This window comes from Aeromonas popoffii (assembly GCF_037818705.1).
GTDB lineage: Bacteria > Pseudomonadota > Gammaproteobacteria > Enterobacterales > Aeromonadaceae > Aeromonas > Aeromonas popoffii.
Genome location: NZ_CP149129.1, coordinates 3,697,501 through 3,752,886 on the forward strand (window position 1 = coordinate 3,697,501; position 55,386 = coordinate 3,752,886).

A 55,386-nucleotide genomic window follows, 5' to 3' on the forward strand; every position below is an offset into this window, starting at 1 on the left:
GCTTCTGTTCTTGCACCTGGGCTTCCTGATCCTTGAGCGTCTGCTGCAGTTGCTCGAACGCGGCTCTCTGGGTGGCCAGCAGTGTCTCCTTGATGCCGAGGTCACTCTTGAGCTGACCAATCGCCTTGCCCTGACGCTCCAGGGTTTCTTGCTGCACCGTCAACAGGCTGCTCTGGGCCAGTTCCTGTCGATTGCCGACGAAATACCCGATCAGCGCGCCCATCAGCAGCACAGCCAACAACTTCAATATCTGGGACATAAGGCCTCTTTTGTTACTGCGCCATACAGCGGCCATGCTCCCTTCACTATACGCAACGCGACCGGATCCGAGCTGACATACAAGGAGTTAACTGGCCATGGCGCCGCTGTCTCCCCGTTTTTGACGCGCGGCGAGCCGTAAAGTTCGCTCCAGGATCTGGGAATAGATGGGTCGGCCACCCAGCCACTGGGCAACCAGGGTCGCCCCAACCGTGGTGATCATCATGGGCAGGATCAGCTGATAGTTGTCGGTCATCTCGGTGACCAGCACGATGCCGGTGATGGGGGCACGCACGGTGGCGGCAAACAGCGCACCCATCCCGGCGATGGCAAAGGCGCCGGGCTCGATACCCAGTTCGGGAAACGCCGCATGAAACAGATGGCCGAACACCACGCCAAACAGGGTGCCCAGCGCCAGGGTCGGCGCAAACACCCCGCCCGGGGCGCCGGAGCAGAAGCAGATGAGGGTCGCGACCAGCCGCACCGAGAAGATGAGGAACAGGGTCGCCATCGCATACTCATCCCCCATCAGATGGGGAATAAGCTCGGTGCCGCCGCCCGTCACCGAGGGGGCAAACAACGACAACACACCAAACGTCCCGGCGACCAGCATACCGATGGCCACGAAACGGTGGCGCTTGTTCTGATGCAGCGCCAGATAGCCATCCTGACAGGCCAGCACCAGCTTGTTGAAGACAAACCCCAGCACCCCGAAGGTAGCCCCCATAAAGAGGAACAGCCAGAGTGCCTTGAGGGCTGGTGCATCGTAGTGGGGCAAGGTGATCACCGCCTCCTGCCCTTTCATGTTCTGCAGCATCAGGGTCGCCATGATGGCGGAGATCCCCACCGCCTTGATGGCCAGAAAGGAGTAGCGAAACTGCGGCCGCATCTCCTCCATCACAAACAGGATGCCCGCCAGCGGCGCATTGAAGGCAGCTGCCAGACCGCCCGCAGCACCGGCCGCCAGCAGGGCGTGGCCATGCTCTTTGGGCAGCCGGAAGATATCCGCCACCATCTTGCCGAGGTTGCCGCCAATCTGCACCGAGGGCCCCTCCCTCCCCAGCACCATGCCGGAGCTCAGGGTGCAGATGCCACCGAAGAACTTGACCGGCAACACCCGCCACCACCGCACCGGGCGCAGATCGTCCATCGCCCCCTCGATTTCGGGAATACCGGAGCCCCCCGCTTCCGGGGCAAAGGTATGAGTAAGGAAGTAGCCGACAAATCCCAACAAGGCGCTGAAGCCAAAGCCGAGCAGGCCGAGTTGCCACCAGGGACGGTCGGCCAGCAAGGCGATGCGTTGCTCTGCCAGCCAATGGACACCCGATTCGAACAGGCCGCACACCAGTCCGGCCAGGGTGCCGACCAGCGCAGCCAGCAGCAGAACCAGCAAGGGCATATTGTCTTGCCGGATAATGCGGGCAAGTGGTCCCCGCGAAGCGGTATCGGGTTCAGAGGAGAGAGCTTGTTGCGCCATCTTGTTACACCAACTTGGAAAAACCACATCGTCAGCTAGCTGAGATCAGGATCACCCGGCGCGTTGCTCGGCTGCCCAGGGCTGGGGCTTTCTGCTATAGTCGGCCCGTTAAATTTTTGTCACGGGAGCAGACCGAGAGTCCGGGTGGCGAGAGCGCAAAGCATACTCCTCATGCCCCGGCCTGCCGAGTCTCAATCGGCTGCAATCCCTTGTGTGACGCCCAAAATCCCATTAAGGATGATCCATGTCAAAATCAGATCAGCTGTTTGAACAGGCCCGCCAGACCATTCCGGGTGGCGTCAACTCACCGGTCCGCGCCTTCAATGGGGTCGGCGGCACGCCCCGCTTCATCGATCATGCCGATGGCGCCTATCTCTATGATGTGGATGGTCAGGCCTACGTGGATTACATCGGCTCCTGGGGCCCCATGTTGCTCGGCCACAACCACCCTGCCATCAAGGCCGCCGTCATCAAGGCCGTTGAGAAGGGGCTGAGCTACGGTGCGCCGACCGAAATCGAAGTGCTGATGGCCGAGAAAGTCCGCCAGATCGTCCCCTCCATGGAGCAGGTGCGGATGGTCAACTCCGGCACCGAAGCGACCATGAGCGCCATCCGTCTGGCCCGTGGCTACACCGGCCGCGACAAGATCGTCAAATTCGAGGGCTGCTACCACGGCCACGCCGACTCCCTGCTGGTCAAGGCCGGTTCCGGCGCCCTGACCCTGGGTCAGCCCAACAGCCCGGGCGTACCGGCCGATTTCGCCAAGCACACCCTGACCTGCGTGTTCAACGATCTGGAGTCGGTGCGCGAAGCCTTCACCCAGTACGGCAACGAGATCGCCTGTATCATCGTCGAGCCGGTCGCTGGCAACATGAACTGCATCCCGCCGGTGCCCGGCTTCCTGGAAGGGCTGCGCGCCATCTGTGACGAGTTCGGCGCCCTGCTGATCCTGGACGAGGTGATGACCGGTTTCCGCGTCTCCCTGCGCGGCGCTCAGGGTCACTACAACATAGACCCGGATCTCACCACCCTTGGCAAGATCATCGGTGCCGGCATGCCGGTAGGTGCCTTTGGCGGCAAGAAGAAGGTGATGCAATACATTGCCCCAACCGGCCCCGTCTATCAGGCAGGCACCCTCTCCGGCAACCCGGTGGCCATGGCGGCCGGTCTGACCATGCTGGATCTGCTGCTGGAGCCGGGTCTCTATGAGCAGCTGAGCGCCAAGACAGCTCGTGTTGCCGAGGGACTGAAAGCGGCCGCAGCCAAACACGGTATCCCGCTCGCCATCAACTATGTGGGCGGCATGTTCGGCTTCTTCTTCACCGACGAGCCCGAAATCACCCGCTACGAGCAGGTCACTCGCTGCGATATGGAACGCTTCAAGCGCTTCTATCATCTCATGCTGGAAGAGGGCGTCTATCTGGCGCCGAGCGCCTACGAGGCAGGCTTCCTGTCGCTGGCTCACGGCGATAAGGAGATTGAGCACACTCTGGCCGCCGCCGAGCGCAGCTTCGCCAAGCTGGCTGGCTAAATCGCCGCTGGTTGTCGCAGAAGGGCCCGTCACGGGCCCTTTTCTCTTGCAGTGCATCCATCACCACACAGGGCGGCACGCCCATTTCTGGTGCATTCCCCCCTCGTCATCCGTCGTTTTGTCATCCTGTGGTGCAACTTGCCCCGCCATCCATGTCATAAAGCAGGCCCACTATTTGCACATCCGCTACAAGAGCCCACGTCACCGAGGTCCATATGGCAGAGATGAGCCCCATCGATGTGCTGCGGCGCTATCAGGAGTATCAGGAGGAGCTGACCCCGCTACTGCAGGGGCTGCTCAGCGCCCCCCTTGCCTCGCTCAAGCGGTATCCCTTTGTTGTCAGCATTGACCGCTATCAGGGGCCGATGTGCATCCAGCCTGCGGTACCGGCGGCCCATAACCGGCTGCACCTCATCGTGCAGGGGCAGGGACGGGAGATCACCGTCTGTCTGAATCAGTTAATTGGCTGGTTGATGGGGGACAGGGAGCGCCGCCGCGCCATGCCCTGGTTCAAGGCGGTCTATGTGGTACTCAGCATGGCGCTGTTTCTCATCGTCGCTACCCTGATCTGGCACGGGCTGGAGCAGCTCTACCAATTGTTGTGCGGCGAGCAGCAGAACCAGCTCGGCGCCTTTAGCGCCATCATCTTCCTGACGCTGGCATTGGCGGTGTTCGATCTGGGCAAGACCATTCTGGAAGAGGAGGTGCTGCTGCATAAGGATATCTTCCGCCACAGCGCCATTCGCCGCACCATCACCCGCTTTATCGCCGCCATTCTGATCGCGGTCTCCATCGAAGGGCTGTTGCTGCTGTTTAAAGGGTCGCTTGGCCAGAGCGAGCTGCTCTGGCCTGCGGTCGGGGTAATGGGGTGTGCGGTGGGTTTGCTGCTGGCGCTCGGCATCTATGTCTTTCTGGGGGCCAAGGCCGAAGCGGCACTGGTACAGGCTAGCCTGCGCTCTCCAACGCCAGTTGCACAGGGGAGCGACGTGCCGCCCGCCAGGAGGCGTACATGGTCCAGGAGGTATAGATGACGATAAAGGCAACCAGCCACTTCAGCATCTCCATATCCATGGACTTGACCAGCATGGCGGCCAGCACCACGCCGATGGGGCCGAAGATGGCCACCGCCAGCACGGCTTTGGCATCGAACGCCCCTTTGCGGATAAAGGTGCCTGCGGAGAAGACACTGAGCACGGCGGTGGAGCCCATCATGATGGGAAACGCCGCCAGCGGATTCATCCCCAGCAGATAGACCAGCGTCATGCAGGGGGCAAACAGGCCGATGCCGACATTCATCAAAACGCCGAAGATGAAATTGCCAAGCAGCGCGATCGCCAGCTTGTAGCCACCGAGCCCCATCGCATCTCCGCCAACGGGGAAAAGACCCAGCAGACCGGCCAAGATCAACCCGGCGACAACCAGCAGGGAGATGGCCATCACCAGCCGGATAGTCTGCCGATCAAACGAGGCCACATGGCGGGCCCCCCAGGCCGCGCCGGCTGCTGCGGCAATCATCATGCTGATAAGAGTGAACGGATCCACCTTGACCACACCGATAAAGATGAGTGACTGGGTCACGGTCGGCAACACACACTGACCATTGAGGGTGCCTGGCAACAGGCGATCATCAATCAGCTTGAACTGTTTGTAACAGGCTGTCTTCACAGCGAAGCTGCCGACTCCCAGGGTATCGAGAAAATTGGCGGCAAACCCGATGGCAGCCACGGGCCAGAACGGGGTGGGCTCCAGCGATCCCTGTCGCCGTTTTTGCCACCAGGCCTGAACCAGCATGAAGATGAAAGACAGGGCGCAGATGATGAATATCAGGCGTAAAAGATTAATTAACATACCGACCTCTCCAGCAACGGGCGGCGATTCTAAGGCAGTCAAAATAAAAAATCTTGGTCGGGATCAACCATTCACCCCCTGCAAACGATTACCTGACGAAACTCCTGACAAGCGAGCCCGAACGACTCTGCTAATACTTATCTATGAGGGCCAACTGGCCTGGGGCCATCGGTGGTAATCATGGTCATTTCGCGACGACCACAGTCCCCGATGGGAAGTAGCCAAAAAGAAGGCCGGCATACACCGACCTTCTTTTTTTATTGCTGACCGATCCGTTGTCCGCACTCTGTCTCGTGCAGCCACGGGGAGCGAGCCAGCGGCTGAGCGCATGCGGCAATCCCGTCAGCAGCAAGAGGGTGGCAGACAGCGCAGGGCGAAGCCTGCGAAGATCATCAGTAACAGGGCGTGGTCGCTAGGAAAGCTGTCACTGGAGGAGTTTCTGGTCGGGATCGCGCTGAGCCGGGAGACTCGCAGCGCTGCTGACGCCGGCAGTGAACAAAGGACACGTCAGACAGGAACGCCGCCTGACTCCATACACCACATTTGACAATAACTCTATTGCAACGTGTTACATTGACGCATATCAATCAGTAGTATATGTTCCCGCATCCAAATGATTATTAAAAAGATTCATGTACTATGGAAGCAGTACTCTCATCAACTAAAAAACAAAAATTTGTTAATTTCGCCGCTGATGTTTTCGCACTAAATACCTTTTGTTATTTCATATCAATACCAATAGAACTCGGTTTTGCACAGATGAGTTTAGAAACTCACCTGCACGCTAGACTAATTGGGCTATTTATAATCACCTCAACAGCAAGACCTTTCGGTATTTGGCGTGATTGGATTTTCAAGAGATGCAGATTGACCGAACAGAACAAAGGCATTTTCCCTTATGTAGTTGACACCTTTGCCTATCTATCCTTTGAAATGCCATTGTACCTAATTAATCTGTCGATAAGTGGCGCTTCTCCTGATCAAATGATCAGAAGTGTTTTTATATTTTTTTTAATTGCTGGCGTTGTCGGTCGACCATACGGAATTTATCGCGCTTTCCTCAGAGCAAAAATATTTAAAATAAACAACACCTGTAATAAAGGTGATTAAATATTGTGGGGAAAACTGTATAAGAAGCACCAATAAGGTGACGATCTTGGCGACAGGCAAGATTGGAGCGCGACCAGACGGTAAGGCTTCTAACGCATCTACACCTTTTTCTCGATACCACTGAAACCAGCGGCCGATGGCCGAGCGAGCCGCGCCAGTAAGATGATAAACATTGGTGATCAAGCGGCCGTAATGTAACAGCAAGATGGCCATCAGCCGACGAGCATGCCCTTTATCAAGAGTGGCGTGGATGATTTTGTGAATGCGGCGCCGCTGTGGCCGTGACAGGGGTAATAAGAGTGGTATCAACTCACTCCTTTGGGTGCGACTTGTTTTGTTTGGCGACTAATGAGATCACACAAACTGGACTGAGTTCCCTGCCTCCATTGATCTAAGATTCGGAACAGCTATTGAGATGAAGTAAAATCGTTCTGCTCACACATGATTGAGTACCATGTAGCGACAAAAAATATTTCAGCGACGACTTAACTTCAGGACACCTTGATAAAATATGGCCAGCTCCCAAGGTCAATGAGCAAGCAAAGCACTCCAGCTGGTGGCGATCAGCCCCCTCACTACATAACACGGCACCAACTTGCTCATGCAGACGCTCCCCCCCCCAACCAGCGCAGTATTTTAGAACAGAACAATAGTGACATGAATCACATAAATATAAGCAGGGGTAACAAGACAAGCCGTAGCGATGGGCCTAACGCAACTCAGTTAAGAGAATTTGAGTCCCAACCCGCGAGATATAAGGACTAAAGAGTGAGGGAGGCATGATGCCTCCCTCGTTTTATTGGATGCTAATCATGGCAAGGGTATGATCCCAATGTCACCTTTAACCATGGCACCGTTCTTAATATTCAAAACGGCGAATATTAAATCAAAAAATGCTTCACTGACTGACCTTCGCCTGATGGCCCCTTTTTTACTTTCAGATTAACGTGCTCATACCTCGTAAGGCAGCCGAGACTGTGCCACCAGCCGATTGAGCGCCTGCACCACTTGGGGATCGAACTGGCTGCCAGTGCGGGACTGTATGTATTCCATGGTTTGTGCCAGCGTCCAGGGCTCTTTGTAAGGGCGCCTGCTGAGCAGTGCATCGAACACATCGACCACCGCCACTATGCGAGCCGACAGCGGTATCGCCTCCCCCGCCAGCTGCTCCGGGTAACCCTTGCCATCAAAATGCTCGTGATGTGCACGGGCGATCTCGGCCCCTAGCGACAGATAGCTGGTGCTGGGGGCGTTTACCCTGCTGTCAAAGGTTATGAGCGGTGGCCAAATCGATCTGGCCGTTGCCTATGCCACCTGGGGAGCCATCGGTATTCTGGGTACTGCACTGGGTGGTCTGCTGCTCTTTGGTGAGCGACTCAAGCCCATCGGATGGGCCGGGATGATGGTGATGGCGCTAGCGGTAGCCATGCTGACCACCGCCTGATAGCGAGCCATCAATGACATGACCAAGCCGCCTGCTTCTGCGGGCGGCTTTTTTGTTGGGTCGACGCAGGGTCAGCACGACGCTTCATAGAGCTCCAGCGGCAGGCCGTCGGGGTCGGCAAAGAAGGTAAAGCGCTTGCCGGTCAGTTCATCCACCCGCACCGGCTCCACCTCAATCTGATGGATCTGCAGATGCCGGATGACGCGGTCAAGCTCGCTGACCCGGAAGGCCAGGTGGCGCAGACCGCAGGCCTCCGGCCTTGAGGGCCGCGCGGGAGGTGTCGAAAAGCTGAACAGCTCCAGCTGGACACCATCAGGCAGGCCCAGATCCAGCTTCCAGGATTGACGTGCCTCGCGCAGGGTCTCGGCCAGGATGGGCAGCCCCAGCACCTGATGATAGAAGTGGCGCGAGCGATCATAGTCGCTGGCAATGATGGCCACATGATGGATGGCCTCAAACAACGGGAAAGTCATATGCACTCCAGTCAAACGGGCAGCCAGGGCTGCCCGTTTCGTCTATCAGTTGAAGAAACCACCGAACCAGTCATCCAGTGCGCTGCGCGGTGCGGGGCTGCCACAGCTCATGGGCTCAGCCAGCCCGGCCAGTTTGGCCGGCACCTGCAGGCTACCCGGACAGTCGCTAACCACACGGGCGCCGCTGGCGCGGGAGAAGTTGGCCCAACTCACCCCTTGCGGCATCTTCAGCGTCAGGCTGTTGACGCCACGCTGGCTCATGTAGCCGCTAAACAGCTGTAGGGCACCGCTGGCCCCTGTCAGCCCGGCGGACGTGTTGTCGTCACGGCCCACCCAGATGCTGACCAGCTCGTTGTTGTCCAATCCCGCAAACCAGGAGTCGCGCAGCTCGTTGGTGGTGCCTGTCTTGGCGGCCATGGTGGCGCCGGGGAACTTGGCATTCAGCGCGCGGGCTGTGCCCTGGCTCACCGTCTTGGTCATGGCAAACAGGGTCAGCCAGCTGGCCTGTTCGTCCGTGACCCGCTTGGCGGTCTGATCATGCTGATAGAGAGTGCTGCCATCGCTGTTGACCACGGCGCGGATCGCCGACAGCGGCTGGGTCAGCCCCTGGTTGGCGATGGGCAGGTACATCTGGTTCACCTCCATGGGTGACAGGGCCACGGCCCCCAGCACCAGCGACGGATAGGGCTGGATCTCCTGCTCGACCCCCAGCTTGTGCAGGGTATCCACCACCTTCTCCAACCCTACCTGCAGACCCAGATTGACGGTCGGCACGTTGAGGGAGCTGGCCAGTGCATCCATCAGGGGTACGCTCTGGCGGAACTTGCGATCGTAGTTTTGCGGTGTCCAGACCTGACCATCCTGACCGCGAAGGCGGATCGGCTGATCCTTGAGCGGGCTCGCCAGGGTCAGGCCGTTAGAGAGGCCGGTCAGGTAGACGGCCGGCTTGACCAGGGAACCGATCTGGCGACGGGCATCCAGCGCCCGGTTGAAGCCGGCGTAGCGGGGATCCCGCCCCCCCACCAGCGCAACCACTTCGCCCTTATGCCAGTCGGAGACCACCATGGCCGCCTCCAGCTTCTTCTTGCCACGCTGCTTCTCGATGAGCGTCAGACCCGATGCCACCGCCTGCTCGGCGGCGTGCTGGGCGATGGGATCCAGGCTGGTGAAGATCTTGAGGCCGGACTGCTTGAGCAGATCGGCGCCGAAACGGCTCTGGATCTCGCGTTTGAGCAGCCCCATGAAGGCCGGAGTGCGGCCATAGCTCATCTGGCCACGGGTGATGATGCCAAGCGGCTGCTTGCTGGCGAGTTCGTACTCGGCCGGCTGCAAGCTGCCGTGATCCATCAGCAGCTTGAGCACCAGATCACGCCGGGCCTTGGCCCGCTCCGGGAAACGCCAGGGATCGTAATAGGAAGGCCCCTTCACCAGCCCCACCAACAGCGCCACCTGATCGATATCCAGCTCGTTGACCGGAATACCGAAGTAGAAATAGGAAGCGAGCCCGAAGCCGTAGACCCCTTGCGAGAAGTTCTGCCCCAGATAGACCTCGTTGAGGTAGGCCTCCAGGATCTCGTCCTTGCTGTAGCGATAGTCGATCAGCACCGCCATGTAGGCTTCCTGCAGTTTGCGCCACAGGCTGCGCTCGCGGGTCAGGAAGAAGTTCTTGGCCAACTGCTGAGTAAGCGTACTGCCCCCCTGCACGGTGCGACCGGCCAGCACGTTAGCCGCCATGGCGCGCAGTATGGCCACCGGCGAGACGCCGCCGTGCTGGTAGAAGTCGCGATCTTCAGTGGTAAGCAGGGTCACCAGCAGGCTGTCGGGCACCTCGGCGATGCGCACCAGCAGGCGATCCTCCCGATCCTCGGTGTTGAGGCGATCAAGCAGCACTGGGTCCATCTGGGCGTAGCCGAGCTGGCGCTGATTCTCCAGCGACTGGATCCCCTCCAGCCGCGCGCCGTTGAAGGTGAGACGCAGGCCACGCGCACCGTCGGCGCCATCATGGAAAGCGAACGGGCGGCGAATAAGCTCGATACGGTTGCCGTTGATCGCATACTCGCCTGGCGTGTGAGGCTGGCGCACCTGCTTGTAGCTCAGCATGTTGAGCTCACGCAGCATCTGGGTCTGGGAGAGGCGCTGGCTGGGGTAGAGCTCCAACGGACGGCTGTAGACCATCACCGGCAGTTGCCACTTCTCGCCATCGAAGCGCTCACGCACCTTGGTATCGAGGTAGATGCCAAACACCACCATGAAAGCGGCCACCACCAGGGAGAGCTTGAAGCCGAGCCAGAACAGCGTGCGCCAGATGGTGCGTTTGGGCGCCACCTTCTTGGGTGCGCGCTTGCGTCGTTGCGTTGCCATAAATCCTCTTTGCTTTCCTTTCTACTTGTTATGTCGCGTTCGCGAACGTCCGAGCGGGATTAACCAATCAAATCTGAATCTCGGGTTTCATTTCGCCAGACAAATGGATGCCAACCCCTCATCCTCAACCCGTCTCCCACAAGGGGAGAAGGGGGCAAACACCAACCTCGATCGGTTCCCTCTCCCTCAGGGAGAGGGCTAGGGTGAGGGTAATCTGCTGGAGTTGGGCTTCGCGCGGCTCAGCACCAACCTACATCCCCATCTTCTTCTTGGTGACGCTGGTCGGCATCGCTTCCAGCGGATTGTCCGGCCAATAGTGGCGTGGATAACGCCCCTTCATCTCTTTTTTTACCAGCTCGTAGGAACCGGCCCAGAAGGCGGCAAGATCGGCCGTGATCTGTAGCGGCCGCCGGGCAGGCGAAAGCAGCTCCACCACCAGCGCCACCCGGCCATCGGCCACGCACGGGGTCGTACCTTGACCGAACATCTCCTGAATGCGCACCGGGATCACCGGCGCCTGACCCGGCTGATAACGAATACGCACCCGGCTGCCGGTGGGCGCCGTGAAGTGGCTCGGCAGCGCGTCGTCCAGCCGTTTGGGCAGTGGCCAGGGCAGGGATTGACGCAGGATGTCGTTGAGGTTGAGCCGCTTCAGCTGCTCCAGCCGGGTCATGCCACTCAGGGCTGGCAATAACCACTCCTCCAGCCGGGCCAGCAGGCTTTCGTCGTCCATGGCGGGCCAGCCGTCATCCGGTATCCAGTCGCGGGCGCAGCGCAAACGGGCCAGCAGCCCTTCGCTGCTCTCGTCCCAGGGCAGCACATGCAGCCCCTTGCGGCGAATGCCTTGCAGCAGGCAGCGTCCTTTCTGCTCGTCAGAGAGTTCGGTCAACGGTCGCTGGCTCAGCACCAGTTCCCCGATCACCAGCTGGCGTTCAGCCCGCACCCGCTCTTCCCGTTCGTCCCAGTCGAACCACTGGCGCTCGCTCACCAGCTCCGGCAGCTGGCGCGCCAGCTCGTCCAGCTCGACCGGTTCGGCGATAAAGATGCGACTGCCGCGATCGTTTTGCCCCATCTCGATGGCGATGAGGGCCGCTTGTCCCTGGCATGGGTGACCTTCTACCAGATCGCAGCTCACCCCACCACTGAGTTGATAGCGGCTGCCACTGCGCAACTTGCCGATCCGATCCGGCCAGGCGAGGGCGCACAGCAGTCCCAGCCACTGCCCTTGAGCCTGACGTTGTGACGCGCCAGACCTGACACCGAGGCGCTCGAACCAGCGGGCCGCCCCCTGCCGCAGAGCACCAAGACGGCGGTGAAACAGCACAGAGAGGCGTTCAGATCCTCGCAGATCTTCTTCCAGCAGCGCCACCAGGAAAGCGGCATCGGCGACAATCCCTGTCAGACCCTCGGCCTCAAGCGCCCGGGCCCGCAGCAGCATGCGCGCCAGCCGAGGGTGCGTGCCGAAGGCTGCCATGGCACGGCCAGCAGGAGTAAGTTGTTGCTCACCCTCGGGCGTCATGGCACCCAGGCTGACCAGCAGCCGCTGGGCGCTGGCTACGGCAGCGGCGGGGGGCATGTCCAGCAGTGGCAGGCTCTCCACTTTAGCGCCCCACTGGGCGGCGTCCAGCAGCAGGCCGGTGAGCTCCTGCGTCAGTATGTCCGGCGGGCTCTGCTCGGCGAGACGCTCCTGCACTTCACCGCTCCAGAGCCGATAGCAGACGCCAGGACTGAGACGACCAGCGCGGCCCGCCCGCTGGGTGGCGGACGCCCTAGCGATCTGGCGGGTCTCCAGCCGGGTGACGCCACTTTTCAGATCGAAGGAGGCGCGCCGCTCCAGCCCGCTGTCGATGACCATATGGATGCCCTCTATGGTGAGGGAGGTCTCCGCCACATTGGTGGTGAGCACCAGCTTACGGCGACCAACCTGTGCCGGTTCGATGGCGGCCTGTTGCGCCGCCATGTCAAGGCGCCCGTAGAGCGGTGCGAGGCGCACGTCATCCGGCAGCCGTCCCTCCAGCCACTGGGCGAGCCGCTCTATCTCCCCCTGCCCCGGCAGGAACACCAGGGCACTGCCGGCATGGCTGGCGAGCGCTTCCAGCACGACGGCGCCGACTTGCGGCTCCAGCCACTGCTGGCGATTGAGGGGGCGATAGTGATAGTCGATGGGAAAACCGCGCCCCTCGGAACGAATGACGGGGGCGTCAGGCAACAGGCTCTCGAGCGCCATGCCATCCAGGGTGGCGGACATGATGAGCAATTTGAGATCATCCCGCAGCCCCTGTTGGCTCTCGATGGCAAAGGCCAGGGCGGTATCGGCGTGCAGGCTGCGCTCGTGAAACTCATCGAAGATGACGAGCGACACGCCCGCAAGCTCGGGATCCTGCTGCAGCATCCGGGTCAGCACCCCCTCGGTGACGATCTCGAGTCGGGTCCTGGCACTGGTGCGACTCTCGCCCCTGACTCGCAGGCCGATGCGCTCTCCCACCGGCTCCCCCAGCTGACGGGCCAGAAAGCTGGCGATGTTGCGCGCCGCCAAACGACGAGGCTCCAGCATGAGGATGCGACCGGGCAGCCGGTTTTGGCGCACCAGCTCCAGCGGCAGCAGGGTCGACTTGCCCGCGCCCGGGGGCGCCTGCAGGATCACGCTGGCATGGCTGTCGATGGCGGCAAACAGCGCTGGCAACACGGACACTATGGGGAGTTGGGACAAAGCGGCGAGCACCTTCTGTGATGACCTTAAAACGGCGCCCATTCTGCCATAGCATCCGCCACCACCGTGAGCAGATGTCACCAGCAAGACATGACCACCACGGTTACCCTGGCATTCATGGCCAGCTCGCCAGGATACGCTGCGGCGAGACATGACCACAGTGGCTGCCATAGAATGGGGGCATGTTATGAGCGTGAACAGGCATACTCCCCAGAATGGCCAAACTCTTCTTTGCCCTGCCCCTGCACCGGCTTGCCCCCGAACTGGTCGACTGGCGTGACCAACGGCCCTGGCCGGGCCAGCCGGTCCCCAAAGCGAATCTCCACCTGACGCTGGCCTTTCTCGGTGAAGCAGATCAGGTCACCACGGCCCGCCTGATGGCCGCCGCTGAGCGGCAGCACTGTCCGCCGCTGACCATCAAGCTGGATGAGACCGGCTGGTTCAGCCGTGCCAAGGCGGCCTGGGTGGGACCAGGTGACTGGCCTAACGAGCTGAACGTGCTGGCCAGGGCGCTGCGTCGTCACGGCGAGAAGCTGGGGCTTGGTAACGGTGAGCAGGGCTATCGTCCCCACGTCACCCTGTCGCGCAAGGCGAGCGAGGCGCCCGACACCTTGCCGGCACCGGATTTTTTGCTGCACGCGGATCACTTCTGCCTCTATCAATCCATTGCCACCCCGGACGGGATGCGCTATGAACCGCTCGCCTGCTGGCCCCTGCGCGCCAGAGAGAAGATGGCGTCGTGACAGCCGCGCGCCCTCACTTCCTGCCTATAAAAGAGAGAACCGCACCATGATCTTCGATCCCCCCCTGCAGTCCGGGCAGCTCATCTCCCGCTACAAGCGCTTTCTGACCGATATCCGGCAGGACAACGGCGAGGTGATCACCATCCACTGCGCCAATACCGGTGCCATGACCGGCTGCGCCGAGCCGGGCACCCGGGTCTGGTACTCCACCTCCGACAACCCCAAGCGCAAGCTGCCCCACAGCTGGGAAATCGCCGAGAGCCCGGCGGGTCACTTCATCTGCGTCAACACGGCGCGGGCCAACCAGATCGCCCGCGAGCTGATCGAACAGGGGGCGATGGCCCCGCTCGCTGGCTACGCCAGGCTGCGCACAGAAGTGAAATATGGCGAAGAGAACAGTCGCATCGACCTGCTGCTGGAAGATGATCACAGGCCCTCATGCTACATAGAGGTGAAATCCGTGACCCTGCTCGATGAGCGGGAGCAAGCCGGCATGGGCTACTTTCCCGATGCGGTCACCAGTCGTGGCGCCAAGCATTTGCGTGAATTGATGGCCATGAAGGCGGCAGGGCACAGAGCCGTGTTGCTATTTATGGTTTTGCACTCCGGAATAGTGAGAATGCGCCCTGCAGCACACATAGATCCGCTCTATAGTCAGCTAATTGAGCAGTCAATGGCGGCAGGGGTTGAAATTTTATGCTATCGACCCCATCTTGGGGTGCAGAGCATGGTGGCCCAAGATTTTATCCCGTTTGAATCTTGTCACCTGCTACCCGAGGGCAGCGAATAAAAGTTGGGATGGGTAACATAATTGGTACGGCTTGTTTGCCTACGCATTACCCTTCTGATATAGATGTCGCCCTCATTTTATGGATGGCACGGGTAGCGTGCTGAATTAGGAGACAGGGCATGCCAACAGGCGAAAACAGGAAATCTCTGGGCCCCCTGGCCATTGCGGGTGTAGCGCCTTACCAGGAAAAACCGGGTGAGGAGTACATGAATGACCAACAAAAGGCACATTTTCGCAAGATCCTGGGAGCTTGGCGCAACCAACTGATGCAGGAAGTTGACCGCACCGTTGACCATATGAAGGATGAGGCTGCCAACTTTCCGGATCCCGTGGATCGCGCCGCGCAAGAAGAAGAGTTCGCTCTTGAATTGCGTACCCGCGACCGTGAACGCAAGCTGATCAAGAAGATCGAGAAGACATTGGTACTGCTTGAAGACGATGACTTCGGTTACTGCGAGCATTGCGGTATCGAGATTGGTATCCGTCGTCTGGAAGCCCGTCCGACAGCCGACCTCTGTGTCGACTGCAAAACACTTGCCGAAATCAAGGAAAAACAGATGGCCGGTTGATACCGACCACTGGCATAACTGAAAAAAGGGGGCTTGCTAGCTCCCTTTTTTATTGAGCTTTTGGTCGGGGCGTCCCAGAATGCAGCTTCAATGAATCGCTTGCCCTAATTGCCATGCCCGTGAATACACTCCCGTCGCCCCAGACTCGCCCCTATACAGGTCGCTTTGCCCCCTCCCCGTCAGGCCCGCTCCATTTTGGCTCCCTGATTGCGGCGCTCGGCAGTTTCTTGCAGGCCAGGGCGCAACAGGGGCGCTGGCTGGTGCGGATCGAAGACATAGATCCGCCACGGGAGATGGCCGGTGCCGCGTCGCTCATACTGCAGACCTTGGCGGCCCACGGCTTGGAGTGGGATGGGGAAGTGATGTACCAGAGCCAGCGTCATGGCCGTTATGACGAGATCATCAGGCAGCTCTATCAGGCTGGCGATCTCTACTGGTGCCGCTGTACCCGGCGCGAGATCATGGCGGGCGGCGGCTTGTACCGCGGCCACTGTCGCGATCTTGGTCTCGGGGCCGAGGGATGCGCCGCTCGGCTGCGCCAGCACCATCCGGTCTACCATTTCGAGGATGGGTTGCAGGGCCGCATTGCGGTTCCTGCGGCGCTGGCCGAAGAGGACTTCATCATACGCCGTCGGGATGGCCTCTACGCCTATAACCTGGCGGTGGTGGTGGACGACATGGACAGCGGCATCACAGAGATAGTACGTGGTGCCGATCTGCTGGAGCCCACGGTGCGCCAGGTTGCCCTCTACCAGACGCTGGGGGCTAGCGTCCCCGCCTGGGTGCACCTGCCACTGGCGGTGCTGGCAGATGGCCACAAGTTGTCGAAGCAGAACCATGCGCCGGCACTGGCGCTGGACGAGGTCAGGCCGGCCCTGTGGCAGGCGCTGCACTTTCTCGGTCAATGCCCGCCCCCCGAACTGATGGCGAGCCGCATTGACGAGATCATCGGCTGGGGCATTAACCACTGGCGGCTCGACCGGGTTCCAGCCAGAGAGAAGATCAGCCTGGCACAGGGAGCACCAGGCTTTGCATTGGGTCAGACCTAAGCGTGCTGACATGGACAACACAATTTTTTGTTTAGCCAAGCCTGAACTTTTTGAATGAACCACATCGTTTTTCATTTAGTCAGGCCTGAGCTATGATAGGCCGCTATTTTTTGGCCTCCCGTCAATTTGAAGTCATGAAGAGGTGTACCATTTTTTCCCAGATCGCAAACTTTTGCCGCAAGGTGCTCGGCAAGGAAGACGGCGAGCAGTCGGTGGAGTCTCCCATCCCAGCCCACGTAACCGGGCAACGCCGTACCTTAAGCCGTGACCAGCACCCCATCTCGCGCAAAGAGATCAGCGAGAATGCGCTCAAGGTGCTCTATCGCCTGAACAAGGGTGGCTATGATGCCTACCTGGTCGGCGGGGGCGTCCGGGATCTGCTGCTCGGGAGGACGCCAAAGGATTTCGACATCGCGACCAACGCGACGCCGGAGCAGATCAAGGCGCTGTTCAGCAACTGCCGCCTGATTGGCCGCCGCTTCCGCCTGGCCCACATCGTCTTTGGTCGTGACGTGATCGAAGTGGCCACCTTCCGGGGTCACCACCATCAGGTCAATACCAGCAAGCATGTGTCGGCCCAGTCTGATGAAGGCATGCTGCTGCGCGACAACGTCTACGGCACCATTGAAGAGGATGCAGAGCGTCGCGATTTCACCGTCAACGCCCTCTACTACAGCGCCAGAGATTTCACCCTGCACGATTTCGAGGGCGGCATAGAGGATCTCGCCCAGCGCAAGCTGGAGCTGATCGGCGATCCCGAGACCCGCTATCGTGAGGATCCGGTGCGCATGCTGCGCGCCGTGCGTTTCGCCGCCAAGCTGGACATGACCATCAGCCCACGCAGTGCCACCCCCATCAAGGAGCTGGCATCACTGCTGCAGGATATCCCCGCCGCCCGCCTGTTTGAGGAGACCCTCAAGCTGTTCCTGGCTGGCGATGGCCTGGCGACCTACAAGCTGATGCGCGAATACGGGTTGTTCCAGCCGCTGTTCCCGCAGGTAGCCGCCCTGTTCACTCCCCACGGCACCTCGCCGTTCGAGCAGTTCATCGAACTGGCGCTGCTCGATACCGACACCCGGGTGCGCGCAGACAAGCGGGTCACCCCGGCCTTCCTCTACGCCACCCTGCTGTGGGGCTGTGTCGAAGCCCGCGCCCGCGTGCTGGAAAATGAGAGCGGTCTGCCCTGGCACGACGCCTTCATGCTGGCCATCAACGAGGTGCTGGACAACCAGGTGCGGATCATCGCCGTACCGCGCCGTTTCACCACCGATGTCCGCGACATCTGGGCCCTGCAACAGCGACTGACCCGCCGTCAGGGTCGTCACCCCGAGCGGGCCATGGAACACCCGAAATTCCGCGCAGCCTACGACTTCCTCTTGCTGCGTAACCGGGTCGAACGCGGCCTCGGCGAACTCGCCAGCTGGTGGGAACTCTATGTGGAGTCCAATCCGGATGTACGCCCGCAACTGCAACGGGAAGCGACCCGCCGCCCTGCGAGCGGCGAGCATGCCCAAGCCGGTGAACCCCGTAGCGGTGACGGCGAGAAACGTGATAGCAACAGCCGCAGTCGTCGTCGCCCGCGCCGTCGCAAACCGAAAGCGGCGCAGTGACCACCAGCGTCATGACGGAGGTCTTCGTTGCGATCGGCTCCAATCTGGCTGACCCCTTGGGTCAGGCTCGCCGCGCCGTCGACGCACTGGCGGCGCTGCCGGAGTCCCGGTTGCAGCAGGCCTCCTCGTTTTACAGCAGCCGCCCCATGGGCCCTGCGGATCAGCCGGACTACGTCAATGCCGTGGTGCGGCTGAATACCCGGCTCGGCCCTCTGGCCTTGCTGGATCAACTGCAAAAAATCGAGCTGGAACAGGGACGTGTGCGCAAGGATGAGCGTTGGGGGCCCAGAACCCTGGATCTCGATCTGCTGCTCTATGGCGATCGGATCATCAGGCATGAGCGCCTCGTCGTTCCCCATTACGGCATGAAGGAGCGGGCGTTCGTACTGCTACCCCTTGCCGAGATTGCGCCCGCTCTGGTGCTGCCCTGCGGCACCCCGCTCGCACAACTGGTTGCCCGCTGCCCGCACAATGATCTTGCCATCATTGCCCCCGGTGCAGACATAGGGGAACCCTGATGAGCAGAGCCATCGACGCCCTTGTGATCCTCACAGACACACGCGGCGAGTAGGAGCAACGTTATGAGCAAGATCACCACCACCAGCCTGCTGAAGATGAAGCAGGAAGGGCAACGCATCACCGCCATCACCGCCTATGATGCCACCTTTGCCAAGCTGTTCGACGACGAAGGGGCCCACGTGCTGCTCATCGGCGATTCGCTGGGCATGGTGCTGCAAGGGGGTCAGGACACCCTGGCGGTCAACATGGATGAGATGGTCTATCACACCCGCTGTGTGGCGCGTGGTGCCAGCAAGGCGCTGGTCGTCGCCGACATGCCGTTCATGAGCTATGCCACTTCGGATCAGACTTACCAGAACGCCGCCCGCCTGATGGCCGCCGGAGCCCGCATGGTGAAGGTGGAAGGGGGCGACTGGCTGTGTGACAGCATTCGCCACCTGACTCGCAATGGCGTGCCTGTCTGTGGCCACCTCGGCCTCACCCCCCAATCCGTCCATGTGTTTGGCGGCTTCAAGGTGCAAGGTCGCGACGAGTTCCAGGCCCAGGAGATCTACCGTCAGGCCCTCGAACTGCAAGCAGCCGGCATCCAGATGCTGGTGCTCGAGTGCGTACCGGTCGCCCTTACCGAACGCCTCACCAAGGCGCTGCGCATCCCGGTGATCGGCATCGGTGCCGGTCCCGCCACCGATGGCCAGATCCTGGTAATGCACGATGCCTTAGGCATCACCTCAGGTTACGTGCCCAAGTTCACCAAGAACTTCCTGGCCGAGACCGGTGACATACGTGCCGCCATCCGACTCTATGTGCAGCAAGTGAGCGAGGGGACCTTCCCCGGCCCCGAACACTGTTTCAACTGATCCGGCGCGATGGATGAGAGCGGGGGCACAAGCCCCCGTTTCGCTGTCCCTTGCCCGCTGATGCAACCCGTTTTCTCTGTTTGATATTTCCGAAGGTGAACTGCCGATGTTGGTCGTTAACAATCCTGCCGCTCTGCGTGAACAGATCGGCCAATGGCGCCGTGAAGGGCGTGCCATCGCATTCGTCCCCACCATGGGCAACCTCCATCAGGGGCACCTGACGCTGGTGAAAGAGGCGCACCGCCATGCCGGTAAGGTGGTGGTCAGCATCTTTGTCAACCCCATGCAGTTCGACAAGGCAGAGGATCTCGTCAACTATCCGCGCACCCTGGAGCAGGATTGCGCTGCACTGGAAGCCGCTGGCGTCGACATGGTGTTCACCCCGACGCCGGAGATCATGTATCCGCAGGGGCTGGCGAGCCAAACCTTCGTCGAGGTGCCGGGTCTATCCGGCCTGCTGGAAGGAGCGCTGCGTCCGGGGCATTTTCGTGGCGTCAGCACAGTGGTGACCAAGCTGTTCAATCTGGTACAGCCGGATGTGGCCTGTTTCGGCCAGAAGGATTACCAGCAGCTGGCGCTCATTCGCAAGATGGTGGCCGACATGGCCATGCCCATCGAGATCGTCGGCGTGCCCACGGTGCGGGCCGAAGACGGGCTGGCTCTGTCGTCACGCAACGGCTACCTGACCGCCGCCGAGCGGGCGCTGGCCCCCGAGCTGGCACGCACCATGAACTGGATTGCCGAGCAGATCGCAGGGGCCGATCACCACCTGCCCTCTCTGGTGGCGCAGGCCAGCCAGCGCCTCGATAACGCAGGTTTCCGTACCGACGCCATCGACATCGTCGATGCCGTGACCCTGGAATCCGCCACCGACCAGAGCCAGCAACTGGTGATCCTGATGGCGGCCTATCTCGGCAAGGCCCGCCTCATCGACAACCGCGTGGTCACGCTTCAGCACGCCTGAGTCAGTCACAACCTGGAGAGTTTCATCTCCAAGAGGTTTATTGCCTCTTCCTGTTCCTGCCCAAGTCTGGCCAGGAGCAGGCCCGGTTTCAGGTGCTGCCATATCCTGCATGAAGATGGCGGCCAGCAATACATAGTCACCCGCCACATCGCCACTCCGTTTGCCGAAGGGGCGTTTCCCCATCGTCTTTAAAGAGACCTGGCGTAACGGCCTGGCCGATGATGGTCTGACTGCCAAGTAGAACGTCTGCGTCTACCGTGATGAGCCGGCGCAGAACGAGGTCCCCAGCGCTGACCTGCACTGGAACCATACGAGCAGACGCCCTCATAGGGCATGGTGCCCCCCCGGCAACCACCGGGATCCGCGAACGCAAAAAGAAACAGGGCGCCCGAATGGACGCCCCGTTTTGAGTACAACTCAGTGCCGCAGCCCGGTACCGCGGGAGATGAGCCACCAGGCCAGTCCGTAGAGCGCGGCGATGAAGCCGATGATGATGAGGTAGGCGGTGCCGAGCGGCACGTCAGAGATACCGAGGAAACCGTAGCGGAACGCGTTCACCATGTAGATGATGGGGTTCACCTGGGAGACCCCATGCCAGAAGGGCGGCAGCAGGCTGATGGAGTAAAACACCCCGCCCAGATAAGTGAGCGGCGTCAGCACGAAGGTGGGGATGATGCTGATGTCGTCGAAGGTCTTGGCAAACACGGCGTTGATCAGCCCCCCCAGCGAGAAGAGGATGGCGGTCAGCAGCACGGTAAAGCAGACACTGAACAGATGGTGGATCTGCAGCGGCACGAAGAACAGCGACACCAGGGTGACGATGAGGCCGACACAGAGGCCACGCGCCACGCCTCCCCCCACGTAACCGGCGATGATGACGTAGTTGGGCACGGGCGCCACCAGCAGCTCCTCCACATTGCGCTGGAACTTGGCGCTGAAGAAGGAGGAAGCGACGTTGGAGTAGGAGTTGGTGATCACCGACATCATGATGAGTCCAGGCACGATGAACTCCATGTAGCTGACCCCCCCCATGTCACCGATGCGCGAGCCGATGAGGTTGCCGAAGATGACAAAATAGAGGCTCATGGTGATGGCGGGGGGCACCAGGGTCTGGATCCAGATCCGGGTGAAGCGGCTCACCTCCTTGGCCAGAATGCTCTTGAAGGCGATGTAATACGTGGTCAGATTCATGCTTTTCTCCCCTCCTCGACCAGACTGACGAACAGCTCTTCCAGTCGATTGGCCTTGTTGCGCATGCTCAACACCTGCACCTGCTGGCCCGACAGCTGCTCGAACAGGCTATTGAGAGACTGACTCTTGTCCAGATCCACTTCCAGAGTGCGCTCATCCAGCATGCGGCCGTTGAACTCGGGCACATTCGGCACGGCGGAGCCCGGTGCCAGATCCAACATGAAGGTCTCGCGGCCCAGCTTGCCGAGCAGCTTCTTCATGCTGGTATTTTCAATCAGCCGCCCCTTGTCGATGATGCCAATGTTGCGGCACAGCATCTCGGCCTCTTCCAGATAGTGAGTGGTGAGTATGATGGTGACCCCCTGCTCGTTGAGCTCTTTGAGGAAGGTCCACATGGAGCGGCGGATCTCGATATCCACCCCGGCGGTCGGTTCGTCCAGGATCAGCAATCTGGGCTCGTGCATCAGGGCGCGGGCTATCATCAGCCGACGCTTCATGCCACCGGAGAGAGTGCGGGCCGGCATGTCACGCTTGTCCCACAGATCGAGCTGACGCAGGTATTTCTCGGCGCGGATCTTGGCTTCGGCCTTGGGCACGCCGTAGAAACCGGCCTGATGGGTGACAATCTGGATCACCTTCTCAAACTGACTGAAGTTGAACTCCTGTGGCACCAGGCCGAGCTGGGCCTTGGCCTGCTCGAGATCGCTGTCGATGTCGTAGCCAAACACCTTCACCTTGCCGGCGCTCTTGTTCACCAGCGAGCTGATGATGCCGATGGTGGTGGACTTGCCTGCCCCGTTGGGGCCGAGCAGGGCGAAGAAATCCCCCTGCTTGACGGTCAGATCTATGCCTTTAAGGGCTTCCACGCCCCCCTGATAGGTCTTTTTCAGGCCGCTTATTTCCAGTGCGTTCATTGCAACCCCTGTGATGGCGGATCCCATCTCGATACAGAAAAGGCGGCCGGGGCCGCCTTGCAGACAAAAATGGCGCTCGGCCACCTAGCCCGTGATATTCCTGGACCTTGCTTACTCTTGCGGTACTACCTTGCCGATGAACGGCAGATTACGGTACTTCTGGGCGTAGTCGATACCACAACCCACCACGAATTCGTCCGGAATGGAGAAACCGATCCAGTCCACCGGCACCTGCACCTCGCGACGGGACGGCTTGTCCAGCAGGGTGCAGATGGCGAGGGATTTCGGCTCGCGCAGTGACAGGATTTCACGCACCTTGTTGAGGGTGTAGCCGGTGTCGATGATGTCCTCGACGATCAACACGTCCTTGCCTTTGATGTCGTCATCCAGATCTTTGAGGATGCGAACGTCACGGGTACTGCGCAGGCCGGAGCCATAGCTGGAGGCGGTCATAAAATCCAGGGTGACGGGCAGCGGGGTCTGGCGGCACAAGTCGGCCAGGAAGACGCAGGAGCCACGCAGCAGGCCAATCATGACCACTTCGTCAGAACCCTGATAACGGGCGGTGATCTCTTCACCCAATTTGGCGATCCGGGCGGCCACATCGGCCTCGGAGATCATCACCTCGACGGTGTGTTTCATCACTTACTCCCTCATGGCCAAAGGGATTTGGCCGTTCATTAACGTCAAAACCGAGGATTCTACCATCCAAGCCGAGAGGCGTCAGGCATACGTGATGCTTTTATCGGCTTATTTTAATTGATAGAGTTAGCAGGCTCTCGGGCATTATCGGTGACAATACTATAAACACCATAATCAATAACTATTAGATGAAAAAACTATGGAACCACGCGCAGAAATAAGACGTCGAACCCGGCTTTCTCCGGAAGCTCGTCGCACTCAATTGATGGAATGTGCCATCGAGGTGTTCTCCCGTCGCGGCATAGGCCGTGCGGGTCACGCCGAGATAGCAGAACAGGCCAAAGTCTCGGTAGCTACCGTGTTCAACTATTTCAACACTCGCGAAGAGCTGGTGGATGAAGTGTTGGCCGAGATCGAACGCTTCGTTCACCAGATGCTGGAACAGGCCTATACCGGCCAGGGTCCAATCAACGACAGTATTCGTCGTCATGTGAAGCTGTTTGTCGATGCAGCCTACGATCAACCCGACCATGCCAGCATCTGGCTGGAGTGGAGTTCATCGGTGCGGGAAGAAGTCTGGCCCCGTTATGCCAAGCTGCTGGACAAGGCATTGGAGCGCATCGCGCCCCATTTGCAACGAGCCATGGATGCCGGTGAGATCCAGAGTGTGCTGTCCGCCCAGGACCTGGCTCGCTCCCTGACCGGTTTTGGTTACGTCATGATGCAGATGATCAACCAGCCACAACGCCCGTCACGGGAAGATGTGACCGATTTTCTGTTCAAGTACGTGACAGCCCCCATCCAGGCCGCCTAACCCGCCTCGTGAATGACAAACGGCGCCAGACTGTTCATGTCGGCGCCGCTTTTATTTGTCCCTTTGCTACCGGTTCAGCCGCTGTCGCCAGAGATCGCCAGCAAGGTGATGAATCACGGGTCAAGCGTTGGCATAGCCCCAGCGGCTGGTCAGCGCGTGCTCGACTCCGAGGTGATCCAGGATCCGCGCCACCATGAAGTCCACCAGATCCTCGATACTTTTCGGCTCATGATAGAAACCGGGTGCGGCCGGCATGATGGTCACCCCGAGTCGCGCCAGTTTGAGCATGTTCTCCAGATGGATGGCGGAGAAAGGGCTCTCGCGGGGCACCAGAATCAGCTGGCCGCGCTCTTTGATCACCACATCCGCCGCCCGCTCCAGCAAGTTGTCGGAAGCGCCGTTGGCGATGGCTGAGACGGTGCCCATGGAGCAGGGGCAGACCACCATCTGCTTGGGAGCCGCCGAGCCAGAGGCCACCGGCGAGAACCACTCCTCCTTGCCGCAGGCAATTATCTGACCCTCTTTAGCGCCATACTGGCGACAGAGATGGGCAGAGAGCGCTTTCGGTGAGCCCGGCCAATCTTGCTGCTGCTCGGTCTTGAGCACTACTCTCGCCGCCGATGAGGCGAGCAGATAGACCCGATAGTCCGCCTGCACCAGACACTGGAGCAGGCGCAGGGCGTAGGGGGCGCCGGAGGCGCCGGTCAGTGCCAGAGTGATCGCTTTGTTCATAGTTCGCCGTGGTAATCCTTGAGGCGGGCGATCAGCTTGTCATGAATACCGCCAAAGCCGCCGTTGCTCATGATCAGAATATGATCGCCATCGCGGCTCTCGGCCACCAGCCGGTTGATCAGGGTCTCCAGATCGTTAAACACCTTGGCCGGTCGGCTCATGTGAGCTGTCACCTCGCCGAGATCCCAACCGATGTTGGGTGGCTGGAAGAAGAACACCTCGTCGGCGCCAGTGAAGCAGCCGGCCAGCTCCTCCTTGTGCACCCCCAACTTCATGGTGTTGGAGCGCGGCTCCAGCACCGCCAGAATGCGTGACGCACCCACCTTGGCACGCAGGCCGCCGAGGGTGGTCTCGATGGCAGTCGGGTGGTGGGCAAAGTCGTCATAGACGCTGATGCCTGCCACCTCGCCCTTGAGCTCCATCCGCCGCTTGGGGGACTTGAACTGGCAGAGGGCCGCGATGCCATGCTCCACCATGACACCGGCATGGCGGGCGGCGGCGATGGCCATCAGGCCGTTGTTGACGTTGTGCTCGCCGATGCACTCCCAGTGCACCTCGCCCTGCTTCTGCCCATCCAGCCACACCTCGAAGGCGGAGCCGTCCTCGGCCAGCTTGATCGCTTTCCACTTGGCATCGTCCTGACCTACCAGCTCCACCTCGCTCCAGCAGCCCATCTTGCGCACGGCGGTGAGGTTATCATCTGCTTTCGGGAACAACACCCGGCCATTGCTCGGCACGGTACGCATCAGGTGGTGGAACTGGCGCTGGATGGCGGCGAGATCCGGGAATATGTCCGCGTGGTCGAATTCCAGGTTGTTCATCACCAGGGTACGCGGGTGGTAATGGACGAACTTGGAGCGCTTGTCGAAGAAGGCGCAGTCATACTCGTCCGCTTCGATGACGAAGAAGGGGGCAGAACCGAGACGGGCGGAAACCGGGAAGTTGCCCGGTACCCCGCCGATGAGAAAACCCGGTTCCAGCTTGGCGTATTCGAGCACCCAGGCCAGCATGCTGGCGGTGGTGGTCTTGCCATGGGTGCCCGCCACGGCCAGTACCCAGCGATCCTGCAGCACGTGTTCCAGCAGCCACTGGGGGCCGGAGATATAGGGCAAATTGCGGTCCAGTACATATTCAACACAGGGGTTGCCACGGCTCATGGCGTTGCCGATCACCACCAGATCCGGCGCGGGATCAAGCTGGGACGGGTCATATCCCTCGGTCAGTTCGATGCCCTGTTGCTCGAGCTGGGTACTCATGGGGGGATAGACGTTGGCATCCGAGCCGGTGACTCGATAACCAAGCTGTTTTGCCAACACCGCCAGACCACCCATGAAGGTGCCGCAGATCCCGAGGATGTGAATGTGCATACCGCTGCCTTTTCCAGTAAAGGGAGTGCGCATTCTAGGGTCTGTTGACGTTTGGTCGCAAGCCGCGGGCGTGACGAGACGTCAATAGACCCAGGCAAGCGGGCCACCATTTGGCAGACCCGGGCTGCACGGCATCAGCCAAGGCTGTCACAGTGCCCTTGAAATATGGTCATTTGACGCGACATCGCTATAATATCGGCCTGCAAACTTGACTCCAACATTGAAGGAAACGTCATGAGCCTGAACCTGGTACCGGCTGGCAAGAGCCTGCCCGACGACATCTACGTCATCATCGAAATCCCGCAGAATGCCGACCCGATCAAATACGAAGTCGACAAGGACAGCGGTGCCATCTTCGTTGATCGCTTCATGTCGACCCCTATGTTCTACCCGTGCAACTACGGTTACGTGAACGCCACCCTGTCTCTGGATGGTGATCCGGTTGACGTTCTGGTTCCGACCCCCTACCCGTTGCTGGCCGGCTCCGTCATTCGCTGCCGCCCGGTTGGCGTGCTGAAGATGACCGACGAATCTGGCGAAGATGCCAAGATCGTGGCCGTGCCGCACTCCAAGCTGACCAAGCAGTACGACCACATCAAGGATGTGAACGATCTGCCCGAGCTGCTGAAAGCCCAGATCCAGCACTTCTTCGAGCGCTACAAAGAGCTGGAAGCGGGCAAGTGGGTCAAGGTGGAAGGTTGGGGCGACAAGGCTGCGGCCGAAGCCGAGATCGTCACCTCTGCCGAGCGTTACGCTGCCAAGTAAGCGTACCCTCGCAACAAGGCGCCTCAGGGCGCCTTTTTTATGGGCTGTTGCGGGCGCAGACTCCGCGTCTCGCCAGCAGGATCGCCCTTGATGTAGATGTCACGGCCATTCTGCCGATAGGGGCGATAAAAGTCGCCACCACAGCGATAACCCCCGCCCTGCACACTCATCAGCTCGCAGTTGACCGGCAATACCTCCAGCCACTTGATGGCCTGCTGAAAACGCAGCCATTCCTGCCATTCATGCTCCCGTGCCAGCTTGTCCCGCAGGGCAAAGGTATCCGCACTGGACATCCCCTTGTTGACGAACACCTGGCCCGCTGCCGCAGGCAAGGCGGCCGACAGCAACAACAGCAGTAGAATTCGCTTCATAACGGTTTCCTGTATGACTTATTTCCAGAATTAAATTTAAAGCCTTATCAGGCTGTTACCCAGATCATCAAAACTAAGCTAATCCAAATCCGGCCAGCTCACCTAGTTGTTTAGTATCACCTCGAGCAGGATGCACATCATGAAACTGGCACACGGTCTGTTATTAAGTCTAGTGTTCGCATCCGCAGTCGGCGCCAACGAAGTCAATCTGAGCTGGCAGTGGCAGTCTGCCGACGGCCAGCAGAAGCACCTGCGACTGAATGCAGACGAACGCATCATGTCCGCCAGCCGCCACGAGATGACCCAGCTCAATGCCTCCCTCAACTATCCGCTGGAGACACTCTACGCCTACATCAGCCCGCGCCTTTACAACAGCATCAACCTGATCAACCAGACCAGTCCAGAGACCGCCACCAAGTTTCGCAATCTGGAGCAGGCCTTCACCCTGCACGACGACAGCATGGAGTCGACCCTGTTCTGGCAGGCCTACCAGCAATATCAGGACGATGCCTTCTACCAGATGCGGGTGGTGCCCTGTGTGCACCCGGCCAATAGCAAGCTGCCCTGCGTACGCCCCAACTACTCCCAACTGTTCTACCAGTTCAAAGGAGACCTGAGGCCCCTAGCGAAGCAGTTTTCCGCCAAGGATCTGGCCACCAGCGTCGGCCTGCTGCAGGAGTGGCTCAGCGCCATCCCCACCCCCCCCGAGCAGATGGATCACTTCGCCCCCCCCCTGCAGGCCTTGAAGGACAACAAGGCCGACAGTGATGAGAAGGCGCTGCTGATGGCAAGCCTCCTGGCCGAGCTGGCGCCGCAATACATGCTCAGCATCATATACCCCAACATCAGCATCGGCAGCGTCTCGCCAGCCTGGCTGGCCATCACGGCCGACAGCGGCCTGAAAGGCGATACCCTGGTGATCGGCAATCAGCGCCACGTTCTGCTGACCGGCTCACCCCTGCTGGCCCAGCAGATGACCATGGCCAAGATCCCGCTGATCAGTGAACCCTTGTACTGAGCCACGCCCGCCATGCCGGTTGCACCACAACCGGTTCAACTGAAGCGCACTCCTCAAACCAGTTGATAACGAATTGATTTTTATCGACTGCATGCCATCCTAGCCGCCTTTGCCAGCCGCTTTCTGCACTGGCGGGCAGCCCGCGCGGCTCACTCGCGAGCTTATTTAACACTTTTTAAACAGATCCGATCAGTTTAGGATGAGTTCTGCCCCATTCCCTCAAGTGAAAAATCGTTATAACATAACAAAAGGAGTGTCATCAGGATGAAACATCTCGTACTTACTCTGGCGCTGCTGCCAACACTGGTCATGGCTCACAATATCAAGGAGTCTGCCCAGGTACCGCTGGTCAACATCAGCGACAAGGGTGAGCTGGTACTGCAAGAAAAAGAGGTCAGCTACCAACCCTGGCAAAGCAAGGTACTGACTGGCAAAGTCTTTCTGATCCAGCACATCGCGGGTCGCTCCAGTGCCAAAGAGCTTAACGCCCCCATGATCGAGGCGATCAAGGCGGCCAAGTTGCCCCACGACAAGTACCAGACAGTCACCATCATCAACAGCAATGACGCCATCTGGGGCACTTCCGGCTTTGTGAAGAGCAGTGCCGAAGACAGCAAGAAAGAGTTCCCTTGGTCCGCCATGGTGCTGGATGCCAAAGGCATGGCCCGCAACGCCTGGGATCTCGCGCCGGAAAGCTCGGCCATCATACTGCTGGATAAAGAGGGCAAGGTGCTGTTTGCCAAAGATGGCCAGCTCGATGCCAACAACATTGCTACCGTGATGGGGCTCATCCAGTCCCATCTCTGAATCAGAGAGAAGGGGCCCTGATGGCGCCCCTTTCATAAGGGTCTATGGGTCGTTTCAAGCTGAAAATCTGGTTGTTGCTGCTGGGCTGGTTGTGGTTGCAACCGGCGCTGGCACAACACCCGCTGGAAGCAGACCAGCCCGGTCATAGCCACACTTGCGTCCTTTGCGCCCTCCATCTCGATGGCAAGCTGGCACTGACGCCCAACTTGCCCACCCCAGTCCTGCATGTTGTCATCGGCAAGCACCTCGATACCGCCTTGCCCACAATCGATTCCACCCCTACAGGCCACTGCCGCATTCGTGCTCCGCCGCACTTTCATTGCTTCTCCCACTGAACATTTCTCTTATCAATGGTTTCAAAAGGATTAACGATGAAAGCAGTCACACTGTTACTGGCCGCAGCCGCCTTTGGCGTACAAGCAAATCACGACGAGCATGAGAGTCATGGGCACGGTGCCCACGAGCACGGCCACGGTCATCTCAACCTGGTGCTCGATGGCAACCAGCTGATGCTCGAGCTGCAGGCGCCCGCCGCCGATCTGGTGGGCTTCGAGCACGCGGCCAAGAGCGACGAGGAGAAGGCCCAATACGCCAAGGCCATGGCTCAGCTCAAGCAACCCGATGCCCTGTTTCGCTTCGACCCGTCCGCTGGCTGCAAACTGACCCAGCAGGAGCTCAATGCCGCCAAGGAAGAGCATGATCACGACCATGACCATGACCATGACCATAAAAAGGCTGGCAGCAATCATGATGACCACCACCATGATGATGCGGGTCACGCCGATGTGGGTGCCATGTACACCTATACCTGTGAGGCCCCGGCCAAACTGACCGGACTGGAAGCGACTCTGTTCAGCGTCTATCCGAGCCTGGAGAAGCTGAGCGTGCAGGGCATACTGCCCACCGGCCAGACTGCTGCCGAACTGACCCCGTCCGCCAACAAGCTGAGCTGGTAACACCATGAAAAAAGCCGTGGTTGAGATCCGCGATCTGGCCTTCGCCTGGCCGGATCACGAGCCTGTACTCGATCTGCCCGCCCTCACCATCAACGAGGGGGAACGGGTGTTTATCAAGGGGCCATCGGGCTCCGGCAAGTCGACCCTGCTTGGCTTGCTTGCCGGGATCCAGACCGCCAACCACGGCACCCTGGCAGTGCTGGGCCAGCCATTGGCCCAGCTATCCGGCCGTGCCCGTGACCACTTCCGGGCGGCCAATCTGGGTTATATCTTCCAGCAGTTCAATCTGCTGCCATTTTTATCGGTGCTGGACAACGTCACCGCCGCCCTCACCTTCTCGCCCGAGAAGCGGGCTCGCCTGCAGGGGAGCCCCGAACAGGAGGCGCGCCGCCTGCTGGCGGAGCTGCAACTGCCGGCCGAGGCGCTGCACAGACCCGTCCATGCCCTGAGCATAGGCCAGCAACAGCGGGTGGCCGCCGCACGGGCGCTGATAGGCTCGCCACCGCTGGTGATTGCCGATGAACCCACCTCGGCTCTCGATACCGACAACCGGTCCGCCTTCATCAAACTGCTGTTCGAGGAGTGTGATAAACAGGGGTCGACCCTTATCTTCGTCAGTCACGATCCCTACCTCGAGCCGCTCTTCCCGCGAGTGGAAAATCTGCAACTGCTCAACCGGAGGGCCATATGCTGAATCACAATAGCAGCGCTATCTACCGGGCCAGGCCCGCACCAATGGCTGCATCACAGCCACAAAACCGGAGGCCAGTATGCTAAAGCTCGCCCTGCAAAGTCTCTGGGCCCGCCGCCTCACCGCCGGGCTCACCCTGCTCGCCGTGGCCATCAGCGTCACCCTGCTGCTCGGGGTAGAGCGGGTGCGTACCCAGGCCCGCGAGAGTTTCTCCAATACCGTCTCGGGGACCGACCTTATCGTCGGTGCCCGCTCCGGCCAGGTGAACCTGCTGCTCTACTCGGTATTTCGCATCGGCAATCCCACCAACAACGTGGGGTGGGAGGCCTATCAGGCCATCAAGACAAAACCCGGCGTCGCCTGGACCATCCCCCTCTCCCTCGGTGATTCTCACAGGGGCTTTCGGGTGCTCGGCACCACTGGCGACTACTTCACCCACCTGAAGTACGGTCAGCAGCAATCGCTACAACTGCGGGAGGGGCGGCCGTTCGACACGCCATTCGAGGCGGTGCTCGGTGCCCAGGTGGCCGAGAAGCTCGGCTACCGGCTGGATCAGTCCATCGTCATCGCCCACGGCGCAGGCAGCACCTCGTTCAGCCAGCACGACAATCTGCCGTTCAGGGTGGTAGGGATCCTGGCACCGACCGGCACCCCCATAGACAGAACCATCCACGTGCCACTGGCCGGTATCGAGGCGATCCATCTGGGCTGGGACACGGGCCGGCACAGCAAGAACGTGACCGCAGAACAGGCGCTGGCGCAGGATCTGACACCCAAAACCATCACCGCCTTCATGGTGGGGCTGAGCAACCGCATCCTGGCATTCCAGCTGCAGCGCAGCGTCAACACCTACCGGGGTGAGCCGCTGATGGCGATCCTGCCGGGGGCAGCCCTGCAGGAGCTGTGGAGCCTGATGAGCGTGGCGGAAACGGCGCTGTCGGTGATCGCCGGCTTCGTGGTGGTGGCTGGCCTCATCGGCATGCTGACCACCCTGCTGGCGGGGCTCAACGAGCGGCGGCGCGAGCTGGCCATCTTGAGATCCCTGGGCGCTGGCCCCTCCCACCTGTTCCTGCTGCTGGCGCTGGAGGCGATGGCCCTCACCACGGTCGGCATCGCCCTCGGGGTGGCGGCACTCTATCTGGGACAGGGGCTTGCCACCCCCTGGCTACTCAGCCACTATGGCCTGCAATTAAGCGTGGGGCTGCCCAGCGCCTACGAGTGGCAGTTGCTGGGCATGGTGTGGCTGGCGGGCATGGTGATAGGCCTGCTCCCTGCCGCCCGCGCCTACCGCTACAGCCTGAGCGATGGCATGAGCATTCGCGTCTAGCGAGACGCCCAAAATAGGAACAGAAAGACAGATGATGAAGTGGAAAATAGTAGCGCTGCTGGCCAGCCTGCTGGTGCTGCCCGCCACGGCCGCCGATTACAAAACCATCGACTGGGATGTTCTGATCCCGGAAGGGGAAAGACTGCTGCCACCGCCCCAGGTCAATCACGAAGATCCCATGTCGGTACCGCAGCCGGTGGGCGGCGTGAACAAGAAGCTGGATCAGCAGAATGTGCGGATCCCGGGCTTCGTGGTACCGCTGGAGGGGGATGCCAAAAAGATCACCGCCTTCCTGCTGGTGCCCTACTTTGGCGCCTGCATCCATGTGCCGCCCCCGCCAACCAATCAGGTGATCTATGTGAGCTACCCCAAGGGTGCGCCGGTGGATGATCTGTGGGACGCCATCTGGGTAAAAGGCAAGATGCGCACTATCAGCTCCAGCCACGAAATGGCCACCGCTTCCTACTCCATGGAAGCGGTCGAAGTCAGCGTCTACGAAGAAGAGTAAGTCAGACCAGACACCATGATGCGCGCCAGCCCCGCCCCCCCCGGTGAGCGAACTGCGCATCCAGCAACAGTGGCCTTCGACCGGAGGCCATTTTTAATTCCCTTACCCGTCGAAACCGTGACCTGCCCCTGCTTGAGGGATTGCCCGCCATCCCGGTTGGAGTAACATTCAAGACTAGACCTTGCGATCACGGAGCCAGCATGGCTGACCTGCCCCCGCCCAAGAAAGAGAGTTCCATCCTGAGCAGCCAGGAGCAGACCCTGCGTCTGGCCCGCAGCCGTGGCATAGACGGCATGCTCACTCGCAACAGCGACAGCACCTTCGAACAGCGCGCCACCTTTCGCCATCTGGCGGATCAGGCCGCTCGCCAGCGCAATCTGGAAGCCATCATGGTGATGGCCTCCCGCCACTGCGAAGAGACGGCTGCCGGCGGCGAGATGGACAGCGACTGGCTGACCCGCTTCCTGCAACTGGCGGAAGACATCAGCATGGTGCCCATGCAGCAGCTGTGGGGGCGCATCTTCGCTATCGAGATCGCCACCCCTGGCCGTTTCTCCATTCGTGCCCTCACCACCCTCAAAGAGATGACCCAGCGCGAGGCCCTGCTATTCCAGCGGATCTGCGCCCTCGCCTGCCACTATGCGGGCAGCGATGAGCAGCGCCTGCTGCTGGGGCTGCACAAGGGGGCCAGCCTGCTCAGCCGCGCCAAGGTGACCCGCCTTGGCCTTGGCAAATACCGGCTGCCCTACAATGCCCTGTTGCAGCTGTTCGAGCTCGGCCTGCTGCACAAGGGAGAGCTCGAATCCGGCCCGCTGCCCGCCGATGGCGTCGAGCTGGAGTTCGGCAACCAGCGCTGGCGGCTGCAGCGCAAGCAGACCAACATCACCCTGCTCTACTACCGGCTGACCCCGGTGGGCAACGAGCTCGCCCAGCTGTTGCAGGAACCACCACTGGAGGAGTACCTGCAAGATCTGAAAACCGTGCTGATGCAGGGGCTGCAGATCGACGTGCAGCTGAGCGCCGCCGAACCAGCCACGACGGCGGGAGAACAGACCCCCTGACACCCCGGCAAGATGGGCCCGCCGGCCCATCTTCGCAACTCACCCCCTTGGCGCCCCCAAAGTTCCCTCCCCTCCCTTTCGCGATCGTCCGAATACGCTGCGCTATTCGAACCGACGACATTGTTGATTAATTTGTTGATCTTGCTCAGAAAACGGCCCGCTTGCGCTTTTAATAAAAGCTCCGTTCGGTAACATAGCCGCTTGGCAACCGTCTCATCAGAGTCAGCCATGAGCCAGCCCAAAGCATCATCGCAGGTAACAAGCAGCAGACTGGAGGCTGGAATTCAGGGGCGGTAGCCTGGTTTTTGTAGATTGGCGCAGAGCCTAGCGAAACCCAACAAGCGAGCATAATTACGCCAACCTGAGCGGGATATACATGGATGGGGCCGATCGGTAAAACAAATTTGCCGATACGTTTCGCGGTAAACGTTGGGCTTCACTTCGTGTAGGTTGGCGCAGAGCGCAGCGAAGCCCAACAGACGAGCATTCTCACCTCAACCAGAGCGGGATAAACATGGACTGGGCCGATCGGTAAAACAAATTTTCCGATACGTTTCGCAGTAAACGTTGGGCTTCACTGCGTTCAGCACCAACCTACGATTTTTAGCCAAACATACGAGATGATACGGACGTAGGAATAGTTATGGAACAAGACAATTTAGTTGAGCAGGTAGTTGAGTATTTCGAGAAAGTAGATATGGGTGATCCTAGTTATCTTGATCTATTCTCAGAGAATGTTGATTTTTTCTTTCCTAAATTTGGGCAGGCGAAAGGAAAGGATGCATTAGTTGAGTTTGGTAATAGAATTGGTAGCTCGCTCACAAGTATCTGGCACGACATAGACGGTTTTAAGATAACAACTGCTGGTAACATGGTAGTCGTTGAGGGGCAAGAGGGAGGTGTGATGAGCGATGGCACCTCTTGGCCGGACAATAATATATCTACTGGTCGTTTTTGTAGTGTATTTGAGTTTACTGGAAAACTAATAAGTCGTATGTATGTGTATGTAGACCCCGACTTTCCGAGTAGAGATTTGGAAAGGGTTACTGTGTTGTCAGGAAAAAGTAACGCATAACAAACTGTTCAAGTGTGATTCGCAACGCGTAGTGTTTTTATTGTGCGTTGCATTTTTTGTTTAAGCTGGTTTGCGGCGGTATCGATATTTCATTGCTCCCCCTTAACAGGGGGTTAGTTTTATCGGGCATGCGATAATCAAATTGGTGACTGTCCCGATTTTATTGGCGGTATTTTTTCACTGCGAAAAGGGTAGCGCAGCAAGAGGACATTTAGTGAGTATCTTCAGATACCATAAAATATGGTTCTTTGGGTTGTGCAAATAAGGATAATGCAAAACCCAGCGAAAGACTCAATGATCGGGTTAGTACAAACCTCCGTCTAGTCACTGTTAGGGAAAAAAATGAAAATTCGAGCCACATATTTAACTTTATTTTTTTTAATATTTTCTGTGAGCGCTAAAGATGTCATTACTCATACCGCTAGCAGGGCTGATGGCTCTCTCATATCATATTACTTGCTCCAGAATACTCATGACTCAGATACATTATTACTGATTCTTCATGGTTCGGATTGCAACAGTGTTTTAAAAATAGATTCGATATTTACCGCCTATAAAAATGTTTGGCCAGAAGCCGACATTTTATTAATTGAAAAATACGGCATTAACAAAGACCTCAAATACGACATAGCAACTGATCGAAAGGACTGCCCTGCTTATTACCTTAAAAAGGATAGCCCTGAGCAGCGAGTAGCTGACATTAAGGTTGTTCTTGACATAGTACGAAAAGATAGCAAATACAATAAGTTTATAGTATTGGGAGGCAGTGAGGGGGCAGTCATTGCTCACTTGGTTGCAGCAAACGTTGACGATATAGATGCAACGATTTCCTTTAATGGTGGTGGTCGCTGGTTCATTGATGACGTGTTAGACAATATCGCTTAAAAGTATGAAAACCTCGAAGAGGCAAAAGAAAACATCAATAATTTTAAAGGGTTTGCCGAACATGTACTTAACAGCAAACCATTGGATATTCAAGCAAGCGGACATGGCTATCATTGGTGGTATCAGGTGCTCTCCATCGATCAGCTTGATACCCTGCAAAACGTAAAATCCCCTTTGTTGATCGTTCAGGGAGGGAGAGATACCTCTGTATCACCTCAAAAAACAGATGAAATGATAAAACATCTTAAAGACCTCGGGAAAGAAAATATTGAGTATCAACGTTACGACGAACTTGATCACGGACTGAACAATATTAGCGGAGAAAGCAAACGTAAAGAGGTCATCAGTAATATGAACCTGTGGCTAAGGTCGAAACTTGGTAACCCCAACAGATAAACGTAGCGTCAGCTGATTGAGATGTATCTGCTCGGGTTGGCAAGTCCCCCTGAGCAGTTTATCCACCCACTGCGCAGATGCGCCGTGGGCATTGGTACGCCCCATTAACGGTCAATGTTCACTCAATTTATTGATCTGGTACGAGAAATGACCAATTCCCTCTTCCCTGTAAGGCTCCGTTCAGTAACATCTTGGTTCGGTAACCATCCTATAGGAGTCAGCCATGAGCCAGGCCAGAGCAATATCACAGGTAACAAGCGGTAGGCTGGAGGCTGAAATTCAGGGGCGGTAGCGTGGTTTTGTAGGTTGGCGCAGAGCGTAGCGAAGCCCAACAGATGAGCATGATCACCTCAACCAGAGCGGAATAAACATGGGTTGGGTCGATCGGTAAAACAAATTTGCAGATACGTTTCGCGGTAAACGTTGGGTTTCACTTCGTGTAGGTTGGCGCAGAGCGTAGCGAAGCCCAACAGATGAGCATTATCACCTCAACCAGAGCGGAATAAACATGGATTGGGTCGATCGGTAAAAAAAATTTGCAGATACGTTTCGCGGTAAACGTTGGGCTTCACTTCGTTCAGCACCACCCTACGATTTTTAGCCCAACATACGAGATGCCACGACGGCGGGAGAACAGACCCTCTGATGCCCCGGCAAGATGGGCCCGCCGGCCCATCTTCGCAACTCACCCCCTTGGCACCCCCAAAGTTCCCTCCCCTCCCTTTCGCGATCGTCCGAATACGCTGCGCTATTCGAACCTACGACATTGTTGATTAATTTGTTGATCTTGCTCAGAAAACGGCCTGCTTGCGCTTTTAATTAAAGCTCCGTTTGGTAACACACCCGATTGACAACCGTCTCGTCGGAGTCAGCCATGAGCCAGACCAGAGCAACACCACAGGTAACAAGCAGCAGACTGGAGGCTGAAATTCAGGGGCGGTAGCGTGGTTTTTGTAGGTTGGCGCAGAGCGTAGCGAAGCCCAACAGATGAGCATGATCACCTCAACCAGAGCGGAATAAACATGGGTTGGGTCGATCGGTAAAACAAATTTGCAGATACGTTTCGCGGTAAACGTTGGGCTTCACTTCGTTCAGCACCAACCTACGATTTTTAGCCCAACATACGAGATGCAGATCGACGTGCAGCTGAGCGCCGCCGAACCGGCCACGACGGCGGGAGAACAGACCCTCTGATGCCCCGGCAAGATGGGCCCGCCGGCCCATCTTCGCAACTCACCCCCTTGGCACCCCCAAAGTTCCCTCCCCTCCCTTTCGCGATCGTCCGAATACGCTGCGCTATTCGAACCTACGACATTGTTGATTAATTTGTTGATCTTGCTCAGAAAACGGCCTGCTTGCGCTTTTAATTAAAGCTCCGCTTGGTAACATACCCGATTGACAACCATCTCGTCGGAGTCAGCCATGAGCCAGACCAGAGCAACACCACAGGTAACAAGCAGCAGACTGGAAGCTGGAATTCAGGGGCGGTAGCGTGGTTTTTGTAGGTTGGCGCAAAGCGTAGCGAAGCCCAACAGACGAGCATGATCACATCAACCAGAGTGGGATAAACATGGATTGGGCCGATCGGTAAAACAAATTTGCAGATACGTTTCGCGGTAAACGTTGGGCTTCACTGCGTTCAGCACCAACCTACGATTTTTAGCCCAACATACGAGATATTTAATTGCCATTGTCAATTTTGGGCGATATGACCTCGCCCTGTTGAGCTCTGCCATCCAACAATGGCGGGGAAGTGCGGATGTGAACGCCTCACTCCATAAACCATAAGTCTTTACCAAAAGAAGAAGAGAATAACGATGATGAAAAAAACAGTTCTGGCAGTGGTTACTGTCGCTATATTCGGTCTGTCTGGATGCTCCGCAGTGCATACAGCAGTCACCAAACGTAACCTCGATGTCCAGACCAAGATGTCCGAGACCATCTTCCTTGAACCGACCGCTGAGCGGACCGTCTACCTGCAACTGCGCAACACCAGCACTGAACAGAGCGTGGCCGTTGAACCAAAATTGCGCCAAGCACTACAAAACAAAGGGATGGTCATTTCCAGCAACCCAGATACCGCCCAATACTGGATCCAGGCAAATGTCCTTTCCGTGGGGAAAATGGACCTGCGTGATTCCCAAAACGCCCTGCTTTCCGGTTATGGGGCAGGTGCGGTCGGGGCTGCTGCCGCTGCTGGCGCAGTCGCCTATAACAGCTCCTCCAACGGTGCAGCCCTCGGCGCAGGACTGGTCGGCGCATTGGCGGGGGTTGCCGCCGATGCCATGATTGAAGACACCAACTACACCATGATTACGGACTTGCAGATCGCAGAAAAAGCTCTCACAGGGGTTACCGTGACCACCGACAATGTCGCCATGCTCAAGCAAGGGTCATCTGGTGGCAAGGTCCAGACAAGCACTGAGCAAGGTTCCCGTCACAAATATCAAACCCGTATTGTGAGCAATGCTAACCAAGTTAACCTTGATTTCAAAGATGCAAGGCCAGTCCTTGAAGATCAGTTGGCAAACTCCCTGGCTGGTCTCTTTTAAAGGGAATTAAACATTAAACAATGAAAAAAGAATGGGGGAGAGTATTATCTCCCTCTTTTTTGAGGTAACAAACAGTGAGTTTAAATACCCGTAATGTCACCCAAGGGGGGACAAGTTTAATTCATGCGCCTTCGCATGCTTTTGCAAATACACAACATGATTTCCTATTGGCTCATTCTTTTTTTTGTGCTCTTACCACCTCCATAATTTTACTAAGAATGAGCACTCACAATATTATCAATGGCATTATTTACTAGTATACGGCAGCTATTTAAACTTTGCATGACCTTATGGTAAGCAAGCCATCTTGCACCATCAATTACTCTGGCAGGAAACTCACTCACACATCAAGTCAGAGCATTATCACATCAACCAGAGCGGGATAAATATGGATTGGGTCGATCGGTAAAACAAATTTTAAGATACGTTTCGCGGTAAACGTTGGGCTTCACTTCGTTCAGCACCAACCTACGATTTTTAGCCCAACATACGAGATCACTTTACCACAAATTAGCTCCACTACGTTTTTCCCCTGAGCGCGGCGTTAGGTATCAAATGGAAACTTCACTACTACACAAGGCACTTGAGTACAAATGCTGGGCCGATAGAAGAACGTTGGATGTGGTGGGAACCATTGATCCAGTCCAAGGCGCGGCATCACTTGCGTTTGCTCGTCAGCAGCTCAATCACATGGTCAGGGTCGAGGAGAATTTCAGGGCTAGACTCCAATCGACACCTGAGCCGCACCCCTCGACAAATACAGACCTAGTACCTTCGCTCCAAGAACTCGACCAACGACTGACGGTGTCAAATGAGTGGTTGGCAGCCTATGCCTCGCACCTGCGAACCGATCAGGCTCACCAGACACTGAGCTTTACCTTTGTCGATGGCTTTCGGGGATCTATGACACCAACCGAGATTCTGTTTCATATCGTCAATCATGGAACATACCACCGTGGGGCTATCGGCCATGCACTCGATCTGGCGGCCGCGATGAGACCCGCCGATACCTACACAGTGTTTATTCACCAACTCGAGCCGCACCGTCGTGATGCCTAACCCTGAGCTCAACTGGAATGCCGCCTTCGGGCCTCATTTCATTCTGGCTCTGCGGCGTCCGGCCGTGGCGGTTCGGTTAGCTCAAACCTTAGGTTTATGAGGACAATATCAAGATGAACATGATTTCCTATTGGAAAGACTATAAAGAAATACATGTTGATGATGGCTTAAAGCTAATCATTGGCTGGTATGATCACAAGAACCAATATAATGGTGGCGAAAAATCACTTGGTGTTCACTGGGGGGATTACCCTCAATCTAGGGGCATATTAAGCCCATGTGTGATACCTGAAGCAACACGTAGCGCTATTCTATCTGGTTTACTACATCAGGCAGTAACGAATGGAGCAAGAGAGCAAATAGCCTCTATTACTGAATCTATCGAGTTCTTTAACTGAGGAGCATCATTGGAAAGAAATAAATAAGGGGGCAAACGCCCCCTTGTTTATCAATATTCTGTTCGCACAATAAACCTCAGTCGATCAACCCACGCAGCCTTAACGCAGTCAGCAGCTCATCCACCAACGCTGCCACTGGCTTGCCAGCATTCAGCAGATGGATTTCCGGCTGCTCCGGCGCCTCATAGGCGGAGTCGATACCGGTAAAGTTGCGGATCTCCCCTGCCCGCGCCTTTTTGTAGAGCCCCTTGGGGTCGCGCTCTTCACAGATGGCGAGCGGCGCATCGACAAAGACTTCGACAAACTCGTCAGGCCCCAAGAGGTTGCGCACCAGCTCCCGCTCGGCGCGAAATGGCGAGATAAAGGCGGTGAGCACAATCAAGCCCGCATCCACCATCAGTTTTGCCACCTCGCCGACCCGGCGGATATTCTCCTGACGGGCGGCATCGTCGAAACCGAGATCGCCGCACAGGCCGTGGCGCACATTGTCCCCATCCAGCAGATAGGTGTGTTTGCCCTCGGCCGCCAGCGCCTGTTCCAGCGCCCCCGCCAGGGTCGATTTACCCGCCCCCGACAACCCGGTAAACCAGATCACCAGCGGCTTCTGCCCTTTGAGCCCGGCCCGGCTTGCCTTGTTCACCGCATGCTGGTGCCACACAACGTTATTCATCCAGACTCCTTCTCTACCGCTCAATCCCTCACCCTGGCCCTCCCCCCACAGGAGAGGGCCTATCAAGCCCCGCCTCCCTCTCTTTTATTTGGCGGGAGCAGGGCTGGGGATAAGGGGAATTCCTCCGCGCTCGCGGGGGAAGGGAATGACGACCTACGCCTTGTCGCTGCCGATAGCCAGCGCCTGCCAGTGGGGGAAGTGCTTGCGTACCAAGGCGTTTAACTCGATCTCGAACTCGCTGTATTGCCCTTTTGCCACTTTCGCGGCCAAGCCTTCCACTATCATGCCCGCCCCGACGGTGACGTTGCTCAGCCGGTCGATCAGGATAAAGCTGCCGGTGTCGCGGATATCCGTATACGGGTCAAACGCCACCGGATCGGTCAGGCTCACTTCGCACAGGCCAATCTCGTTGAGCTTGAGCTCGCTTGCGGGCAGCTCGTCCAACTTGTTGATCTCGATGCGATGGCGGATGGCCTCCACCTGACCGCGGGTCTTTTTGGTGGCCAGCTTGATGTCATAGACCCGGCCCGATTGCAGGGACTCCTCCCCCATCCAGACGATGTGGGCCAGCACGTTCTGGGTCACCAGCGGTTTTCTGGCGGCATCCACCAGCAGATCGCCGCGACTGATGTCGATCTCGTCGGCAAAGGTGACAGTGATGGCCTGACCCGGCAGGGCGTATTCCAGATCCCCGTCGAAGGTAACGATACGGGTCACGGTGCTCTCTTTGCCGGAGGGCAACACCACCAGCTTGTCGCCGACCCGCAAAATACCGGCCGCGAGCGTGCCCGCGAAGCCGCGAAAATCGAGGTTGGGGCGGTTCACATACTGCACCGGCAGGCGCACCGGATGGCGCTCCAGCTCCCGTTCCACTTCCGCAGATTCCAGCAGTGCAAGCAGGGTTTCGCCCTGATACCAGGCCAGCTTGTCGCTCGGGTTGACCACGTTGTCACCGTCCAGCGCCGAGACCGGTACTATATGGATGGTGTCGACGCTGAGCTTCTTGGCAAACTCGCGATAATCGGCACTGATGCGATCGAACACCTCCTGGCTGAACTCCACCAGATCCATCTTGTTGACCGCCACCACGAACTGCTTGATGCCCAAGAGGCTCGCAATAAAGCTGTGGCGACGGGTCTGATCCAGCACCCCTTTGCGGGCATCAATCAGGATGATGGCGAGATCGCAAGTGGAGGCGCCGGTCGCCATGTTGCGGGTGTACTGCTCGTGGCCCGGGGTATCCGAGATGATAAATTTGCGCTTGGCGGTAGAAAAATAGCGGTAGGCCACGTCTATGGTGATGCCCTGCTCGCGCTCGGCTTGCAGGCCATCCACCAGCAGCGCCAGATCCAGCTTCTCGCCGGTGGTGCCAAGTTTCTGGCTGTCGGACTCCAGCGCTTTGAGCTGATCTTCATAGATCTGCTGGGAGTCGTGCAACAACCGGCCTATGAGGGTGCTCTTGCCGTCATCCACGCTGCCGCAGGTGAGAAAACGCAGCAGACTCTTGTGTTGCTGGGCGTGCAGGTAGGCTTCAATGCCCTGTTCGCTGATGGCGGTCTGAATATGGTTGTTCATGTTGCGATTCCTTAGAAATATCCCTGACGCTTCTTCTGCTCCATGGAGCCTGCCTGATCGTGGTCAATCAGCCGCCCTTGCCGCTCGCTCGAGGTGGTGAGCAGCATCTCTTCGATGATCTCCGGCAGCGTGGTGGCATCGGATTCGATGGCCCCGGTCAGCGGGTAGCAGCCGAGGGTACGGAAGCGCACCAGCTCCTGCTTCACGTCATCTTCAGGGCCGATGGGCATGCGCTCGTCATCCACCATGATCTTGATGCCGTTGCGCTCAACAACCGGACGGTGAGCGGCGAAGTAGAGCGGCACTATGTCGATGTTTTCCAGATAGATGTATTGCCAGATGTCGAGCTCGGTCCAGTTGGAGAGCGGGAACACCCGGATGCTCTCCCCCTTGTTGACCTGGCTGTTGTAGACGCGCCACAGCTCGGGCCGCTGGTTTTTTGGATCCCAGCGGTGAGACTTGTCACGGAAGGAGTAGACCCGCTCCTTGGCGCGGGACTTCTCCTCGTCGCGACGGGCACCGCCAAAGGCGGCATCGAAGCCGTGCTGGTTGAGCGCCTGCTTGAGCCCTTCGGTCTTCATAATGTCGGTGTGCTTGCCGCTGCCGTGCACGAAGGGGTTGATGCCCATGGCGAGGCCATCCGGGTTCTTGTGGACGATGAGATCCAGCCCGTACTTTTTGGCTGTCTCATCGCGAAACCTGATCATCTCCTTGAACTTCCAGTCGGTGTCGACGTGCAGCAAGGGGAAGGGGATCTTGCCCGGATAGAAGGCCTTGCGGGCCAAATGCAGCATGACGGAGGAGTCCTTGCCGATGGAGTACATCATCACCGGGTTTTCAAATTCGGCAGCCACCTCGCGGATGATATGGATGCTCTCGGCTTCCAGCTGCTGAAGGTGAGTCAATCGTTCACGGGAGATACCTGCTGGGGTCTTCTCCACATCAGGTTGCTGCAAGTGAGTCACTCTTTCACGGTCCATGTTGGTCCTCGGGTCATTGCTAACGCGCATGGTCAGGGCGCTGGGTGGTTCAGTGCGCGGCCGCGCTGGCAGCCGCATCAAATAGGTCTTTGCTCTCAGGCCAGCTGCACCAGCTTGAGGTCGCAGCCATCGAGATCCGGGTTATCACGCTGCTGCTCGCCACTCTTTTCCCCGCTTTTTTCTCCAAACCAGGCGAGCCGCTCGCGCAGTGCCACTACCTCGCCGATGACGATGAGCGACGGGCTCACGGCCTGCTGGGCCAGCACAGCCAACTCAGCCAGGGTGCCGGTCAGCACACGCTGACGGGCCGTGGTGCCCCGCTCTATGATGGCGATGGGGGTCGTGCTGCGGCGGCCGTGGCTCACCAGCTGCTGCTGAATGTGCTCGGATCGCATCAGCCCCATGTAGACGACCAGGGTCTGGTTGGTGGTGGCGAGCTGCTGCCAGTCGGGCTCCTTGCCATCGCTCTGGCAATGGCCCGTGATGAAGACGGCGCTCTGGGCGTGGTCGCGGTGGGTCAGCGGGATACCGGCATAGGCGGTGGCGCCAGCGGCGGCCGTGATGCCGGGCACCACAGAGAAGGGGATCCCCTCTGCCGCCAGCACTTCCAGCTCCTCGCCGCCCCGGCCAAACATAAAGGGATCGCCCCCCTTGAGCCGCACCACCCGATTACCCGCGCGGGCATGCTCCACCAGCAGGCGATTGGTCTCCTCCTGCGGCACGCTGTGGGCACCGGCCTTCTTGCCGACCGAGACCAGGGTGGCATCGCGGCGCACCAGATCCAGGATCTCGGCGGAGACCAGCTGGTCATACAGCACCACTTCCGCCTGCTGAATTTGTTGCAGCGCCTTGAGGGTCAGCAAGCCAGGATCGCCGGGCCCCGCACCGACCAGCACCACCTCACCCACCTCGCTCTTGGCCTGATCCAGACCGTCGTTCAGCCAGCGCTCGGCACTCTGCCAATCCTGCTTTTCGATGAGGCCAGCCAGGGTATTGGAGGCAAACGCCCGCTCCCAGAAACGGCGACGATCGGAAATGGATGAGAGCACCCGCTTGGCCTTGTCGCGCACCCGGCCGGAGAGTTCGGTGAGCCCCCCCAGATGGCGGGGCAGCAGGCTCTCCAGCCGCTCGCGCAGCAGGCGTACCAGCACCGGTGCCTTGCCACCGCTGGAGATGGCGACCATCAGGGGAGATCGGTCGATGATGGAGGGAAAGATGAAGCTGGAACGCTTGGGATCATCCACCACATTGACGAACAGACCGCGCTGATTGGCGCTCTGATAAACGAGGGCGTTGACCTCGAGATCGTCGGTGGCGGCCACCACCAGGATCTGACCGGTCAGATGGGCCGGCGTAAAACGCTCGACCAGATGAGTGAAGCGACCGGTAAAAGCGGTGAATTCGGGGTCAATCTCGGGGGAGACCAGGGTCAGCCTTGCGCCTGCGGCCAGCAGCAGACGTGCTTTGCGCAGGGCGACCTCGCCCCCGCCTACCAGCAACACGGGGCGGCCTTCCAACCTGGCAAACATAGGTAAATAATCCATTTCGGCCCATCCCTTGGAACACGACTAATATAGGGCGACTATAGGCAGGGCTGCTTATCCCTCAAAATAATAAAAAATGCTTTTTAATGCGTTTTAGTAATTAGCAAAGCAGTATGATGACGAAGGCGAACGAACATCCTTGTGGTGCTCGACGCTAGGCCATAGGCTAGTGAATGTGTTTCATAAGGAGCTTAATAATGAACGAGTCATTGATTGTGACGGGGATCTTCGTGTTCCTGGTGATCATCACCCTGAGTGCCGGGATCAAGATAATACCGCAGGGCTACAACTGGACAGTGGAGCGCTTCGGTCGCTACACCCGTACCCTTTCCCCCGGTCTCAACCTGCTGATCCCCTATGTGGACAGGATCGGCCACAGAATCATTATGATGGAACAGGTGCTGGACATACCGGCGCAGGAGGTAATCTCCCGCGACAACGCCAACGTCACCATAGACGCCATCAGCTTCATACAGGTGGTGGATGCCCGCAAAGCGGCCTATGAGGTCAACGATCTCACCAGCGCCATCCGCAATCTCTCCATGACCAACATGCGGACCGTGCTCGGCGCCATGGAGCTGGACGAAATGCTCTCCCAGCGTGACACCATCAACGAGAAACTGCTGCGCACCATGGATGCGGCCACCGCCCCCTGGGGCATCAAGGTGACCCGGATCGAGATCAGGGATGTGCGTCCGCCGGTGTCACTGGTAGAAGCCATGAACGCCCAGATGAAGGCCGAGCGCCAGAAACGGGCCGAGGTACTGGAAGCCGAAGGGGTGCGCCAGTCCAAGATCCTCAAGGCCGAAGGCGAGAAACAGTCCCAGATCCTCAAGGCTGAGGGTGAGCGTCAGGCCGCCTTCCTCGCCGCCGAAGCGCGGGAGCGGGCCGCCGAGGCGGAAGCCAAGGCAACTCACATGGTTTCCCAGGCCATCGCCGAGGGGGATATGCAGGCCATCAACTACTTCGTTGCCCAGAAATACACGGAAGCGCTGGCCCGCATCGGTGAAGGCCCCAACAGCAAGATCATCATGATGCCGCTCGAAGCAGGCAGCCTGATTGGCTCGGTAGCTGGCATGGCCGAGCTGTTCAGGGACGGCAAGAGTAGCAAGTCATGACAGCCCTGCTCGCGGAGCTGACCCACTGGCACTGGCTGGGACTCGGTTTCGTGCTGCTGGCCATCGAAGTGCTGAGCTCGGTGGGTTTCCTGCTCTGGACCGGCATAGCCGCGGTGGAAGTCGGCTTGATCCTGCTGCTTTGGCCCTTCGGCTGGCAAGCGCAGCTGATGCTGTTTGCGGTGCAATCCCTGCTCACCACCTGGGTCTGGTGGCGCTGGCAGCATCGGCTGGACAGCTCGGGTCAGGATGCCGCCAGCCCTATCAATGAGCGGATGCAGAGCTATCTGGGCCGTGAGTTGACCCTGCTGGATGATGTGGTGCAGGGAACAAGCCGGGTGCGTCTGGATGACACCGTCTGGACGGTGCGCAGCGAGGTTCCGCTCACCGCGGGCAGTCGGGTCAAGGTGGTGGGGGCGGATTCCCACATTCTATTGGTGGAACAATTGCCCTGACTCGGGCCAACCATCACCACTTGATGACACAACAAAGGGCTCCGCGGAGCCCTTTTTCATGGGGTGGCACAGGCCAAAGACTAGAAAGCGTCAGCGTCGAGGGCGGTGCGCAGCAGATCCTTCCAGCTGATGATGCCGACCAGGGCGCCATTTTCCAGCACTGGCAGGCAGGATACATTCTTCTCCAGCATGATTTTCACACCGTCGCGCACCGGCAGATGGGGGGCTATGGTGACGGGATGGCGGCTCATGATCTGATGGGCCCGCTTGGTGAGGGTTTCAGTGTCACGGCTCATCTCGGCTTCGGAGTCGAGATAGGGGCTGATGGCACGGAACAGATCCCGGTCCGAGATGACCCCCACCAGCTCCTCCTCTTCCAGCACCAGCAGGTGGCGGAAGTGGGCCTGCTCGAAGATATCCTTGATGACAGTGAGTCTGTCATCCATGGAAACGGTAGCGACCCGGGTCGTCATTATGTCTCTGATAAGCATGCTAACCTCCCCAACCCTGACTGATTTCTCTGTTATGGCATGTTTTTGCCCCCCCAGCCAGTGGGAGCCCCCCACCTCAAGTGCAAATCTGCGCCATTTCACGTAAGATCCGCGCCAGTTTTTCTCCTCCATTTGAGCAAGCAGACCCCATCCATGATAGTTGCCAGTCAAATCGAACTGATCCGCGGCGGCCGCAAGCTGCTGGACAACGCCTCCGCCACCATTCACCCGGGCCACAAGGTGGGCCTGGTGGGTAAAAATGGCTGTGGCAAGTCCACCTTTTTTGCACTGGTACGGGGCGAGCTGGCCATCGACAGCGGCAGCTTCAGCCTGCCTGCCGGCTGGCAGATCGCTGGCGTCGCCCAGGAGACGCCGGCCCTTGACTGCTCGGCGCTCGAGTACGTGATCGACGGCGACAAGGAGTTCCGCTCGCTGGAGGCCCAGCTGGCCCAGGCCGAGTTGGATGACAACGGCCTGCTGGTGGCCGAGCTGCACGGCAAACTCGACACCATAGGCGCCTACAGCATTCGGGCCCGCGCCGCCGAGCTGCTGCACGGTCTGGGTTTCAGCGACGAGCAACTGGGCTCGCCGGTGCGCAGCTTCTCCGGTGGCTGGCGCATGCGCCTGAACCTCGCCCAGGCGCTACTCTGCCGCTCCGATCTGCTGCTGCTCGATGAACCGACCAACCACCTGGATCTCGATGCAGTGATCTGGCTGGAGAAGTGGCTCAAGGGCTATCAGGGCACGCTCGTCCTTATCTCTCACGACCGCGACTTCCTCGATTCGGTCATCAGCCGCATCATCCACATCGAGAACGGCAAGCTCAACGAATACACCGGCGGCTACTCCGACTTCGAACTGCAGCGCTCCGAACAGCTGGCCCAGCAGCAGTCCATGTACGAGAAGCAGCAGCGGGAGGTATCCCACATGCAGGCCTATGTGGACCGCTTCCGCTACAAGGCCTCCAAGGCCCGTCAGGCACAGAGTCGCCTGAAAGCAATGGAGCGGATGGAGAAGCTGCTGCCTGCCCACGCCGACTCCGAGTTCAGCTTCGAGTTTCGCGAGCCGTCAGCCCTGCCGACCCCGCTCATCGCCATGGAAAATCTGTGCGCCGGTTACGGCGACAAGGTGATCCTGGAGAAGATCAAACTCAACCTGGTACCGGGTTCACGCATCGGCCTGCTCGGTCGCAACGGCGCCGGCAAGTCCACCTTCATCAAGATGCTGTCGGGCACCAATCCGCCCCTGTCAGGCAAGCTGGAGGTGAGCGCCGGGGTCAGCATAGGCTACTTCGCCCAGCATCAGCTGGAGACCCTGCGCCTCGACGACACGCCCCTCGATCACCTGGCCCGCCTCGCGCCGGACAAATCCGAGCAGGAGCTGCGCAACTACCTGGGCAGCTTCGGCTTCCACGGTGACAAGGCCCTCGACAAGGTGGCCCCCTTCTCCGGCGGCGAGAAGGCGCGGCTGGTGCTGGCCCTCGTCACCTGGCAAAAGCCCAACCTCTTGCTGCTGGATGAACCGACCAACCACCTGGATCTGGAGATGCGCCACGCCCTGACCATGGCACTGCAAGGCTTCGAAGGGGCCATGGTGGTGGTGTCGCACGACCGTCACCTGCTGCGTACCACCACCGATGATTTCTATCTGGTGCACGGCGGCCGGGTCGAAGCCTTCGATGGCGATCTGGATGACTACCACAAGTGGCTCGGCGAGCAGGAAAAAGAGGCCAACGCCAAGCCAAGCGATGGCGTCATCTCCGCCAACTCGGCGCTGGCGCGCAAGGATCAGAAGCGGCGCGAGGCTGAGTTCCGGCAAGCGACCCGCCCCCTGCGCCAGAAGCTGGAGAAGCTCGAAGCCAGCATGGAAAAACTGCAGACCCGGCTGGCCGCGGTGGAAGAGCAACTGGCCGATCCCGCCATCTACGAAGAGAGCGCCAAGAACAAGCTCTCCGAACTGCTCAAGTCCCAGGGCCCCATCAAGGAGGAGCTGGAAGGGGTGGAGCTGGAGTGGATGAGCCTCTCAGAGGAGCTGGAAACCATGGAGCAGGCCTTCTTTGCGTGACGAACAGCTGATGACGACCGAGCAGGTCGCCGTGCACGAACTGCCGACGCCGCTGGGCTTCTGGCACTGGAGCGGCAAGGTCTATGGCGAGCGCAACCAGGACTGGCTAACCGTGCAGGCGCAGGGCGGCAACGTCAATCTGGCGCTGTTGTTGCACCGGCTCGATCAACTCGGCATCGTGGTCGATCTCACCGATCTGCAACCTGCGCTGGTGCAGACTGAAGCGGTCCTGACCCCCTGGCGTACCCTGCGCCAGAGCGCCAAGTCGCGGCTGGATGAGGAAGAGTATCAGGCCATGCTGGCCCACGAGCTGGAGCTGGAACGGCTGCAGCAGGGGGTCCTGCTGCAGACCTTGCGCAGCCTCACCCTGTTGCGGGGCAAGAGCCACAATTTGTTGAACTATCTATCGTTACTGGGTGCCCAGCAGGGCCCCCTTAGAGATCTAATATGCTGAGTTATCGCCACGCCTTTCACGCCGGCAACCACGCCGACGTCCTGAAACACACCGTTCAGGCCCTGATCATCGAGTCCCTCAAGAAGAAGGAGAAGCCCTTCATCGTGCTGGACACCCATGCCGGTGGCGGTCTCTACGACCTGCGCGGCGACTGGTCCCAGAAGAAGGCAGAATATGCAGACGGCATCGGCCGGCTGTGGGATGAGCGGGCCCAGTGGTCTGCCATGGCCCCCTATCTGGGCGTCATCGAGGAGATGAACCCCGCTCAAGAAGGAAACAGCGGCGCGCTGCACTACTACCCGGGCTCGCCGGAGCTGTCACGCCGCCTCGCCCGCGAGCAAGACAAGCTGGCGCTGATGGAGCTGCACAACAACGAGGTGGAAGACCTGCGCGCCAACATGGGTTACGACCCCCGCGTCGCCGTTCACCATCGCGATGGCTTCGAAGGGCTGGTGGCCCTGTTGCCACCGACTCCACGCCGCGGGCTGGTGCTGATCGACCCGCCCTACGAGCTGAAGGAAGACTACTTCGCCGTGGTCGATACCCTGAAAAAGGCACAGAAACGCTGGGCCACCGGCATCTATGCGCTCTGGTATCCCATCCTGGGTCAAGAGGCGGACAAATCCCGCGACATGCTCAAGGCGATCAAACGAGAGAACTTCGGTAACGTGCTGGTGGCCGAGCTGGAAGTGGCAGGCCAGACTGCCGACTGGGGCATGAACGGCTCCGGCATGCTGATCATCAGCCCCCCCTGGATGCTGGCCGAGCAGATCGAAGCCTTCCTCAAACCGCTGTGTGCCAAGCTGGCACAGGGTGCAGGCGCCCAGTACAAGGTGGAATGGCTCAACAAGGCCGAGGGTTAATCCCGTGCCCGCGCGGCGACCACCGAGTTGAAACGCAAAAGCCCCATCACGGGGCTTTTTCTATTGGGGTGCCTGTTTGTGCGGCGGCCTGAACCTGTGCGCCAACCGCTGCGCCCCCTATAAGCGGGCGGGCAGATCCTGTTTCAGCGCAACCAGCAACAGGGCCAGCAGGCCAAAGGGCGGGAACAGACAGAGCAGTGAGCAGATAAGGGTGACCAGCGCCGGATGCTCGCTCTTGCGGCGCGCCAGTCGCCAGGCGATGAGGCCGACGATGACCATCAGCAACGCAATAAACTGGCCAAGCAGGGTGGCATTGATATTCATGAAAGATCCTTTTTCATGGGCAAGCGTGAAGAACCTGTACTTTATCGACTTGGCTGCGATTGGCAACCGCTGAACCGCACCGGCCACTCGCCCGTTGATAGGTTCTCTCTATTTCGGCAATAGATGAGAATAGTTTTCATTTAATCTCATTTCGGCGGATACTCTCATCATCACCAGAGGGAGCCGCCATCATGAAAAAGACCATCAGCTTTGCCGCCCTGCACTTCATCGTGGCCTTTACCCTGGCTTACCTGCTGACCGGTGAGCTGCTTACCGCCAGCCTGATCGCGCTGATCGAGCCCGCCGTCAACACAGTCGCCTTCTACTTTCACGACCTCGGCTGGCACAAGTTCAAACCCGAGCACAGCCTGCAGGCCAAGACCAGCAGCTTCGCACTGGTCCACTTCAGTGTCGCCTTCGGGGTTGCCTTCCTGCTGAGCGGCGAGCTGCTCACCGGCGGCGTGATGGCGACGATCGAGCCTGCCATCAACACAGTCATCTTCTTCTTTCACGAGCGGCTGTGGCGTAGCCGCCAGCCACTGGCGCTGGCCTGATCCTCTTGCTGCCGCCAGCCTTACAACCGGGCTGGCGACACGCGCCCACTGAGCAAAAAACAGCCCCCGCTTCACATCCCGCACACTGGCGGCGAAACTGCAACGCTTATCAAGAAAACCCATAGCCCATTAGCACAAGTGGTTACTTTTTCCGCCAACGGGTGTGGCAGACTAGCCTGCCGTCACCGTCAGCAGGAGCAAACATGAAAGGTGAAACCGATCTTGCCACCTTGTTAAAAGGAGCCAGTCCCGTTCTCAATCCTGGAGAATATGTCTTCTGTACCCTTGCCACGCCAAGCCAGACCTTGCTGGCCAGTGCTGTCGCCACGATCAAGGAGCAGGAGGGACATACTCTGGTATTACCCAAAGCATTGGCGGAGCAACAGGGTCTTGAATTTGCCTATGTGGCCGCCTGGATTACTCTCACGGTTCACTCCGATTTAGCCGCTGTGGGGTTGACGGCAGCCTTTGCCAGCGCCCTGGCACGACATCAAATCAGCTGCAACGTGATGGCCGGTTATTATCATGACCATATTTTCGTGGCGCATCAGCACGGAGCCAAGGCGGTTGCCGTATTAAACAGACTCGCCACCTAATAGATCATCCCCCCCTGCCTGGCAGCCCTGACAATATGGGCTTGGGGCTGACGTAGCACCTATGGCACTCTGGTGACTTTCAAACACCATTGGGCGGTGGTCTCCTATCGCTTACCTTCTCGACTGAACAACATGGAGTATGTTCTCATGCCTTTATTCACCAAAACCCTGACAACTGTCGCGCTGCTAGGCGCCATGGCGGGGGCACACGCCCAGCCTCTTCCCGCGACCAACCACGACGCCCCGACAGGCAATGGCACCAACAATCTATTGATCGCGGCAGTGGCCTGGAAACAAACGGCAGCCGAATATCAAGCCCTCTACCATCAGGGGTATAATCTGGCCCGGATGCAGCTGGAAAAAGCCCTCGAGGAACACAAACCGGGTGACAAGCCCCTTGCGGTGATCACTGATCTGGATGACACCATTTTTCTGCCGCTGCCTTATTGGGGCTACCTGATCAACAACAATAAAGACTTCTTTGATGATCCGGTTTGGGATGCCTGGCTCCCCAAAAACCAGATGGTAGTGGCACCCGGCGCATTGGCGTTTTTTAAATTCGCAGCGAGCAAAGGGGTGGAAGTGTTTTATGTCAGCTCTCGGGATCAAGGAGATAAAACGCAAGAAATAGGGGTCAACCAGGTGCGACTAGCCGGCCTGCCCTTTGCGGATGACCAGCATGTCACCCTGCTGCGCGACTCATCCAATAAAGAGACTCGCCAGGATGAAATCGCGCAAGCCTTCAACGTTGTGCTCTACCTGGGCGATAACCTCAATGACTTTCGCCGCAAATACTACAGCCAGGATGTGGAAGAGCGCTTGACGCAGATGGAAGCAGACAAGGCGTTGTACGGCACTCGCTACATACTGTTTCCCAATCCGACAGACGGCCACTGGCTGCGCGCCATCTTCGGCGATAGCGAACCTCAGCCCAACGATAGCAACCGCGCGCGCTTCAAAGAGGCCGCAACCCGCAACGCCTGGGATGGTCGCTAATCCTGCGTCACCTCACTTTGCACCATCCGCCCCTGAATCACTGATGGGTGCCAACAAGATGGGGTCGCTGCGCAGATAACCCCGTCTCTCGCACCAAGAGAGCAGGCTCTGCCAATCGGGGCCGCCCGGCGCAAATCGCGCTCGGCGGCCCTGCTGCATTGTGCTGTAGAGTGTGCTCTAGTAACGGGGTATCCAACCCTGTTTGCTGGAGTCTTCCCGATGAACAAGCTGCTGCTTGGCCCCCTGCTGTTTGCCCCTCTGCTGGCCTGCGCTGCCACCCCCTCCTTTGATTGCGCCAAGGCAGCCGGCGCGGCCGAAACCCTGATCTGCAAGGATGCCGGACTGGCGGCCCTTGATAACGAACTGGCGGCCCTCTACCCCAAGGCAATTGCCAACCTCTCCCCCGAACAGCTCAAAACGGAGAAGGCCATGCAGCGCGGCTGGATCAAGGGGCGCAACGACTGCTGGAAAGCCAAGGATCTGCGCCAGTGTGTGGAAGATAGCTACCAACTGCGGATCACCGAGCTGCAGATCAGCGGCGGCCAACTGATGGTGCCGACCCCGGTCAACTACCAGTGCGGCAAAAACGTCACCCTCTCCACCTACTTCTATCACGATGCCAAGCTGCCCGCCGCGGTGATCAACCTGAGCGAAGGGTATAGCCAGCAGCAAGTGCTCGCCTATGACGCCCCCAGCGCCAGCGGCGCCCGCTATGAAGGGCAAAACCTCACCCTTTTTACCAAGGGGGACGAGGCCAGTCTGGCGCGTTACGGCCAGCCGACGCTTAGCTGCACTGAGATCCCGATCAAGAGCAACTGACCGCCGCACGGGGGCCGCCTGCACGCTGCCCCTTGCCGACCACAATGGCGCCCCCGCAATGCCAGAGGGTGACTTCCGACATCCGTGGTCACACACTCGTTATCGCTACCTTTTGAAAAACGCTTCCCGCAGCTCACCACCCTCTATCGATCACACCGCCTTGTTCATTAATTTGTTGATCCTGCCCAGAAATCTTCCATTTTCCCCTTCCCCTCTGCGCCACGCCCTTTAACATACCCGATTGGCAACACTCGCCTCGTCGGAGTCACCCCATGAGCCCTGCCAACCCTACTCCGTTGGTTAAACGCAGCAGACTGGAGGCTGAAATTCAGGGGCGGTAGCCATGCTGTTTGCCAGCGCGACAACCCAAATCCGCACCATGCAGCAGGTCGATATGGCTGGCAGATAAAGGGGGGATTTATAAACCAGCAACTGGTCAGTCACATGATTGGATATGGTGTTTATGAGTAACATGTTTGCGTTAGATGCTGAGAGAGCCAAAGCAATCAAAAAAACCTCATTGAGCAAAAAGAGCAGGTAACCAACAAAACGATCAAGAAAAAGCCTCAAACAGGGTAGATTGACTGCTTGCCTGCCGCTTAGCTTTGCGTAATTAGGATTATTCGTGAAAATAACAGAAGCAACACTGTCAGATTTGGAACCATTTTTTACATATTTGAGTGTCCAGCTTTTAGATAATGCGGCTGACGACTCGCCACTCTTTCAACCCATGGCTAAAAAACACTGCCTGGTTACGGAGTCACTCCAAGCAAAATTTCGAGCTGGCTTTGGATCTGGCGTAGGTCAAGCTGGCTGGCGAAAGCTTTGGTTGATCAAAGACACGAGTGATAATATTTTTGGACATATAGATTTACGTCATTACAACGAAGAGTACAGATTTCACCGTGTTATGTTGGGCATGGGGGTTGACTGTCGCGTAAGAAAGCAGGGTTTGGGTGTAAAGCTAATAGAAACGGCCATCACGTTTTGTCGTGAATCAGAAGAAGTTGAGTGGCTTGATTTAAATGTGCTTACAAACAACCTGCCAGCTAAGAATTTATATTTAAAGTGTGGATTCAACGTCGTTGGTGAGATGTCAGATTGTTACCGCATTGACGGTGAGTCAGTATCTGAAACCACGATGACACTGTGTACAAAACTTCCCGCCTCACAGAGTATTATTATGGAGCACACCCGTCGTTGACGTTAATACATGCTATTATTTTTCACATTACATATCTATGGTGTGATTTATAAAAAGATCACTCAAGTATTTATTTGCACACCTTTTTTGGTCTATGGCTTGTTGGCTTTATTGATAACCATTGGGCTTCAACAAACCCGCAGCCGTAAAGTGAATAGGGCAGTAGCCTATATCCTGCCTTTCAGGATGATGGCCTTGTCGCTCGCAGGGATCAATGCCAGTTTCGAGACGCATAGCCGTAGTGCCAGCCCTTGTTTTCCCTCCGCATTGCTACAGGAAATATCAGCTTTATATTTGAATTTATATCTGAAGCTAGATGAACGTATTTTAGGAAAAATAAATGAGCATAACATTTCGATTGGTACTTTCTTTGCTGATTTTTATGTCCACGTTATCCCATGCACATGAAGTGGGATTTCGTAAAGTGGAAGTGTCCTCATCAGAGACAAATAATAGTTTTCCGATGGTTTTGTTTTATCCAACCAGCAGCAAGCCAAAACTGGTTGAAATGGGGCCATTTAAAATGAATGTCGCCATAGGTGGGAACATATCAGCAGGCAAGTTCCCATTAGTCATGGTGTCCCATGGTTCGGGTAGCAGCAATTTATCATATAAAGATATAGCCGTTTCATTGGCAGCAAATGGCTTTATGGTTGCAATACCACTGCACCCTAAAAACAACTATATTGATAACTCACTAGAAGGATCTCTTGCCAATTATATAAATAGACCCAAGCACATTACCTCTGCACTGGATATGCTCCTTGGCACCCCAGGTTTAAATAGTCATATTGACTCAAATAAAGTCGCAGTGCTGGGCCACTCTGTTGGCGGCTATAC

The 55,386-nt window shown here is 58.3% G+C and carries 57 protein-coding genes and 3 pseudogenes (2 of these 60 cut by a window edge); 40 read left to right on the forward strand and 20 right to left on the reverse strand.

Annotation, left to right across the window (positions count from 1 at the left end; all coding sequences use genetic code 11):
• Both WJM78_RS16860 and clcA read right to left on the reverse strand, forming a co-directional pair.
• On the reverse strand, positions 1 to 259 hold the beginning of the coding sequence (locus WJM78_RS16860) for a DUF6776 family protein (RefSeq protein WP_108536093.1). The gene continues 437 nt to the left of window position 1, outside the view; 259 of the gene's 696 nt are visible here — the first part of the coding sequence; its start codon is at positions 257 to 259; the stop codon falls past the left edge of the window.
• 87 nt (positions 260 to 346) lie between these two features.
• Positions 347 to 1,735, reverse strand: a complete 1,389-nt coding sequence (clcA, locus tag WJM78_RS16865) for a H(+)/Cl(-) exchange transporter ClcA (protein ID WP_339010705.1) — start codon at positions 1,733 to 1,735, stop codon at positions 347 to 349.
• A gap of 244 nt (positions 1,736 to 1,979) precedes the next feature.
• Here clcA and hemL point away from each other — a divergent pair, with 244 nt between their 5' ends.
• Together hemL and WJM78_RS16875 are read left to right on the forward strand one after the other, a co-directional pair.
• Positions 1,980 to 3,266: a glutamate-1-semialdehyde 2,1-aminomutase gene (gene hemL / locus WJM78_RS16870; protein ID WP_339010707.1), complete on the forward strand. Its 1,287-nt coding sequence runs from the start codon at positions 1,980 to 1,982 to the stop codon at positions 3,264 to 3,266.
• A 215-nt stretch (positions 3,267 to 3,481) separates the two neighbouring features.
• A complete protein-coding gene (locus WJM78_RS16875) occupies positions 3,482 to 4,297 on the forward strand; it encodes a hypothetical protein (protein WP_339010708.1) in 816 nt (271 codons plus the stop codon).
• On the opposite strand, the gene WJM78_RS16880 is transcribed toward WJM78_RS16875, so the two are convergent.
• Complete coding sequence (locus WJM78_RS16880; RefSeq protein WP_339010709.1) at positions 4,212 to 5,114, reverse strand: sulfite exporter TauE/SafE family protein; 903 nt, start codon at positions 5,112 to 5,114, stop codon at positions 4,212 to 4,214. The genes WJM78_RS16875 and WJM78_RS16880 overlap by 86 nt on opposite strands.
• Before the next feature lie 639 nt (positions 5,115 to 5,753).
• Between WJM78_RS16880 and alaE the strand changes: the two genes are divergently transcribed.
• Positions 5,754 to 6,224: an L-alanine exporter AlaE gene (gene alaE, locus WJM78_RS22840; RefSeq protein ID WP_422388420.1), complete on the forward strand. Its 471-nt coding sequence runs from the start codon at positions 5,754 to 5,756 to the stop codon at positions 6,222 to 6,224.
• A 3-nt stretch (positions 6,225 to 6,227) separates the two neighbouring features.
• On the opposite strand, the pseudogene WJM78_RS16890 reads toward alaE, so the two are convergent.
• Both WJM78_RS16890 and WJM78_RS16895 read right to left on the reverse strand, forming a co-directional pair.
• Positions 6,228 to 6,530, reverse strand: a pseudogene (locus tag WJM78_RS16890) (IS630 family transposase); the annotation flags it as partial.
• A 645-nt stretch (positions 6,531 to 7,175) separates the two neighbouring features.
• A pseudogene (locus WJM78_RS16895) lies at positions 7,176 to 7,466 on the reverse strand (HD-GYP domain-containing protein); the annotation flags it as partial.
• Between WJM78_RS16895 and WJM78_RS16900 the strand changes: the two are divergent.
• Positions 7,462 to 7,668 (forward strand): annotated as a pseudogene (locus tag WJM78_RS16900) (SMR family transporter); the annotation flags it as partial. The pseudogenes WJM78_RS16895 and WJM78_RS16900 overlap by 5 nt on opposite strands.
• Positions 7,669 to 7,739: 71 nt before the next feature.
• On the opposite strand, the gene WJM78_RS16905 reads toward WJM78_RS16900, so the two are convergent.
• From WJM78_RS16905 to hrpB, 3 genes are all read right to left on the reverse strand, one after another.
• Positions 7,740 to 8,141, reverse strand: a complete 402-nt coding sequence (locus WJM78_RS16905; RefSeq protein ID WP_339010710.1) for a VOC family protein — start codon at positions 8,139 to 8,141, stop codon at positions 7,740 to 7,742.
• Positions 8,142 to 8,186: 45 nt separating this feature from the next.
• A complete protein-coding gene (gene mrcB / locus WJM78_RS16910) occupies positions 8,187 to 10,502 on the reverse strand; it encodes a penicillin-binding protein 1B (RefSeq protein ID WP_042038504.1) in 2,316 nt (771 codons plus the stop codon).
• A 250-nt stretch (positions 10,503 to 10,752) separates the two neighbouring features.
• Positions 10,753 to 13,212 carry an ATP-dependent helicase HrpB gene (gene hrpB, locus WJM78_RS16915; RefSeq protein ID WP_339010712.1) on the reverse strand — a complete coding sequence of 820 codons (2,460 nt, stop codon included), beginning with the start codon at positions 13,210 to 13,212 and terminating at the stop codon, positions 10,753 to 10,755.
• A 215-nt stretch (positions 13,213 to 13,427) separates the two neighbouring features.
• On the opposite strand from hrpB, the gene thpR reads away from it, so the two are divergent.
• The 8 genes from thpR (at position 13,428) to panC (ending at position 20,313) form a co-directional block, all read left to right on the forward strand.
• Positions 13,428 to 13,955 (forward strand): RNA 2',3'-cyclic phosphodiesterase, encoded by a 528-nt coding sequence (gene thpR / locus WJM78_RS16920; protein WP_339010713.1) that lies wholly within the window; start codon positions 13,428 to 13,430, stop codon positions 13,953 to 13,955.
• A gap of 46 nt (positions 13,956 to 14,001) precedes the next feature.
• Complete coding sequence (gene sfsA, locus WJM78_RS16925) at positions 14,002 to 14,745, forward strand: DNA/RNA nuclease SfsA (protein WP_108537076.1); 744 nt, start codon at positions 14,002 to 14,004, stop codon at positions 14,743 to 14,745.
• 119 nt (positions 14,746 to 14,864) lie between these two features.
• Positions 14,865 to 15,314 carry an RNA polymerase-binding protein DksA gene (gene dksA, locus WJM78_RS16930; RefSeq protein ID WP_033137830.1) on the forward strand — a complete coding sequence of 150 codons (450 nt, stop codon included), beginning with the start codon at positions 14,865 to 14,867 and terminating at the stop codon, positions 15,312 to 15,314.
• Positions 15,315 to 15,427: 113 nt separating this feature from the next.
• Entirely contained in the window at positions 15,428 to 16,363 is a 936-nt protein-coding gene (gene gluQRS / locus WJM78_RS16935; protein WP_339010717.1) for a tRNA glutamyl-Q(34) synthetase GluQRS, read from the forward strand.
• Positions 16,364 to 16,497: 134 nt separating this feature from the next.
• The gene (gene pcnB, locus WJM78_RS16940) at positions 16,498 to 17,973 is read left to right on the forward strand and encodes a polynucleotide adenylyltransferase PcnB (protein ID WP_339010718.1); all 1,476 of its coding nucleotides are present in this window, start codon (positions 16,498 to 16,500) and stop codon (positions 17,971 to 17,973) included.
• An 11-nt stretch (positions 17,974 to 17,984) separates the two neighbouring features.
• The gene (gene folK / locus WJM78_RS16945) at positions 17,985 to 18,491 is read left to right on the forward strand and encodes a 2-amino-4-hydroxy-6-hydroxymethyldihydropteridine diphosphokinase (protein WP_339015904.1); all 507 of its coding nucleotides are present in this window, start codon (positions 17,985 to 17,987) and stop codon (positions 18,489 to 18,491) included.
• A gap of 63 nt (positions 18,492 to 18,554) precedes the next feature.
• Positions 18,555 to 19,349, forward strand: a complete 795-nt coding sequence (gene panB, locus WJM78_RS16950) for a 3-methyl-2-oxobutanoate hydroxymethyltransferase (RefSeq protein ID WP_339010719.1) — start codon at positions 18,555 to 18,557, stop codon at positions 19,347 to 19,349.
• Positions 19,350 to 19,455: 106 nt separating this feature from the next.
• Positions 19,456 to 20,313 (forward strand): pantoate--beta-alanine ligase, encoded by an 858-nt coding sequence (gene panC, locus WJM78_RS16955; protein WP_339010721.1) that lies wholly within the window; start codon positions 19,456 to 19,458, stop codon positions 20,311 to 20,313.
• 417 nt (positions 20,314 to 20,730) lie between these two features.
• On the opposite strand, the gene WJM78_RS16960 is transcribed toward panC, so the two are convergent.
• The 3 genes from WJM78_RS16960 to hpt all read right to left on the reverse strand — a co-directional run bounded on the left by WJM78_RS16960 (position 20,731) and on the right by hpt (position 23,060).
• On the reverse strand, positions 20,731 to 21,504 hold the full coding sequence (locus tag WJM78_RS16960; RefSeq protein WP_042038497.1) for an ABC transporter permease: 774 nt from the start codon (positions 21,502 to 21,504) through the stop codon (positions 20,731 to 20,733).
• A complete protein-coding gene (locus WJM78_RS16965) occupies positions 21,501 to 22,418 on the reverse strand; it encodes an ABC transporter ATP-binding protein (RefSeq protein WP_339010723.1) in 918 nt (305 codons plus the stop codon). Before WJM78_RS16965 ends, WJM78_RS16960 begins: the two co-directional genes overlap by 4 nt.
• A 111-nt stretch (positions 22,419 to 22,529) precedes the next feature.
• Positions 22,530 to 23,060, reverse strand: coding sequence for a hypoxanthine phosphoribosyltransferase (hpt, locus tag WJM78_RS16970; protein ID WP_042038495.1), 531 nt, complete (start codon positions 23,058 to 23,060; stop codon positions 22,530 to 22,532).
• A gap of 199 nt (positions 23,061 to 23,259) precedes the next feature.
• Here hpt and WJM78_RS16975 point away from each other — a divergent pair, with 199 nt between their 5' ends.
• The gene (locus tag WJM78_RS16975; RefSeq protein ID WP_108537512.1) at positions 23,260 to 23,874 is read left to right on the forward strand and encodes a TetR/AcrR family transcriptional regulator; all 615 of its coding nucleotides are present in this window, start codon (positions 23,260 to 23,262) and stop codon (positions 23,872 to 23,874) included.
• Between the two features lie 120 nt (positions 23,875 to 23,994).
• Here the strand turns inward: WJM78_RS16975 and WJM78_RS16980 are convergent, their stop codons facing one another.
• Together WJM78_RS16980 and mpl are read right to left on the reverse strand one after the other, a co-directional pair.
• Positions 23,995 to 24,606: a flavin prenyltransferase UbiX gene (locus WJM78_RS16980; RefSeq protein WP_108537513.1), complete on the reverse strand. Its 612-nt coding sequence runs from the start codon at positions 24,604 to 24,606 to the stop codon at positions 23,995 to 23,997.
• Entirely contained in the window at positions 24,603 to 25,973 is a 1,371-nt protein-coding gene (gene mpl / locus WJM78_RS16985) for a UDP-N-acetylmuramate:L-alanyl-gamma-D-glutamyl-meso-diaminopimelate ligase (RefSeq protein WP_339010725.1), read from the reverse strand. The genes WJM78_RS16980 and mpl overlap by 4 nt, the downstream gene beginning before the upstream one ends.
• A 234-nt stretch (positions 25,974 to 26,207) precedes the next feature.
• Here mpl and ppa point away from each other — a divergent pair, with 234 nt between their 5' ends.
• Positions 26,208 to 26,738 (forward strand): inorganic diphosphatase, encoded by a 531-nt coding sequence (ppa, locus tag WJM78_RS16990; RefSeq protein ID WP_005313216.1) that lies wholly within the window; start codon positions 26,208 to 26,210, stop codon positions 26,736 to 26,738.
• A gap of 23 nt (positions 26,739 to 26,761) precedes the next feature.
• Here ppa and WJM78_RS16995 read toward each other — a convergent pair whose 3' ends face one another.
• Positions 26,762 to 27,124, reverse strand: coding sequence for a hypothetical protein (locus WJM78_RS16995; RefSeq protein ID WP_422388454.1), 363 nt, complete (start codon positions 27,122 to 27,124; stop codon positions 26,762 to 26,764).
• Between the two features lie 124 nt (positions 27,125 to 27,248).
• Between WJM78_RS16995 and WJM78_RS17000 the strand changes: the two genes are divergently transcribed.
• The 14 genes from WJM78_RS17000 to WJM78_RS17065 all read left to right on the forward strand — a co-directional run bounded on the left by WJM78_RS17000 (position 27,249) and on the right by WJM78_RS17065 (position 39,842).
• Positions 27,249 to 28,127, forward strand: a complete 879-nt coding sequence (locus WJM78_RS17000) for a hypothetical protein (RefSeq protein WP_339010729.1) — start codon at positions 27,249 to 27,251, stop codon at positions 28,125 to 28,127.
• Positions 28,128 to 28,391: 264 nt separating this feature from the next.
• The gene (locus tag WJM78_RS17005; protein WP_042037275.1) at positions 28,392 to 28,934 is read left to right on the forward strand and encodes a YtfJ family protein; all 543 of its coding nucleotides are present in this window, start codon (positions 28,392 to 28,394) and stop codon (positions 28,932 to 28,934) included.
• Between the two features lie 44 nt (positions 28,935 to 28,978).
• Positions 28,979 to 29,269 carry a hypothetical protein gene (locus WJM78_RS17010; protein WP_084204657.1) on the forward strand — a complete coding sequence of 97 codons (291 nt, stop codon included), beginning with the start codon at positions 28,979 to 28,981 and terminating at the stop codon, positions 29,267 to 29,269.
• 36 nt (positions 29,270 to 29,305) lie between these two features.
• Positions 29,306 to 29,890, forward strand: a complete 585-nt coding sequence (locus WJM78_RS17015) for a DUF2796 domain-containing protein (protein WP_339010731.1) — start codon at positions 29,306 to 29,308, stop codon at positions 29,888 to 29,890.
• 4 nt (positions 29,891 to 29,894) lie between these two features.
• Complete coding sequence (locus WJM78_RS17020) at positions 29,895 to 30,584, forward strand: ABC transporter ATP-binding protein (RefSeq protein WP_042037280.1); 690 nt, start codon at positions 29,895 to 29,897, stop codon at positions 30,582 to 30,584.
• A 76-nt stretch (positions 30,585 to 30,660) separates the two neighbouring features.
• Complete coding sequence (locus tag WJM78_RS17025) at positions 30,661 to 31,908, forward strand: ABC transporter permease (protein WP_339010735.1); 1,248 nt, start codon at positions 30,661 to 30,663, stop codon at positions 31,906 to 31,908.
• A gap of 31 nt (positions 31,909 to 31,939) precedes the next feature.
• Positions 31,940 to 32,416, forward strand: coding sequence for a DUF3299 domain-containing protein (locus WJM78_RS17030; protein ID WP_339010736.1), 477 nt, complete (start codon positions 31,940 to 31,942; stop codon positions 32,414 to 32,416).
• Between the two features lie 200 nt (positions 32,417 to 32,616).
• The gene (locus WJM78_RS17035) at positions 32,617 to 33,477 is read left to right on the forward strand and encodes a TIGR03899 family protein (protein ID WP_339010738.1); all 861 of its coding nucleotides are present in this window, start codon (positions 32,617 to 32,619) and stop codon (positions 33,475 to 33,477) included.
• Positions 33,478 to 34,120: 643 nt separating this feature from the next.
• Positions 34,121 to 34,552, forward strand: coding sequence for a nuclear transport factor 2 family protein (locus tag WJM78_RS17040; protein ID WP_339010740.1), 432 nt, complete (start codon positions 34,121 to 34,123; stop codon positions 34,550 to 34,552).
• 342 nt (positions 34,553 to 34,894) lie between these two features.
• On the forward strand, positions 34,895 to 35,437 hold the full coding sequence (locus tag WJM78_RS17045; RefSeq protein ID WP_339010742.1) for a hypothetical protein: 543 nt from the start codon (positions 34,895 to 34,897) through the stop codon (positions 35,435 to 35,437).
• Between the two features lie 81 nt (positions 35,438 to 35,518).
• Positions 35,519 to 35,833: an alpha/beta hydrolase family protein gene (locus tag WJM78_RS17050; RefSeq protein ID WP_339010744.1), complete on the forward strand. Its 315-nt coding sequence runs from the start codon at positions 35,519 to 35,521 to the stop codon at positions 35,831 to 35,833.
• Positions 35,834 to 37,650: 1,817 nt separating this feature from the next.
• The gene (traT, locus tag WJM78_RS17055; RefSeq protein WP_275930890.1) at positions 37,651 to 38,385 is read left to right on the forward strand and encodes a complement resistance protein TraT; all 735 of its coding nucleotides are present in this window, start codon (positions 37,651 to 37,653) and stop codon (positions 38,383 to 38,385) included.
• 555 nt (positions 38,386 to 38,940) lie between these two features.
• Positions 38,941 to 39,444, forward strand: coding sequence for a DinB family protein (locus WJM78_RS17060; protein WP_339010748.1), 504 nt, complete (start codon positions 38,941 to 38,943; stop codon positions 39,442 to 39,444).
• Between the two features lie 113 nt (positions 39,445 to 39,557).
• Positions 39,558 to 39,842, forward strand: a complete 285-nt coding sequence (locus WJM78_RS17065; protein ID WP_339010751.1) for a hypothetical protein — start codon at positions 39,558 to 39,560, stop codon at positions 39,840 to 39,842.
• A gap of 76 nt (positions 39,843 to 39,918) precedes the next feature.
• Here the strand turns inward: WJM78_RS17065 and cysC are convergent, their stop codons facing one another.
• From cysC to cysG, 4 genes are all read right to left on the reverse strand, one after another.
• Positions 39,919 to 40,512, reverse strand: a complete 594-nt coding sequence (cysC, locus tag WJM78_RS17070) for an adenylyl-sulfate kinase (protein WP_339010753.1) — start codon at positions 40,510 to 40,512, stop codon at positions 39,919 to 39,921.
• A 153-nt stretch (positions 40,513 to 40,665) separates the two neighbouring features.
• On the reverse strand, positions 40,666 to 42,087 hold the full coding sequence (cysN, locus tag WJM78_RS17075; protein WP_339010756.1) for a sulfate adenylyltransferase subunit CysN: 1,422 nt from the start codon (positions 42,085 to 42,087) through the stop codon (positions 40,666 to 40,668).
• 11 nt (positions 42,088 to 42,098) lie between these two features.
• Entirely contained in the window at positions 42,099 to 43,067 is a 969-nt protein-coding gene (gene cysD / locus WJM78_RS17080; protein WP_339010757.1) for a sulfate adenylyltransferase subunit CysD, read from the reverse strand.
• A 95-nt stretch (positions 43,068 to 43,162) separates the two neighbouring features.
• Positions 43,163 to 44,611 (reverse strand): siroheme synthase CysG, encoded by a 1,449-nt coding sequence (gene cysG / locus WJM78_RS17085; protein ID WP_339010758.1) that lies wholly within the window; start codon positions 44,609 to 44,611, stop codon positions 43,163 to 43,165.
• Positions 44,612 to 44,808: 197 nt separating this feature from the next.
• Here cysG and WJM78_RS17090 point away from each other — a divergent pair, with 197 nt between their 5' ends.
• Both WJM78_RS17090 and WJM78_RS17095 read left to right on the forward strand, forming a co-directional pair.
• Positions 44,809 to 45,729 carry an SPFH domain-containing protein gene (locus WJM78_RS17090; protein ID WP_339010760.1) on the forward strand — a complete coding sequence of 307 codons (921 nt, stop codon included), beginning with the start codon at positions 44,809 to 44,811 and terminating at the stop codon, positions 45,727 to 45,729.
• Entirely contained in the window at positions 45,726 to 46,181 is a 456-nt protein-coding gene (locus WJM78_RS17095) for an NfeD family protein (protein WP_212514544.1), read from the forward strand. Before WJM78_RS17090 ends, WJM78_RS17095 begins: the two co-directional genes overlap by 4 nt.
• Positions 46,182 to 46,261: 80 nt before the next feature.
• On the opposite strand, the gene WJM78_RS17100 is transcribed toward WJM78_RS17095, so the two are convergent.
• A complete protein-coding gene (locus WJM78_RS17100; protein WP_042034197.1) occupies positions 46,262 to 46,672 on the reverse strand; it encodes a CBS domain-containing protein in 411 nt (136 codons plus the stop codon).
• Between the two features lie 153 nt (positions 46,673 to 46,825).
• Between WJM78_RS17100 and WJM78_RS17105 the strand changes: the two genes are divergently transcribed.
• The 3 genes from WJM78_RS17105 to WJM78_RS17115 are packed head-to-tail and all read left to right on the forward strand — an operon-like array spanning position 46,826 to position 50,053.
• Positions 46,826 to 48,736 carry an ABC transporter ATP-binding protein gene (locus WJM78_RS17105; RefSeq protein ID WP_339010766.1) on the forward strand — a complete coding sequence of 637 codons (1,911 nt, stop codon included), beginning with the start codon at positions 46,826 to 46,828 and terminating at the stop codon, positions 48,734 to 48,736.
• Positions 48,729 to 49,190 (forward strand): DUF2390 domain-containing protein, encoded by a 462-nt coding sequence (locus WJM78_RS17110; RefSeq protein WP_339010768.1) that lies wholly within the window; start codon positions 48,729 to 48,731, stop codon positions 49,188 to 49,190. The genes WJM78_RS17105 and WJM78_RS17110 overlap by 8 nt, the downstream gene beginning before the upstream one ends.
• Entirely contained in the window at positions 49,184 to 50,053 is an 870-nt protein-coding gene (locus WJM78_RS17115; RefSeq protein WP_339010770.1) for a 23S rRNA (adenine(2030)-N(6))-methyltransferase RlmJ, read from the forward strand. The genes WJM78_RS17110 and WJM78_RS17115 overlap by 7 nt, the downstream gene beginning before the upstream one ends.
• A 117-nt stretch (positions 50,054 to 50,170) precedes the next feature.
• Here the strand turns inward: WJM78_RS17115 and WJM78_RS17120 are convergent, their stop codons facing one another.
• A complete protein-coding gene (locus WJM78_RS17120) occupies positions 50,171 to 50,377 on the reverse strand; it encodes a hypothetical protein (protein ID WP_339010773.1) in 207 nt (68 codons plus the stop codon).
• 191 nt (positions 50,378 to 50,568) lie between these two features.
• Between WJM78_RS17120 and WJM78_RS17125 the strand changes: the two genes are divergently transcribed.
• The 7 genes from WJM78_RS17125 to WJM78_RS17155 form a co-directional block, all read left to right on the forward strand.
• On the forward strand, positions 50,569 to 50,931 hold the full coding sequence (locus WJM78_RS17125) for a DUF2061 domain-containing protein (RefSeq protein ID WP_042034204.1): 363 nt from the start codon (positions 50,569 to 50,571) through the stop codon (positions 50,929 to 50,931).
• 203 nt (positions 50,932 to 51,134) lie between these two features.
• Positions 51,135 to 51,527, forward strand: a complete 393-nt coding sequence (locus WJM78_RS17130) for an ACT domain-containing protein (protein ID WP_042034205.1) — start codon at positions 51,135 to 51,137, stop codon at positions 51,525 to 51,527.
• Between the two features lie 72 nt (positions 51,528 to 51,599).
• Positions 51,600 to 52,523, forward strand: a complete 924-nt coding sequence (locus WJM78_RS17135) for a 5'-nucleotidase, lipoprotein e(P4) family (RefSeq protein WP_339010776.1) — start codon at positions 51,600 to 51,602, stop codon at positions 52,521 to 52,523.
• Positions 52,524 to 52,742: 219 nt separating this feature from the next.
• On the forward strand, positions 52,743 to 53,342 hold the full coding sequence (locus WJM78_RS17140; protein WP_339010778.1) for an MliC family protein: 600 nt from the start codon (positions 52,743 to 52,745) through the stop codon (positions 53,340 to 53,342).
• A 625-nt stretch (positions 53,343 to 53,967) separates the two neighbouring features.
• A complete protein-coding gene (locus WJM78_RS17145) occupies positions 53,968 to 54,546 on the forward strand; it encodes a GNAT family N-acetyltransferase (RefSeq protein WP_339010779.1) in 579 nt (192 codons plus the stop codon).
• A 9-nt stretch (positions 54,547 to 54,555) separates the two neighbouring features.
• Positions 54,556 to 54,954, forward strand: a complete 399-nt coding sequence (locus tag WJM78_RS17150) for a hypothetical protein (protein ID WP_339010781.1) — start codon at positions 54,556 to 54,558, stop codon at positions 54,952 to 54,954.
• A protein-coding gene (locus WJM78_RS17155; protein ID WP_339010782.1) for an alpha/beta hydrolase family protein crosses the window boundary here: on the forward strand, positions 54,887 to 55,386 show its 5' end (the start). The gene runs 505 nt beyond the window's last position; only the first 500 of its 1,005 coding nucleotides appear in the window; its start codon is at positions 54,887 to 54,889; its stop codon lies off the right edge, out of view. Before WJM78_RS17150 ends, WJM78_RS17155 begins: the two co-directional genes overlap by 68 nt.

Excerpts from the sequence above, each read along its gene's own strand:
- WJM78_RS17000 (WP_339010729.1), top strand. The coding sequence starts at position 27,249 with ATGAAACTGGCACACGGTCTGTTATTAAGTCTAGTGTTCGCATCCGCA.
- panB (WP_339010719.1), top strand. The coding sequence starts at position 18,555 with ATGAGCAAGATCACCACCACCAGCCTGCTGAAGATGAAGCAGGAAGGG.
- WJM78_RS16905 (WP_339010710.1), bottom strand. The coding sequence starts at position 8,141 with ATGACTTTCCCGTTGTTTGAGGCCATCCATCATGTGGCCATCATTGCC.
- cysD (WP_339010757.1), bottom strand. The coding sequence starts at position 43,067 with ATGGACCGTGAAAGAGTGACTCACTTGCAGCAACCTGATGTGGAGAAG.
- sfsA (WP_108537076.1), top strand. The coding sequence starts at position 14,002 with ATGATCTTCGATCCCCCCCTGCAGTCCGGGCAGCTCATCTCCCGCTAC.
- WJM78_RS17100 (WP_042034197.1), bottom strand. The coding sequence starts at position 46,672 with ATGCTTATCAGAGACATAATGACGACCCGGGTCGCTACCGTTTCCATG.
- ppa (WP_005313216.1), top strand. The coding sequence starts at position 26,208 with ATGAGCCTGAACCTGGTACCGGCTGGCAAGAGCCTGCCCGACGACATC.
- WJM78_RS17105 (WP_339010766.1), top strand. The coding sequence starts at position 46,826 with ATGATAGTTGCCAGTCAAATCGAACTGATCCGCGGCGGCCGCAAGCTG.
- WJM78_RS17120 (WP_339010773.1), bottom strand. The coding sequence starts at position 50,377 with ATGAATATCAATGCCACCCTGCTTGGCCAGTTTATTGCGTTGCTGATG.
- alaE (WP_422388420.1), top strand. The coding sequence starts at position 5,754 with ATGGAAGCAGTACTCTCATCAACTAAAAAACAAAAATTTGTTAATTTC.
- pcnB (WP_339010718.1), top strand. The coding sequence starts at position 16,498 with ATGAAGAGGTGTACCATTTTTTCCCAGATCGCAAACTTTTGCCGCAAG.
- WJM78_RS17115 (WP_339010770.1), top strand. The coding sequence starts at position 49,184 with ATGCTGAGTTATCGCCACGCCTTTCACGCCGGCAACCACGCCGACGTC.
- WJM78_RS17030 (WP_339010736.1), top strand. The coding sequence starts at position 31,940 with ATGATGAAGTGGAAAATAGTAGCGCTGCTGGCCAGCCTGCTGGTGCTG.
- WJM78_RS17065 (WP_339010751.1), top strand. The coding sequence starts at position 39,558 with ATGAACATGATTTCCTATTGGAAAGACTATAAAGAAATACATGTTGAT.
- WJM78_RS17125 (WP_042034204.1), top strand. The coding sequence starts at position 50,569 with ATGAAAAAGACCATCAGCTTTGCCGCCCTGCACTTCATCGTGGCCTTT.
- WJM78_RS17090 (WP_339010760.1), top strand. The coding sequence starts at position 44,809 with ATGAACGAGTCATTGATTGTGACGGGGATCTTCGTGTTCCTGGTGATC.
- WJM78_RS17035 (WP_339010738.1), top strand. The coding sequence starts at position 32,617 with ATGGCTGACCTGCCCCCGCCCAAGAAAGAGAGTTCCATCCTGAGCAGC.
- clcA (WP_339010705.1), bottom strand. The coding sequence starts at position 1,735 with ATGGCGCAACAAGCTCTCTCCTCTGAACCCGATACCGCTTCGCGGGGA.
- cysN (WP_339010756.1), bottom strand. The coding sequence starts at position 42,087 with ATGAACAACCATATTCAGACCGCCATCAGCGAACAGGGCATTGAAGCC.
- WJM78_RS16875 (WP_339010708.1), top strand. The coding sequence starts at position 3,482 with ATGGCAGAGATGAGCCCCATCGATGTGCTGCGGCGCTATCAGGAGTAT.
- WJM78_RS17020 (WP_042037280.1), top strand. The coding sequence starts at position 29,895 with ATGAAAAAAGCCGTGGTTGAGATCCGCGATCTGGCCTTCGCCTGGCCG.
- WJM78_RS16975 (WP_108537512.1), top strand. The coding sequence starts at position 23,260 with ATGGAACCACGCGCAGAAATAAGACGTCGAACCCGGCTTTCTCCGGAA.
- WJM78_RS17005 (WP_042037275.1), top strand. The coding sequence starts at position 28,392 with ATGAAACATCTCGTACTTACTCTGGCGCTGCTGCCAACACTGGTCATG.
- WJM78_RS17045 (WP_339010742.1), top strand. The coding sequence starts at position 34,895 with ATGAAAATTCGAGCCACATATTTAACTTTATTTTTTTTAATATTTTCT.
- WJM78_RS17015 (WP_339010731.1), top strand. The coding sequence starts at position 29,306 with ATGAAAGCAGTCACACTGTTACTGGCCGCAGCCGCCTTTGGCGTACAA.
- WJM78_RS17150 (WP_339010781.1), top strand. The coding sequence starts at position 54,556 with ATGCTATTATTTTTCACATTACATATCTATGGTGTGATTTATAAAAAG.
- mpl (WP_339010725.1), bottom strand. The coding sequence starts at position 25,973 with ATGCACATTCACATCCTCGGGATCTGCGGCACCTTCATGGGTGGTCTG.
- gluQRS (WP_339010717.1), top strand. The coding sequence starts at position 15,428 with ATGCCCGTGAATACACTCCCGTCGCCCCAGACTCGCCCCTATACAGGT.
- WJM78_RS17095 (WP_212514544.1), top strand. The coding sequence starts at position 45,726 with ATGACAGCCCTGCTCGCGGAGCTGACCCACTGGCACTGGCTGGGACTC.
- WJM78_RS17060 (WP_339010748.1), top strand. The coding sequence starts at position 38,941 with ATGGAAACTTCACTACTACACAAGGCACTTGAGTACAAATGCTGGGCC.
- WJM78_RS17025 (WP_339010735.1), top strand. The coding sequence starts at position 30,661 with ATGCTAAAGCTCGCCCTGCAAAGTCTCTGGGCCCGCCGCCTCACCGCC.
- hpt (WP_042038495.1), bottom strand. The coding sequence starts at position 23,060 with ATGAAACACACCGTCGAGGTGATGATCTCCGAGGCCGATGTGGCCGCC.
- WJM78_RS17040 (WP_339010740.1), top strand. The coding sequence starts at position 34,121 with ATGGAACAAGACAATTTAGTTGAGCAGGTAGTTGAGTATTTCGAGAAA.
- thpR (WP_339010713.1), top strand. The coding sequence starts at position 13,428 with ATGGCCAAACTCTTCTTTGCCCTGCCCCTGCACCGGCTTGCCCCCGAA.
- cysG (WP_339010758.1), bottom strand. The coding sequence starts at position 44,611 with ATGGATTATTTACCTATGTTTGCCAGGTTGGAAGGCCGCCCCGTGTTG.
- WJM78_RS16980 (WP_108537513.1), bottom strand. The coding sequence starts at position 24,606 with ATGAACAAAGCGATCACTCTGGCACTGACCGGCGCCTCCGGCGCCCCC.
- mrcB (WP_042038504.1), bottom strand. The coding sequence starts at position 10,502 with ATGGCAACGCAACGACGCAAGCGCGCACCCAAGAAGGTGGCGCCCAAA.
- WJM78_RS16880 (WP_339010709.1), bottom strand. The coding sequence starts at position 5,114 with ATGTTAATTAATCTTTTACGCCTGATATTCATCATCTGCGCCCTGTCT.
- dksA (WP_033137830.1), top strand. The coding sequence starts at position 14,865 with ATGCCAACAGGCGAAAACAGGAAATCTCTGGGCCCCCTGGCCATTGCG.
- WJM78_RS17140 (WP_339010778.1), top strand. The coding sequence starts at position 52,743 with ATGAACAAGCTGCTGCTTGGCCCCCTGCTGTTTGCCCCTCTGCTGGCC.
- WJM78_RS16965 (WP_339010723.1), bottom strand. The coding sequence starts at position 22,418 with ATGAACGCACTGGAAATAAGCGGCCTGAAAAAGACCTATCAGGGGGGC.
- panC (WP_339010721.1), top strand. The coding sequence starts at position 19,456 with ATGTTGGTCGTTAACAATCCTGCCGCTCTGCGTGAACAGATCGGCCAA.
- WJM78_RS16960 (WP_042038497.1), bottom strand. The coding sequence starts at position 21,504 with ATGAATCTGACCACGTATTACATCGCCTTCAAGAGCATTCTGGCCAAG.
- WJM78_RS17130 (WP_042034205.1), top strand. The coding sequence starts at position 51,135 with ATGAAAGGTGAAACCGATCTTGCCACCTTGTTAAAAGGAGCCAGTCCC.
- traT (WP_275930890.1), top strand. The coding sequence starts at position 37,651 with ATGATGAAAAAAACAGTTCTGGCAGTGGTTACTGTCGCTATATTCGGT.
- cysC (WP_339010753.1), bottom strand. The coding sequence starts at position 40,512 with ATGAATAACGTTGTGTGGCACCAGCATGCGGTGAACAAGGCAAGCCGG.
- folK (WP_339015904.1), top strand. The coding sequence starts at position 17,985 with ATGACGGAGGTCTTCGTTGCGATCGGCTCCAATCTGGCTGACCCCTTG.
- WJM78_RS17010 (WP_084204657.1), top strand. The coding sequence starts at position 28,979 with ATGGGTCGTTTCAAGCTGAAAATCTGGTTGTTGCTGCTGGGCTGGTTG.
- hemL (WP_339010707.1), top strand. The coding sequence starts at position 1,980 with ATGTCAAAATCAGATCAGCTGTTTGAACAGGCCCGCCAGACCATTCCG.